At 46.9% G+C, this 57,671-nt stretch carries 54 protein-coding genes (1 of these 54 cut by a window edge); 4 read left to right on the forward strand and 50 right to left on the reverse strand.

Annotation, left to right across the window (positions count from 1 at the left end; all coding sequences use genetic code 11):
- The 3 genes from gltB to HF638_RS10705 all read right to left on the reverse strand — a co-directional run.
- On the reverse strand, positions 1-990 hold the beginning of the coding sequence (gltB, locus tag HF638_RS10695) for a glutamate synthase large subunit (RefSeq protein WP_169480193.1). 3,609 nt of this gene lie to the left of the window's left edge; only the first 990 of its 4,599 coding nucleotides appear in the window; it begins with the start codon at positions 988-990; the stop codon falls past the left edge of the window.
- A 672-nt stretch (positions 991-1,662) separates the two neighbouring features.
- Positions 1,663-3,945 carry a YhgE/Pip family protein gene (locus tag HF638_RS10700; protein WP_169480194.1) on the reverse strand — a complete coding sequence of 761 codons (2,283 nt, stop codon included), beginning with the start codon at positions 3,943-3,945 and terminating at the stop codon, positions 1,663-1,665.
- Between the two features lie 206 nt (positions 3,946-4,151).
- The gene (locus tag HF638_RS10705) at positions 4,152-4,733 is read right to left on the reverse strand and encodes a TetR/AcrR family transcriptional regulator (RefSeq protein WP_036611349.1); all 582 of its coding nucleotides are present in this window, start codon (positions 4,731-4,733) and stop codon (positions 4,152-4,154) included.
- A gap of 382 nt (positions 4,734-5,115) precedes the next feature.
- Here HF638_RS10705 and HF638_RS10710 point away from each other — a divergent pair, with 382 nt between their 5' ends.
- Positions 5,116-6,330, forward strand: coding sequence for an MGDG synthase family glycosyltransferase (locus HF638_RS10710; protein WP_169480195.1), 1,215 nt, complete (start codon positions 5,116-5,118; stop codon positions 6,328-6,330).
- A gap of 275 nt (positions 6,331-6,605) precedes the next feature.
- Here the strand turns inward: HF638_RS10710 and HF638_RS10715 are convergent, their stop codons facing one another.
- Complete coding sequence (locus HF638_RS10715; RefSeq protein WP_169480196.1) at positions 6,606-7,463, reverse strand: cell wall hydrolase; 858 nt, start codon at positions 7,461-7,463, stop codon at positions 6,606-6,608.
- Between the two features lie 130 nt (positions 7,464-7,593).
- The gene (gene thpR / locus HF638_RS10720; RefSeq protein WP_169480197.1) at positions 7,594-8,196 is read right to left on the reverse strand and encodes an RNA 2',3'-cyclic phosphodiesterase; all 603 of its coding nucleotides are present in this window, start codon (positions 8,194-8,196) and stop codon (positions 7,594-7,596) included.
- Between the two features lie 208 nt (positions 8,197-8,404).
- Here thpR and HF638_RS10725 point away from each other — a divergent pair, with 208 nt between their 5' ends.
- Positions 8,405-9,361 carry a D-2-hydroxyacid dehydrogenase gene (locus HF638_RS10725; RefSeq protein ID WP_169480198.1) on the forward strand — a complete coding sequence of 319 codons (957 nt, stop codon included), beginning with the start codon at positions 8,405-8,407 and terminating at the stop codon, positions 9,359-9,361.
- Between the two features lie 346 nt (positions 9,362-9,707).
- On the opposite strand, the gene HF638_RS10730 is transcribed toward HF638_RS10725, so the two are convergent.
- From HF638_RS10730 to HF638_RS10770, 9 genes are all read right to left on the reverse strand, one after another.
- Positions 9,708-10,685 carry a TRM11 family SAM-dependent methyltransferase gene (locus tag HF638_RS10730; RefSeq protein WP_169480199.1) on the reverse strand — a complete coding sequence of 326 codons (978 nt, stop codon included), beginning with the start codon at positions 10,683-10,685 and terminating at the stop codon, positions 9,708-9,710.
- A 521-nt stretch (positions 10,686-11,206) separates the two neighbouring features.
- Positions 11,207-12,919, reverse strand: a complete 1,713-nt coding sequence (locus tag HF638_RS10735) for a methyl-accepting chemotaxis protein (RefSeq protein WP_169480200.1) — start codon at positions 12,917-12,919, stop codon at positions 11,207-11,209.
- Between the two features lie 253 nt (positions 12,920-13,172).
- The gene (locus HF638_RS10740) at positions 13,173-14,180 is read right to left on the reverse strand and encodes an MsnO8 family LLM class oxidoreductase (RefSeq protein WP_481856150.1); all 1,008 of its coding nucleotides are present in this window, start codon (positions 14,178-14,180) and stop codon (positions 13,173-13,175) included.
- 21 nt (positions 14,181-14,201) lie between these two features.
- Complete coding sequence (locus HF638_RS10745) at positions 14,202-15,617, reverse strand: deoxyguanosinetriphosphate triphosphohydrolase family protein (protein ID WP_169480201.1); 1,416 nt, start codon at positions 15,615-15,617, stop codon at positions 14,202-14,204.
- 614 nt (positions 15,618-16,231) lie between these two features.
- On the reverse strand, positions 16,232-18,112 hold the full coding sequence (gene htpG / locus HF638_RS10750) for a molecular chaperone HtpG (protein WP_169480202.1): 1,881 nt from the start codon (positions 18,110-18,112) through the stop codon (positions 16,232-16,234).
- A 728-nt stretch (positions 18,113-18,840) separates the two neighbouring features.
- Positions 18,841-19,740 (reverse strand): nickel transporter permease, encoded by a 900-nt coding sequence (nikC, locus tag HF638_RS10755; RefSeq protein ID WP_169480203.1) that lies wholly within the window; start codon positions 19,738-19,740, stop codon positions 18,841-18,843.
- Positions 19,741-19,781: 41 nt separating this feature from the next.
- A complete protein-coding gene (locus HF638_RS10760; RefSeq protein ID WP_017690144.1) occupies positions 19,782-20,786 on the reverse strand; it encodes an ABC transporter permease in 1,005 nt (334 codons plus the stop codon).
- Between the two features lie 175 nt (positions 20,787-20,961).
- Positions 20,962-22,608: an ABC transporter substrate-binding protein gene (locus tag HF638_RS10765; RefSeq protein WP_169480413.1), complete on the reverse strand. Its 1,647-nt coding sequence runs from the start codon at positions 22,606-22,608 to the stop codon at positions 20,962-20,964.
- An 804-nt stretch (positions 22,609-23,412) separates the two neighbouring features.
- The gene (locus tag HF638_RS10770) at positions 23,413-24,360 is read right to left on the reverse strand and encodes a glycoside hydrolase family 25 protein (protein WP_169480204.1); all 948 of its coding nucleotides are present in this window, start codon (positions 24,358-24,360) and stop codon (positions 23,413-23,415) included.
- Positions 24,361-24,688: 328 nt separating this feature from the next.
- Here HF638_RS10770 and HF638_RS10775 point away from each other — a divergent pair, with 328 nt between their 5' ends.
- Positions 24,689-24,988: a hypothetical protein gene (locus tag HF638_RS10775; RefSeq protein WP_169480205.1), complete on the forward strand. Its 300-nt coding sequence runs from the start codon at positions 24,689-24,691 to the stop codon at positions 24,986-24,988.
- A gap of 136 nt (positions 24,989-25,124) precedes the next feature.
- Here the strand turns inward: HF638_RS10775 and HF638_RS10780 are convergent, their stop codons facing one another.
- The 30 genes from HF638_RS10780 to HF638_RS10930 form a co-directional block, all read right to left on the reverse strand.
- Positions 25,125-25,661 carry a phage holin family protein gene (locus tag HF638_RS10780; protein WP_248278109.1) on the reverse strand — a complete coding sequence of 179 codons (537 nt, stop codon included), beginning with the start codon at positions 25,659-25,661 and terminating at the stop codon, positions 25,125-25,127.
- Between the two features lie 825 nt (positions 25,662-26,486).
- Positions 26,487-26,789: a hypothetical protein gene (locus HF638_RS10785; RefSeq protein WP_169480206.1), complete on the reverse strand. Its 303-nt coding sequence runs from the start codon at positions 26,787-26,789 to the stop codon at positions 26,487-26,489.
- A 10-nt stretch (positions 26,790-26,799) separates the two neighbouring features.
- Positions 26,800-29,919: a pyocin knob domain-containing protein gene (locus HF638_RS10790; RefSeq protein WP_169480207.1), complete on the reverse strand. Its 3,120-nt coding sequence runs from the start codon at positions 29,917-29,919 to the stop codon at positions 26,800-26,802.
- Positions 29,920-30,465 (reverse strand): putative phage tail protein, encoded by a 546-nt coding sequence (locus HF638_RS10795; protein ID WP_169480208.1) that lies wholly within the window; start codon positions 30,463-30,465, stop codon positions 29,920-29,922. It lies immediately after the preceding gene.
- Complete coding sequence (locus HF638_RS10800; RefSeq protein ID WP_169480209.1) at positions 30,462-31,520, reverse strand: baseplate J/gp47 family protein; 1,059 nt, start codon at positions 31,518-31,520, stop codon at positions 30,462-30,464. The genes HF638_RS10795 and HF638_RS10800 overlap by 4 nt, the downstream gene beginning before the upstream one ends.
- Positions 31,513-31,926, reverse strand: a complete 414-nt coding sequence (locus HF638_RS10805; protein ID WP_169480210.1) for a DUF2634 domain-containing protein — start codon at positions 31,924-31,926, stop codon at positions 31,513-31,515. The genes HF638_RS10800 and HF638_RS10805 overlap by 8 nt, the downstream gene beginning before the upstream one ends.
- The gene (locus tag HF638_RS10810) at positions 31,923-32,180 is read right to left on the reverse strand and encodes a DUF2577 family protein (protein ID WP_090998612.1); all 258 of its coding nucleotides are present in this window, start codon (positions 32,178-32,180) and stop codon (positions 31,923-31,925) included. Before HF638_RS10810 ends, HF638_RS10805 begins: the two co-directional genes overlap by 4 nt.
- 6 nt (positions 32,181-32,186) lie before the next feature.
- The gene (locus HF638_RS10815) at positions 32,187-33,197 is read right to left on the reverse strand and encodes an XkdQ/YqbQ family protein (protein ID WP_169480211.1); all 1,011 of its coding nucleotides are present in this window, start codon (positions 33,195-33,197) and stop codon (positions 32,187-32,189) included.
- A gap of 13 nt (positions 33,198-33,210) precedes the next feature.
- Complete coding sequence (locus HF638_RS10820; RefSeq protein ID WP_169480212.1) at positions 33,211-33,906, reverse strand: LysM peptidoglycan-binding domain-containing protein; 696 nt, start codon at positions 33,904-33,906, stop codon at positions 33,211-33,213.
- Positions 33,907-36,000: a phage tail tape measure protein gene (locus HF638_RS10825; RefSeq protein WP_169480213.1), complete on the reverse strand. Its 2,094-nt coding sequence runs from the start codon at positions 35,998-36,000 to the stop codon at positions 33,907-33,909. It lies immediately after the preceding gene.
- Between the two features lie 201 nt (positions 36,001-36,201).
- Positions 36,202-36,624, reverse strand: a complete 423-nt coding sequence (locus tag HF638_RS10835; protein ID WP_036611390.1) for a phage tail assembly chaperone — start codon at positions 36,622-36,624, stop codon at positions 36,202-36,204.
- Between the two features lie 170 nt (positions 36,625-36,794).
- The gene (locus tag HF638_RS10840) at positions 36,795-37,253 is read right to left on the reverse strand and encodes a phage tail tube protein (RefSeq protein ID WP_017690162.1); all 459 of its coding nucleotides are present in this window, start codon (positions 37,251-37,253) and stop codon (positions 36,795-36,797) included.
- Position 37,254: 1 nt separating this feature from the next.
- Positions 37,255-38,571, reverse strand: coding sequence for a phage tail sheath family protein (locus tag HF638_RS10845; protein ID WP_169480214.1), 1,317 nt, complete (start codon positions 38,569-38,571; stop codon positions 37,255-37,257).
- Complete coding sequence (locus HF638_RS10850) at positions 38,571-38,780, reverse strand: YqzN/YkzM domain-containing protein (protein WP_169480215.1); 210 nt, start codon at positions 38,778-38,780, stop codon at positions 38,571-38,573. Before HF638_RS10850 ends, HF638_RS10845 begins: the two co-directional genes overlap by 1 nt.
- A gap of 121 nt (positions 38,781-38,901) precedes the next feature.
- Complete coding sequence (locus tag HF638_RS10855; RefSeq protein WP_169480216.1) at positions 38,902-39,330, reverse strand: phage tail terminator family protein; 429 nt, start codon at positions 39,328-39,330, stop codon at positions 38,902-38,904.
- Between the two features lie 124 nt (positions 39,331-39,454).
- On the reverse strand, positions 39,455-39,862 hold the full coding sequence (locus tag HF638_RS10860; protein ID WP_169480217.1) for a hypothetical protein: 408 nt from the start codon (positions 39,860-39,862) through the stop codon (positions 39,455-39,457).
- On the reverse strand, positions 39,862-40,170 hold the full coding sequence (locus HF638_RS10865; RefSeq protein WP_169480218.1) for a hypothetical protein: 309 nt from the start codon (positions 40,168-40,170) through the stop codon (positions 39,862-39,864). The genes HF638_RS10860 and HF638_RS10865 overlap by 1 nt, the downstream gene beginning before the upstream one ends.
- The gene (locus tag HF638_RS28405; RefSeq protein ID WP_211175594.1) at positions 40,171-40,767 is read right to left on the reverse strand and encodes a tail fiber protein; all 597 of its coding nucleotides are present in this window, start codon (positions 40,765-40,767) and stop codon (positions 40,171-40,173) included.
- Complete coding sequence (locus tag HF638_RS10875) at positions 40,767-41,357, reverse strand: YmfQ family protein (RefSeq protein ID WP_169480219.1); 591 nt, start codon at positions 41,355-41,357, stop codon at positions 40,767-40,769. The genes HF638_RS28405 and HF638_RS10875 overlap by 1 nt, the downstream gene beginning before the upstream one ends.
- 137 nt (positions 41,358-41,494) lie before the next feature.
- Positions 41,495-42,634 carry a baseplate J/gp47 family protein gene (locus HF638_RS10880; RefSeq protein WP_169480220.1) on the reverse strand — a complete coding sequence of 380 codons (1,140 nt, stop codon included), beginning with the start codon at positions 42,632-42,634 and terminating at the stop codon, positions 41,495-41,497.
- A 4-nt stretch (positions 42,635-42,638) separates the two neighbouring features.
- Positions 42,639-43,094: a DUF2634 domain-containing protein gene (locus tag HF638_RS10885; RefSeq protein ID WP_169480221.1), complete on the reverse strand. Its 456-nt coding sequence runs from the start codon at positions 43,092-43,094 to the stop codon at positions 42,639-42,641.
- A complete protein-coding gene (locus tag HF638_RS10890) occupies positions 43,087-43,497 on the reverse strand; it encodes a hypothetical protein (protein WP_169480222.1) in 411 nt (136 codons plus the stop codon). Before HF638_RS10890 ends, HF638_RS10885 begins: the two co-directional genes overlap by 8 nt.
- Positions 43,490-44,476, reverse strand: coding sequence for an XkdQ/YqbQ family protein (locus tag HF638_RS10895; protein ID WP_169480223.1), 987 nt, complete (start codon positions 44,474-44,476; stop codon positions 43,490-43,492). Before HF638_RS10895 ends, HF638_RS10890 begins: the two co-directional genes overlap by 8 nt.
- Positions 44,473-45,102 carry a LysM peptidoglycan-binding domain-containing protein gene (locus tag HF638_RS10900; RefSeq protein WP_169480416.1) on the reverse strand — a complete coding sequence of 210 codons (630 nt, stop codon included), beginning with the start codon at positions 45,100-45,102 and terminating at the stop codon, positions 44,473-44,475. The genes HF638_RS10895 and HF638_RS10900 overlap by 4 nt, the downstream gene beginning before the upstream one ends.
- 54 nt (positions 45,103-45,156) lie before the next feature.
- Positions 45,157-46,908 (reverse strand): hypothetical protein, encoded by a 1,752-nt coding sequence (locus HF638_RS10905; protein ID WP_169480224.1) that lies wholly within the window; start codon positions 46,906-46,908, stop codon positions 45,157-45,159.
- Positions 46,909-47,090: 182 nt separating this feature from the next.
- Positions 47,091-47,525, reverse strand: a complete 435-nt coding sequence (locus tag HF638_RS10910; RefSeq protein ID WP_017690174.1) for a phage tail assembly chaperone — start codon at positions 47,523-47,525, stop codon at positions 47,091-47,093.
- A 174-nt stretch (positions 47,526-47,699) separates the two neighbouring features.
- Entirely contained in the window at positions 47,700-48,107 is a 408-nt protein-coding gene (locus HF638_RS10915) for a phage tail tube protein (protein ID WP_036611426.1), read from the reverse strand.
- Positions 48,108-48,156: 49 nt separating this feature from the next.
- Positions 48,157-49,620, reverse strand: coding sequence for a phage tail sheath subtilisin-like domain-containing protein (locus tag HF638_RS10920; protein WP_169480225.1), 1,464 nt, complete (start codon positions 49,618-49,620; stop codon positions 48,157-48,159).
- A complete protein-coding gene (locus HF638_RS10925) occupies positions 49,620-49,820 on the reverse strand; it encodes a YqzN/YkzM domain-containing protein (RefSeq protein WP_017690177.1) in 201 nt (66 codons plus the stop codon). The genes HF638_RS10920 and HF638_RS10925 overlap by 1 nt, the downstream gene beginning before the upstream one ends.
- Positions 49,821-50,001: 181 nt before the next feature.
- Complete coding sequence (locus tag HF638_RS10930) at positions 50,002-50,925, reverse strand: hypothetical protein (protein WP_169480226.1); 924 nt, start codon at positions 50,923-50,925, stop codon at positions 50,002-50,004.
- A gap of 336 nt (positions 50,926-51,261) precedes the next feature.
- Here HF638_RS10930 and HF638_RS29010 point away from each other — a divergent pair, with 336 nt between their 5' ends.
- Complete coding sequence (locus tag HF638_RS29010) at positions 51,262-51,588, forward strand: DUF3139 domain-containing protein (protein ID WP_169480417.1); 327 nt, start codon at positions 51,262-51,264, stop codon at positions 51,586-51,588.
- A 4-nt stretch (positions 51,589-51,592) separates the two neighbouring features.
- Here the strand turns inward: HF638_RS29010 and HF638_RS10940 are convergent, their stop codons facing one another.
- The 6 genes from HF638_RS10940 to HF638_RS10965 form a co-directional block, all read right to left on the reverse strand.
- On the reverse strand, positions 51,593-53,443 hold the full coding sequence (locus HF638_RS10940) for a DUF4127 family protein (protein ID WP_169480227.1): 1,851 nt from the start codon (positions 53,441-53,443) through the stop codon (positions 51,593-51,595).
- A gap of 330 nt (positions 53,444-53,773) precedes the next feature.
- Positions 53,774-54,733, reverse strand: coding sequence for a hypothetical protein (locus HF638_RS10945; protein ID WP_481856151.1), 960 nt, complete (start codon positions 54,731-54,733; stop codon positions 53,774-53,776).
- Between the two features lie 292 nt (positions 54,734-55,025).
- On the reverse strand, positions 55,026-55,661 hold the full coding sequence (locus tag HF638_RS10950; RefSeq protein ID WP_169480229.1) for a VOC family protein: 636 nt from the start codon (positions 55,659-55,661) through the stop codon (positions 55,026-55,028).
- The gene (locus tag HF638_RS10955; RefSeq protein WP_169480230.1) at positions 55,658-56,116 is read right to left on the reverse strand and encodes a VOC family protein; all 459 of its coding nucleotides are present in this window, start codon (positions 56,114-56,116) and stop codon (positions 55,658-55,660) included. The genes HF638_RS10950 and HF638_RS10955 overlap by 4 nt, the downstream gene beginning before the upstream one ends.
- Before the next feature lie 46 nt (positions 56,117-56,162).
- Positions 56,163-56,738, reverse strand: a complete 576-nt coding sequence (locus HF638_RS10960; protein WP_169480231.1) for an NADPH-dependent FMN reductase — start codon at positions 56,736-56,738, stop codon at positions 56,163-56,165.
- 193 nt (positions 56,739-56,931) lie between these two features.
- Complete coding sequence (locus tag HF638_RS10965) at positions 56,932-57,666, reverse strand: response regulator (RefSeq protein ID WP_169480232.1); 735 nt, start codon at positions 57,664-57,666, stop codon at positions 56,932-56,934.
- Positions 57,667-57,671: the final 5 nt, after the last annotated feature.

Consider the following 57,671-nt stretch of genomic DNA (forward strand, 5'->3'; position numbering starts at 1 on the left):
GCTCCAAGGTTCAGGAACCATCATCATCGCCACGTGTGGCAGGGAACGACCGCTCAGATACAGGAACTCCAGCGTGTTATCGAACATGGCTGTATCCGAACCGTCCGGATTGATGACCGGTTTTACTTTTGCGATGTCGTTACCGAACAACTCGCTCTCGAACAAGGACTGCCTAGCATGCATCCAGTTCACGTTACCACGCATCGTGTTGATCTCACCGTTGTGGATCATGAAACGATACGGGTGGGCACGTTCCCAGCTTGGGAAGGTGTTGGTACTGAAACGGGAATGCACAAGTCCAATGGCCGATTCCACGAGTTCTTCCTGTAGATCCAGATAGAACCCGCCAACTTGTTCAGTTGTCAGCATGCCTTTATATACAATTTTGCGACAAGACATGCTCGGAAGGTAGAATGAACCACCTTCTGCTTCATCTGCCGAATAACGAATAGCCAGCTCAGCGCGTCTGCGAATAACATACAACTTACGCTCGAATCCAAGCTCATCCTTCACATCTGCGGATCTTCCAATGAACACCTGACGTACATAAGGTTTCGCTGCAAGTGCAGAACGGCCCAGCATTTCATCAAAAGTAGGAACATCCCGGAAACCCAGGAACGTCTGTCCTTCTTCTTCAATAATCTTCTTGAGGCTCTCTTCATGCGCACTGCGAATGGCAGGGTCCTGGGAAAGGAACAACATCCCTACGCCATAGAATCCCTGTTCAGGCAATACAAAACCAAGGCGTTCCGCTTCCTGTGCAAAAAAACGATGTGGAATCTGAATCAGGATACCTGCTCCGTCACCGGAATTCGGTTCACTTCCCTGTCCTCCACGGTGCTCCATGTTACTAAGCATAGTCAGTGCCTGACTAACGATATCGTGTGAAGGTACTCCTTTGATGTTGGCAACAAAACCCATTCCGCATGCGTCTTTTTCGAACTGCGGGTCATACAGACCCTGTTTTGGAGGTAATCCGATGTGTCTCATGGAACGCAACCTTTCTATAATGAAGTATTTCGGAAAGATCAAGAACATAGGCAACAGGCAACAATGAAACGGGAGGAGCTGGCCTTTCGCTTGCGATAGAGCCTGCTAGATAGAAGAGGCGACAGCATGAGACTGTCAAAAGTATGTGCCTGCTATTGGGCAGAAGCCATTAAATGAGATGAGCTGATCCGGACGATCCGGCAAACAGCATGTATAAATCAACACGCAGCCGCTGGCACGGCTACTGATAAGGAGCGACGTTTTTTGATATAGTTCTATTATTTTAACACCGACCTAACATCAGCGCAATTTAAACTTTTTAATACCTCTGATAAGAAATGTTTTGCAGTACAGCTTTACTGTAATGACGTTTAAATTCATCTCTTTTTCGAATAATTATACACTTTTTAAGCCAGAGTACAACTGAATTAAATTGCTGACAGAAGAAAATCGTTCCATATGCAGCCTGTGTTTATCCATTATTCCACCAAATTGTCACCGCTTGATCCAGCGAATCTTTGCTTCTCTATGCATTTGTATACAAAATAGCCTGCAACCCCATTTTGGGGTTGCAGGCTATTTGCACTATTTGACTACTATATTGCATAATTTCGCTACATGAAAATAAAGTTTTTTTTCGTAAATCTCACGCTGCTGAAGATCAGGTTGGACTTATGCTGTCACAACTTGACCAGAATCAGCCCGTTCGACTTCTTTTTTCGGACGTCTGCCGTTCCAGAGGAAGTAGGCCAGCGTCAACACGATGGATACACCAGCATAGATACTAAGAATTCCTGCCTGATGCCACATCACATCCAGATTGCCACTCGATACAACAGCCTTGAAGCCCATAATGCTGTGTGTCATTGGCAACCAAGGGCTAAATGCCTGAAGCCATGATGGAATCAGTTCTACAGGGAAAGTACCCGCGCTAGCCGCAAGCTGGAAGACCAGCAGCAGAATGACAACATAACGTCCAGGCAGATCCAGCCAAGTTACAAGTGCCTGAACAATAAACATGAAGGTCAGCCCCGTAATAATGGTGAACAGATAGAACAACCCGACGCTGTGCGTCTCCAGTCCAAGACCGTATAACATGAAGCTGGCCACGATAACCGATTGGAAAATGCTCACGGAGCCAAATACCAGTGTCCGGCTAACAAAACGATTCCAGCCTGTTGCACCAGGTACGGACGTTTCCCGCATTTTCAATACTATTGTCGAAATTAACGATCCCACGAACAGACCGATGGACAGGAAGAATGGTGTCAATCCTGTACCATAATTGCTCACGTTCTCTGCTGTGTTCTCCGAAGAGTTGACAGGTTCAGCAAACATGTTCACCAAATCATCCGTTTTCTTAACTTCGGATGTTTTCTGTGCGGCATCATTCAACTTGGTGGCCAGTTCACTAGAACCATCTTTTAGTTCAGTAAGGCCGTCAGCCAGTTTGCCTGCGCCATCACCCAGTTGCTTGGAACCATCGGTTAGTGAACTAACTCCACCACTGAGTTTACCTACACCCGTTTGCAAAGCTGTTGTACCTGTACCCAGCTGCTTGGCACCATCTGCAAGCAATGTACCGCCACTTGCAGCATCGCCCAGTTTGCCGCTAAACTGCTTCAGGCCATCAGAGAGCTTCGCGCCTCCTTGACTAAGCTGTCCGGCACCAGCCAGTAATTGCTTCTGACCATCCAGCAGCTGGTTCGCACCAGCTAGAAGTTGCTCCTGACCTCCATGAAGCTCGGCTGCACCCGCAGCCAGTTGCTGGTTACCCTGATGCAACTGATCTGCACCCTGTGCCAGCTTTCGCTCGCTCTCATGCAATTGTGCACTGCCATCAGCAACAGCTTCACTTGCCGCAAGCAGTTTCTGTACATCCGCATTTTCAGCCAGTTCCGGGTTCGATGCAGCGAGCTGTTTCAATCCGGCTGCTACGCCCTGTGCGCCATCAGCAACCTTGGAGCTGCCATCTACAGCCGATTGCAGGCCTGTTGCCAGTGTACCGCTGCCCTGAACGGCCGTTTGCAGCCCTTCCGACAGCTTGGCACTGCCCTGTTCGGACGATTGCAAGCCAACTTGCAGCTTACCTGTGCCGTCCAGTGAGGACTGCAGTCCGGTTTCCAGCTTGGCACTGCCATCCGTCAACTGATCAGCTCCGCTCTGAAGCTGGCTCGAAGCGACTGCCTGAAGCTGTTGCAAACCGGAGACGAGGTTCGATGTTCCACTCTCAAGCTTGGTCGCCCCCGTATGCAATGCATTAACGCCATCACTTAATGGAGAAAGTCCTTCCTGAAGTTCAAGCGTTCCAGATGCGAGCTTCGCCAAGTTATCCTTCAGCTTCACTGCACCATCATCCAGTTTGCCTGCACCCGTATTCAGTTCCCCTGCTCCGTCGCCTGCCTCCGCTAAACCATCGGATACCTCGGAGAACTTATCGAGCAATGTCTCTGCATAGGATTCCGTAACTTTGGCCGAGACCTTCGCTTTCAGGTCTTTAATGGCAGTCTTACCGATCTGTGCACCCACAAAGCTATAATTGCCATTGGGTTCATAGATCAGCTCAGCCGGCTCTGGCTTGTCATCGAGCAACGTTGTTGCCTGGGATGAGAAGTTCTCCGGAATTGTAATTTGCATATAATACTTGTCATTACTCATGCCTTCTTTAGCTTGACTGGCACTGACAAAATCCCATTTGAAATCGGCATTTTTCTTCAGCTCATCCACCAGATCACTACCTACATGGAGGGATTTGCCCTCCAGCTCGGCACCTTTATCCAGATTGACAACGGCAACCGGCATCTCATCCACATGACCATACGGATCCCAATAGGCTGCCAGATAGATGCCACTATACAGGATCGGTATAAACATAATTGCAATAACAGGGATCAACACCTTCGGGTTTCTCACGGCCGATCCCACATCCTTGAAAAACACGGATAAAGATTTCATGTCATTTTCTCCCCTTAATCTCTCTGCTCTGTGAGCAGGAATAACCATAATGAAATACAATGTCACATTCCAGAAAATATACTGAAACACGAACTGACCACTTTCCTCAAACGGTCAATTTAGAGCAAAAAAACAACCTGTCTTCCGACAAGCCTCCCTGCTTGATACGCGTGAAAATCCTTATATTATAGTAGATTAAATTCAGATTACGTTACAGCAGCAATTCCTTCCATTAAGAAAAGGCGAAAGTAAGTCTTGATTTCCTCTTTGCTCAGCGGTTGATGTTGCTTGCTCCAGTCTGAGGTGAGTGCAATGTACAGGCGAATCATCATAAATGCGACGACTTGCGGATCACAATCTCGAATCTCTCCATTGTCTTTTGCTTTCTCAAGTTCCTTAGCCAGAAAGTCGGAGATTACTTTCTCCACCTTGTCCAATCCTTCCTTGGCCTGGAGTGTACCAAAGTCCTTCAGTTCCTGAGATAACTTAACGAGCAGATCGTGATCCCGACGAAACTCCAACAAGGCATCCAGTACTCGAAACAAATTATCGAAAAATGCACTTTCCTGATGTACTTCACGATGCGCGATGTTCTTCATTTCCTGAATCACTTCTACCAAGATCTGATCAAACAATTGTTCTTTATTCGTGAAAAACGTATAGATCGTTCCTTTGCCAACGTTCGCAATCTTGGCGACCTGATCCATCGTGGTTGCTTTGTATCCAAACATGGCAAACGACTGGGCTGCTGCATGAATAACCTGCTGTCTCCTGTCAATCGGAGCCATCGTATCCCTCCTTTATGCTGATTCATTGTTTAAACGTTCCATATAAATGACCAAAAATACAATTCAGTCATTCGGTCAAAAACTACAATACCATCTTCGAAAACAGATTGCAACCCTAACAATTAAAAAATTGTGTTAATATTTTTTAACCTAAATGCAGTGGAAACTCCTTCTGTCGTCGTCTATAGTGTAAGATGACTCAGATAATACGTGTATATAATGAAGTTTAGGTTGTCTCATTGTAAGATATAAGGTGTAAATATTCATAGAAGAAACATGATTTTGCCCTTCAATGTATATTTATGTAGTAACGCATTCCATAGCTAGAATAAACAATGAATATCTTCATTTCGAATTAAAACTTATGAATAAAGGTGAACTCATGCGAAAACCAAGAGTGCTCTTATTATCGGAAGGTTTCGGTACCGGTCACACTCAGGCCGCTCATGCGCTGGCACATGGCATCAAAAAAGTCAGTCCACATGTTCACAGTCGTGTCATTGAACTAGGCAAATTTTTAAATCCGACAGTGGCTCCGCTAATCTTTTCTGCATATCGAAAGACACTATCGGTTCAACCCAAACTGGTCAGCCTGTTGTATCGCACACAGTATAACAAATCATTAAACGGCTTTACCAAGCTGGCGTTGCACCGGATTTTCTATACACAAACGGCACAAGTCGTATCCCAGCTGAAACCGGATGCGGTGATCTGTACTCATCCTTTTCCAAATGCAGTGATCTCCCGGCTTAAACGGCAGGGTCTGAATATCCCGCTCTATACCGTCGTGACGGATTATGATGTGCATGGAACATGGATTAACCCCGAAGTGAACAAATATCTGGTCTCTACCCCTCAGGTCAAAGCATTGCTTGAGATCCGGGGTGTCGATCCCTCCCATATTCAGATCACAGGAATCCCTGTGCATCCAGACTTCTGGGAAGCTGGCGACAAGGTGAAGCTACGAGAAGAGATGGGGCTTCAGAACATGCCTACCGCGCTGCTCATGGGTGGTGGCTGGGGACTTTCCTTTGATGAGGATCATATGAAAGCTCTCACGTCCTGGGCAGATCGTGTTCAATTGGTATTCTGTCTTGGAAGCAACGAGAAAATGATCGCGAAAATGAAGGAAATGCCTTGCTTCCAGCACCCTAATATTCGCATTCTGGGATATACGCGGGAAGTAAGCAAACTGATGGATGTATCCGATGTGCTGATCACGAAGCCAGGTGGCATGACATGCACTGAGGCACTAGCCAAGGGTCTACCGATGCTGTTCATCCCTCCGCTGGCGGGTCAAGAGGAAGAGAACTGTGAATACTTTGTACAAGCCGGATACGGCCAGGTCATTCACTCTGCCGACGTAATCACCAATCGTTTCAGACAATTATGTGAGCAGGCATCCTCTCAAGCTGAAAGCCCGCTGAACGTAGCGCACAATTCAGGTAACCGTTCGGCCTACGATCCAACGTGTTGTGCACAAGCTGTTCATGACTTATTATTCCCAACAACATCCGAAGTCACAACAACGCCCGTAGAGCGCTTCACAGCCGGAATTGCTGCCACATCCTTGTCAGGTACCAGAATGCCATTCTGATGCCTCTATGGACCTATAGAATAGCTCTCACGAGGTGTTATAGGGGACAAGACAAATACTCCCTATATACAAAGAAGGTTCCCTTCCGTAATTTTGGAAGGGAACCTTCTTTTATTTTCACTGGATCCACCGTATGATTTGGCAGAAAAAAGGGTAATTTAGAGTATAACGATATTTGAAAATAACGAAATAAAACTACGATTCAGGCTTTTTCAAGGTCCGTGTGATACACACACAGTTGACTACCCTGCCTGTTTGCAGAATTTACGGGTCGATTACTTGTAAAAAGTATGATGACCGATCGTTTTTACTTTTTTCTTCGAGCGAGCAACTGTCAGATCGTCGGCAAGCGTCAATGACAAGAAATAGTACGTATCATCGGCAACTTCCTTCTTCCCATTCAGCGCAGCATTTACTGCTTTGATACTGTCCTCGTTGGGAACCACACGTTTCAACCGTCCGTTCGCTACAGGACTGAACTGGGATTTCTGATGGATCACCTTGTAAATGGTATCGGGAAAATTGGCTGACCGCAGCCGGTTTAAGACAACATTGGCAACTGCCACTTTGCCTTCGTACGGTTCACCTTCTGCCTCTGCCATGACGATTTTTTGCAGCAGATGCAGTTCTTTATCGGACACACTGTATGACCAGGTTGCAAGTTTCGAGTCTTCCTGGTTCAAAAGTTCGGTCCGCGTAAAGTATAGTTTTTGGGGGGGAGTTGTTACAGCAGCTACCGCTTTGGCTCGTTCCACTTTGGCCAATTTCAGTGCAGCTTCTTTTTTAGCTTTGGCCGCAGCTACTGCTCTAGCTTTGTTCTTGACCTTGGCTTCTTGCAGTTCCTGCTCTTCTTGAGCAGTCGTTAGCCAGTTCTTGGCTGGCAGAGTTTCAGTCCACGCTACGGTTTGGGTAGACAGATTAGAGGACAGACTTGTCCCATCTTCCATCATGCGCCTCTCTTCTTGCGTAGATGTTTGGTTATTTTGCACAGAAGCCGCAAGTTCGGTCATCTGTTTACTATCACTAGCTTCATTCCACTTCCCCGTCGCCTGAACGACATTTACCCCCACTATACATACAAGCAGCACTGATAACATCGGTGCTACCCAACGATTCTTGCTTATAATGTTCATTCGAAGATTCCTCCTGTCGAAACAATTCCCTAATCTAAGTAACCCAAAAAAAAGAATTTGAATAACGATGGCTAATATTACATAGGGATAAACGTTATGTCAATGTGATTTTATGGCATAAAAATGATTTTCAGGAAAAAGAGAACGTATCCACGACCTCATACATTGGCGATTGTCCAAGCCTTGTCACATAAAGTACAACGTCCTCCACCATCCATGAATTAGCACCTGTGGAATGTTCCGGAAGCACTCCGGACACCCCTTCATTCTCATTACCTGGAATATGCCCCAGAAACTTCCTGGCGATTGTAATGTGCGGAGCAAATGGTCTTAACTCAGCTTCATACCCAAGGGTTGAAGTAGCCTTCACGATCTCTTTTTGTAACGAAAGCAATTGATTGACCTCTCCGCTAACACTTTTCCAGAGCACTTTAGGGGCTTCTTCAAGCCCAAATGTGCCCCAGCCCGATAGCTGAAGTTCGAAAGCCTGGAATCCAACTACTGCTGAGCGCAATACTTTTCGAAGATGTCCAATGTCACTAACGAAGGTATCCCCCAGAAATTGCAAGGTTATATGAAAATCTCTATGATCTGTCCATTTACGAAAATCAAGCTTGTTCTGTACAAGCCTCGCATCCATCTGAAGAGACTGCTGAACAGCTACAGGAAGACGAATCGCTACAAACAATCTTTCCCGCCGGGATGCATGATCCTGATGTGATTGGTTATTCATTGCATACACCTCTCTAAAGTTCGCTCTATTATTTCATAACTATACATATCGTTTCAAGTTGGGTAAGTATAGAGTGACACAAAGATCAGAATTTGCAAATAAGGCTAGATTCCTGCATTTCCCACCTTAATGCACATCCAACATCAAATCTGATACACTTCAATTATCAAAACTCATCAAACTATTTATCTCAGGAGGACCACACATTATGGGTAAAATTGTATGTTTTCCATCTCTATCCGAAGAACAGCAACAACGCATTCAGAATGCTGCACCGGGATACACCCTGAAATTTGGAAAAGCCAAGGAGTTGGACCCCGCTGAGTTGAAAGAAGCTGAGATTATTTTCGGCTGGTCACCACTCGTCACTGAACATGCTCTGAAACAGGAAAGCCTGTTAAAATGGGTTCAAGTCTGGTCCGCAGGTGTGGACAGTCTCCCCTTCGCGGATTTGCAACAAAAGAATGTTCAGGTCACCAGTGCAAATGGGGTCCACGCGATTCCAATCACCGAAATCATTCTGGGCATGATGTTGTCCCACAGTCGCTGGCTGAGACAAGCCATGTTGCATCAACAACAGTCCGAATGGAAAGCTCCTGCCAAACCACTGCCGGAACTGCATGGCAAAACAGCAGTCATCGTTGGTGTGGGTGAGATTGGAACCGAAACAGCCCGCATTCTCAAAGCACTGGGCATGCGCACGATCGGAGTTCGCCGCTCAGGTAAGGATGTCCCCAATGTGGATCAAATGTACGACATGACTGGTTTACATGAAGCCTTGAGCCAGGGTGATTATGTAATTAACATTTTACCGCTAACCGATGAAACCAAACATATATATGATCAAACTGCATTTGAGCAGTTCCGATCCGGTGCCTGCTTCGTCAATGTCGGCCGTGGCCCCAGTGTGAAAACGGAAGCGTTACTGAATGCACTCCAAAACGGCCAGGTTGCCTTTGCCGCACTCGATGTGTTCGAAGAAGAACCTCTTCCTGCAGACCACCCGCTATGGGGCATGGATAACGTGTTAATTACGCCACATATCGCAGGAAGTACAGAGCAATACGCGGATCGAGCAGTTGATATTTTCGTCAAAAATTTGGAAGCTTACGTCGCTGGCGATACCCTGCCGGTGAACCTTGTGGATTATAGTCATAAATATTAACACAAACACCCGTTCCCATGCAATATTGTGCAAATCAGATCAACGATATCAATGGAACTAAAGAATACTTATACTTGCAACTTCGATGACAGAACAACCTTCCGATCACTGTTATTCCCAGATTTTTTTAATTCACTTTTATAAGGTGAAAATCTGTGCATAAAGGCGAAGAGTATGCTTCCGATGCAGCTTTCTTACAGAAAGCTTTTAGCTCCACTTCTTCAGGTTATTTCTGTCCTCTACGTTCTCGTGTAAATCATTAGTTCAATTGATATGTACGCAATAAAAAACGCTACCTCTGGGAAATCTAAATTCCCTTAAAGGTAGCGTTTTTGTTTTTTTACGCTTACATACATAGCCAAATATGACGTATAAACGCGCCTTTGTGTACTGTACGATACTCTTTTACCGTCCATCCCGCTTCCAGCAAGTGCTCTTCTACCCACTCTGTGGAAACAACGACTGCCCGTTTTGCCAATCTGCGCAAACTCTCCAGCATGGCTCGTTGCTCATCATCTGGAAGTACAGAACACAGGTTATAGGGCATGTCCAGAATTGCTGCATCATACATACCTTCCAGTTCATTCATGTCCCCAAGTGTGATTCGATCCGAATCATATCCATAATGCGGCAGGTTGATACGTGCACCTCGGACAGCCAGAGGATTCAGATCGTTACCTTTTGCTTCAATTCCCATGGATAAAGCTTCAATTACAACCGTCCCCATGCCACAGCACGGATCAAGCAAATGATGGTTTTCCACCTTCGGAACGGCAATATTAACCAATGCTCTGGCGAGCGTGATGCCCAATCCAGTCGAGTAGTTTTGCGGCTTCTGCCGGTGAATTTGCCAAGATCGATCCGCTTCTGTCCACTGGCCCAAGATCCATTTTTCTCCTGTTTGGATTAGGCCGAAAGTCACCTTAGGTTGCTTCATCTGTGCCTTGCCTTTAATGCACATACCGACTTCTTTTTCCAGTTGACGAGACTGTTCATAATCAGGGGCATGATCGCCTTCTTTCAGACAGACTACCTTAAATGTCTCATCTGGCAGCAGGTGAATATCTTTGGTAAGAGGAAGCAGATCCGTCACAGTGTCCCCTTCGCCGATCACGTCCAATCTGCCGTGGATAAAAGGGCTACGTCCAGGTGGAATACATCGTTCGGACCACACATACGAACCCCCGTCTGAGCGAATCTCCGAACTCGGTTCGAGCAGTGTGTCCAGCTCCAGCGTGCATAATTCGCGCTCGTTCTCATGGCAAGCAAAGGTGTAGATGTATTTCCCAGAAACAGGGTGAATAACAGGTAATTCTTCAGACAAATATATCCTCTCCTTCCTGCAAAACTCATGTTTCTTCTAGAGGTTGTTCAAAAAGTTCGCTTTTGATTACGAAGGATGCCTAGTGGCATCATCAGCATTGAATATGGAACTCAGCCGAAATGTCCGTTGCTCACGTAGTCTCCTCCTACGCTCCACTACTCCATTTCTAGCTTCATCCCATCTTCTCGGTACTGAAAACCAACCTTTTTGAACACGCACTTCTATATAAATACTAGCCTATTGAAGACATAGCGAATATTGGCTGTAACTTAGCTTCAGGTAGTCATTGTATACAATGTTAGGCTTCTAGACAACTGTCATTTCCCTGCTTATACCTATTAGAAAGAAAAAAATAAGGCATTCCCATTATTCAGGAACACCTTACTTTATTTGAGATTATAACCAATGAAAATCGAAGCGATCTTGTCAACTTACGTTATAGGTCAACAGCTCAAAATTATGCTGAATTTCTACGAACCGCCATCTGTGTGAGTCCAGTTTCTTCTATTAAAAGAAGAAGGTTATATTTTTAATTTTTCAATGGATGTAAGCAGGTCTTCAGACAATTCTTTCAGACTTTGAATATTGCCGCTAATCGTTTCCATCGAACTAACCTGCTCTTCTGCCGATGCCGAAACTTCCTCCACACTGGCTGCCGATTGTTCCGAAACAGCGGAAATCTGCTGACTGAAATCATTCATGCGTCCGCTTGCTTCCTGCATTCCTGCGAGACCATCCGTCATGGTGCTGATGACACCAACCATACCTTCCACCGATTGATTAATTGTACGGAACAGTTGACCTGAAGCAAGTACATGTTCCTGACCCAGTTCGGTCTCCTGAACACCCGTGCGCAATTCTGCAACTACCCCTTGTGAATCCTGTTGAATATCCTCAGTAATCGCCGTAATCTCTTCCACCGAAGTCTGCACAGCTTCAGATAATTTCCGCACTTCTGATGCCACTACGGCGAATCCGCGTCCACTCTCTCCCGCACGTGCTGCCTCAATAGAGGCATTCAATGCCAGCAGGTTGGTTTGGCGTGCAATGTCGTGAATGACCTGAACCAGCTTGGAAATATCTTCATTTTTACGATTCAAACGTTCCATCTTGTTCATGGAAGCCGAGACCGAACCAGAAATCTGTTGCATCTGCTGCACGGACTGTTCCATCGCTTTGCGACCATTAAGACCTTGCTCCAGTACAAGATCGGACATGACGCGCAACTGACTGCCTTGTTCCGTATGCTTCTGGATGTGATCATTCAAAACTTCAACCGTACGGGCTGATTCCACGGCTGTCTCTGCTTGGCTTTCCGCGGCCTTAGCCGACTCTTCCATCGTCACAGCAATTTGGCGACTACCAATCTTAACCTCTTCCGAGGAGATTGCCAGTTCACCGCTCTGCCGATTGACAGCTTCCGCAATTCGTCTGACGCTCAGCACCATCGAAGTCAGGTTACCTTTCATGTCATTGACCGCTTTGGCCAGAACACCGACTTCATCCTCATGTTTGGTATGTATATCCTGAACATTCAATTGGCCTTCTGCAATCAGTTTCACCGCACTAATGACACGTAGCAGTGGCTTTACGACCTGTGAACGAATAATTGGAATACTAATCGCTGTAATAACAATCATAATGAGAACTCCAAAAATGATGAACAATCTGCCATCCTGCACAGATCTGATCGTTTGAGCGGCAGCAAGATTGGACTGTTCCTGATTGTATTCCACAAGATAATCCAGATCGACTTGCATCGCGTCAAAGGAATCAGCACCTTTTTCCGACACTTCCTTCGCCAGCTGTGTCTGCCCCTCATCACTCAGCTTGATCGATTGCGTATTAATCTTGAGATATGCTTCCCATTTATTCTTGAACGCAGTCCAGTGCTCGAGTTCATCGGGAGACTTCTCCTGCTGATCATAGATTTTAATCGCCTGCGTCGTTTCACGAATATACTTGGTACGCTCTTCTGACAAGAATGCCTTGTCCGATTCATCCGCGTCAAAGTGACGATAACTTAGTGACAGGACATGCTCTGTGGTATAGTTTAACCGGTTAATTTGCTGGATTGATGGCATCCAATTGTTCGTAATTTCGTTGGTGTTGGATTCGATAGAATTCATCCGGGTGACAATCGTGACACTTAAAACAATTAAACAGAGGATTAACAAGTAGAACGCGATGCTGATACGCAGACCGATACTCTTGATCTTGAATCTGCTGAACATATGATTTCCCCCTTGACCTCTTCGGCCATCCCGAATTCAGGTGTTTTGTCATTGTTTTTCCCTTCTTTTGACCCCTTGTCAAAAGTACTTATCTATATTATATCGATAGGAAAATAGACGTAAAGTATTATAACATTATTTTGTTAGAGAGATGCTTTATTTTGTAAAAGATTGTTGAATTTTAACAAAGTCAAAAAAAGAGCTGCAGCATACGGCAAATTCCCATTCTGCAGCTCTTCGGTTTGTTCTTAATTCATGCTTCAGCCAGTAATCGATAAGAATCCAACCTTCGCTCGTAATCCGGCCCAGTCGTAACCAGCAGCAAACGCTGCGTATCCAGTCTACGGCTGACCTGTTGCAATTGATCCCATACCTGCTCAGGTGTACCTGCATAGTGCCGCACCGCTTCATTATCACCAGCAACCGCTGCATCATTCCTGTTCTTGGCCGAGACCGCACCTGAACTCTGCTCGGATGAACGTTCTTTTCCATCCGCCTTGCGTCTCTCCGCCATGTCACGACTCCAAGCCAAAGCATCCTTCTCTGACTCGGCACACAATACGCTAACGGCCACCATAACCTCCGGCTCCTTCATGGTTGCACTGGGTATGAACCCTTCACGGTATCGCTTTACAGCCTCTGTTCCATCGGCATCACTCATGAATTGACCAAAGACATACCCCATGCCAAACCGTGCCGCAAACTCTGCACTCTTCACGTTTGTCCCCAACATCCAAAGCGATAACGGAAGCTTGGGAATCGGACGAGCCGTCACGGGATGATCCTCGTACATGTAGCGGTCTTCGAGCAGTTCTGTGAGTGCTGCAAGCGATTCGGGCAGCTTGGACACATGCTGCAAGTAATTGCCACTGAGTGCCATCGTCGCATGAGGTCCACCGCCAGGAGCACGTCCGAGCCCCAGCTCAATGCGCCCCGGATAGAGCGCAGCCAGCAGACGGAACGACTCCGCCACCTTGAGCGGGCTGTAATGCGGCAACAGGACCGCACCAGAGCCAAGTTGGATTGTTGTCGTCCTTGCTCCGATGTGCGATAGCAGTACTTCGGGAGAAGCAGAGGCCAGTTCAGCCATATCGTGATGCTCTGACGTCCAGTATCGGGCGTATCCCCACGCCTCAGCACACTCCGCAAGTGTCACCGATTGCTGAAGCGCCTGTTCCGCTGTGGCATCATTTAACCTTGGAACAAGGTCAAGTACGCCCAGACTGAACTTCTCACTCATTCTCGTAGCCAAGCGTCTCATCTCCCTTTATCTTGGTTAACTCTAATCCAAATCGTAGATGGAACCCACCTTCAGACCGTAGAGTTCATTGTATATTTTCTCGGCAAATGCATCCGTCATTCCCGCAATATAATCGATCACCATGTGTTCCCAAGTCCAGATCGGCTGGGCTTTGGCTTGATCCTTCTCATACCGCTGCAGCCAGTCGGATGGAATAATCGATTTGGACGTTTCCGGATCGAGGAATGCATCCCATAACCGCTTAATCATCCACTCACTGCGCTTCTGTAGCCGCTGCACACGCAAGTCACGAATCATCGTCACCCAGGCAAAGCTCTTGAGCACGCTCACCGTACGCAGCATATCGAGGTCTTCAGCCCCTTCACGGACAAAGGTTACCTTCTTCCAGTCACCGTCGTCAATAACGCCCAGACTGCCTACAAAAAAGCTCACCCAGTAGGCTTTCACCTCACGGCGTGTACGCGAGTAATCATGCTCGCAGAACGGCATCTTCTCATTCCAGATGCGCAGGAACGAAGCGAGTACCTCTTCTACCTTTTGCCCAATGGCCTCTCGGGTCCATCCGTTCCAGAACAGATCCTCCAACGTCGTAATCTTATCCACAATCAGTCGATTCACATGCGGATCTTGTAGGAAATGCTCATGTACCTCAATCTTGCCTGCTTTGATGCCATCCTCCAGGTCATGCGAGGAGTACGCGATATCGTCGCAAAGGTCCATCAGCTGCGCTTCCAGCGTCTTCTTGCCTGCCGGCACGTTCCAGCGATCACGGATCTCACGAATATATTGCCACTCATGATGATACATGCCTTTCTTGCTCTCCGTCCCAGGGTAGGGATATTTGTTAATTCCCAGCAATACTGCATCAGACAGGTTCAGCCCGTCGATATCTTCACGTTTCTCCAAGTGCATAATGAGGCGGAAGTTGTGCGCATTGCCTTCAAAATGCTCGTATTTCCGTTTAAGCTCGGCACGCACCTCAGACTCCACCTTGGGAACTTTGGCGCCGCGGCTTTTCTTCATGATTTTCTTAGCCTCGGTGTTAATGAGGTCATCGAGAATGCCATCCAATACTTCTTCACCTTTATGTCCAAAAGGCGGATGACCGAAGTCATGTGCGATTGCAGCGCACTCCACCACTTCTGAATCAATAATAAGGCCGGGGCTATCCGCCTGATCCCAGTCTACCTCGGGAAAACGACGAATCAGACTTCTGGCCGCTTCTCGCGCAATCTGTGCCACCTCCAGGGAATGGGTCAAGCGAGTACGATAATAATCACCCGTTCCTGCGCCAAACACCTGCGATTTGCCCTGTAACCGACGGAAGGTCGGTGAATGAATGAGTCTGGAATAGTCCCGTTCATACGCTGCACGAGATCCATCCAATTTGGTTAATTCGGGATATTGTCTATGTTCTCTCAGATCGTTCCATTGCATGGGGATCACTCCTAGCCGACTGTCTCTATTTTGAGTGATTATACACAACATCTGTGGTTTCGAAAAGTAAAACCTGTCTGTGATTGTCATCTCTTCTTACATCAACTTGTAATGAACAGTCATCTTCTCTTATTATACCCTGCCAGACTATCATCCGTGCATCTAAATGATAATGATTAATACTGAAATTACACTAACGTGATTAATGGTGAAAAAAAGTGACTTACACAGTTTGCGCGGCCGTTCCGGTTACGGATCGTTCTTATGATCGCTGTTATTCCCAAATTTCTTTGATTCCCTTTAAAAAGGGAGAAATTCGGAAATAGCATATGCTTCCGATGCAGCTTTCTTACAGAAAGCCTTCAGGCGAACGCTTCGCTTCTTCAGAATCGATTCCGTCCCCTTCACTACTTTTGCTGTCCCTTAAATACAACAATGGTATTCACCATTTATCTCGCTAAAATCGAGTGAAGATCAAGTTCAATTTATATTAATATCATCATTTGCTTCAATGATAGTCTGCCTCCCCCGCGCCCTCCCCGTTGTGGGTAAAAACAAAAAAACCGACAGGACTGAAATGCCCTGTCGGGGTGGGAATGGTGGGTGCAAAGATGTTACACCATAACCTTACAGATATCGTTGGTGAACTCTACTGGGTCTTGAATTGGCAGTCCCTCGATCAGCAATGCTTGATGGTACAGCAGGCTAGTATAGAGGTTCAGTTTTTCCTGATCCTGTGCGAAAGCGTCTTTCAACGATTTGAATACATCGTGATTCACGTTGATCTCCAACACTTTATCAGCCTGTACATTTTCACTGTTCGGCATAGCTTTCAGGATTTTCTCCATTTCAATCGTCAACTCACCTTCGGTGGACAAGCATACCGGGTGGCTTCTGAGACGTTTGGAAGCTTTAACGGCTTTGACTTTACCCGCCAATTGAGCTTGCATCGCTTCAAACAACTCTTTGTTGTCGTTGTCCTGAGCGTCCGTTTCTTCTTTATCCGCGCTATCTTCGATACCCAGGTCACCACTGGAGATGGATTTGAATTCTTTCTCCTTGTAGTTCGTGATCATCTTGATTGCGAATTCGTCGATGTCATCGGTAAAGTACAATACTTCGTACCCTTTCTCCAGAACACCCTCGATCTGCGGCAGCTTCTCAATACGGCTAATGGACTCACCGGATGCATAGTAGATGTACTTCTGATCTTCCGGCATTCTGGAGACGTATTCGTCCAGGCTCACCAGCTTGCTCTCTTTGGAAGACGTGAACAACAGCAGATCCTGCAATGTATCCTTGTTCACACCATAGTCGCTGTATACGCCATATTTCAACTGACGGCCAAACGCTTGGTAGAACTTCTCGTAGTTCTCACGCTCGTCCTTCAACAGGCTTTGCAGTTGGCTCTTGATTTTGTTCTTGATGTTCTTCGCAATCAGGCTCAGCTGACGGTCATGTTGCAACATCTCACGGGAGATGTTCAGGGACAGATCTTCGGAATCCACCATACCTTTGACAAATCCGAAGTAGTCTGGCAACAGATCTCCGCATTTATCCATGATCAATACACCGTTGGAGTAGAGTTCTAAGCCTTTTTCATACTCTTTCGTGTAGTAGTCAAACGGTGTGTTCTCCGGAATAAACAGGATCGCATTATATACCACTGCGCCATCTGCGCTGATGTGCAAGTGTTTGAGCGGTTTGTCAAAACCGTAGCGTTTTTCCATATAGAAGTTCGTGTAGTCTTCTTCGGTCAATTCGCTTTTATTTTTACGCCAGATCGGCACCATGCTGTTCACGGTTTGTTCTTCTTGGTATTCCTCGAATTCATTCTCAGTGCCCTCTTTTGGACGTTGACCCGTTACATCCATCTTGATCGGGTAGCGAATGAAGTCGGAATATTTCTTGATGATGGATCTCAGGCGGTACTCTTCCAAAAACTCGTCATACGAATCTTCTTCGGTATTTTCTTTGATCGTCAGGACGATTTCCGTACCTACGGAATCTTTCTCAGCTGGTGTGATCGTGTAACCATCCGCGCCTTCGGACTCCCATTTCCAAGCCTCGTCGCTGCCCAGCGTTTTACTCGTTACCATCAGCTTGTCCGCCACCATGAATGCCGAGTAGAAACCTACCCCGAATTGTCCAATGATGTTGTGACCGTCTTTAGCTTCATTTTCCTTCTTGAACGCCAGGGAACCACTCTTCGCGATAACCCCCAGATTGTTCTCCAACTCTTCCTGCGTCATACCAATACCGGTATCTGTCAGTGTAAGTGTGCGGTTTTCTTTGTCGATTGTGAGCTTGATGAAGTAGTCCTCTTTGTTGAAAACGAGCGTATCGTCCGTAAGTGCTCTGTAATAAATTTTATCAATGGCGTCACTGGAGTTGGAGATCAATTCTCTCAAAAAGATTTCTCTTTGGGTGTAAATGGAGTTGATCATCATATCCAGCAAACGTTTGGATTCTGCCTGGAATTCTTTTTTAGCCATGAGTGGTTGGACTCCTTTCAAATTTGGATATCGAATGATTTGATTGAAAATAGAAAGTAAACCTCTGAATTTCACATGCAAAAGGTTAGGTCACTAGAAAACCTTCCTATCGATTGTTCCCCTAATTATTAGGTTCCCATTTCACAACTCAGCACCTCAGTTATTGTCGCTCTCTAATGGCCGTTCCGGTTACGGATCGTTCTTTTGATCGCTGTTGTCTATGAAATTTCTTGAACTATTTTTTTTTGTAGAAATTCAGAGACAAAGGCGAACGCTACCGCTTCTTCAGAATCGATTCCGTCCCCTTCACTACCGAGGTGTTCCGACAAACAACTTAATGATGCGAGACATTTTCAAATGGAAATAATTCACTGAACACATTTCGATTTCAGAAAAACTTTTCTAGCCACTTCACGCGCATGTCATATCCCAAGGTGAACTTTACCTACTTGTCAAAAACAGAATCATTCCATATGTAGTCGTGTAGTAAAAACATCATTTGTTAGCACTCTAATGATCGGAGTGCTAAACCCTTCCTTTTATATAACATATGGGAAAATTGGGTGTCAATACGAAGGCGGTTATTTTAACAAAAAGATCGAATAACCCTTTCGTTTTGGAACATACCTCCATATTTTAACGTAATCACGCTAGTAAAACAAAAGCCGACTCGAACCAAAGTTCGAACCGGCTTGGGGAAAGACATTTACGGTCAAATTTAAAAACTACTACTTTTTCGCCATTTTCGGATCAAGGGTATCGCGCAGTCCATCGCCCATCAGGTTGAAGCCGAGCACGGTCAACATAATGGAAACGCCGGGGAAGATCAGTGTCCATGGTGCTTTTTGTATAAACTGACGAGAGTCCGACAGCATTTTGCCCCATTCCGGGTCGGGTGGTTGCGCACCCATACCAAGAAATCCGAGTGCAGCGGCCTCAATGATCGCCGTCCCAATTCCGAGTGTACCCTGCACGATCAGCGGAGTAAGGCTGTTGGGCAAGATATGACGAAACAAGATTCGCCCGTTGCCCGCTCCAAGTGTCCGTGCCGACGTAATGAATTCCTCCTGTCTCAAGCTGAGTACCCGTGAACGTACCAATCTTCCGTAGGTCGGGATGTTCACGATGGCGATGGCGAGCAGTGCATTTTGCAACGACGGGCCCAATATCGCCACAATGGCGATGGCTAGCAAAATTCCGGGAAATGCGAGCAAAATATCAAATAGACGTGAGATGAGCATGTCCGCCCATTTTCCATAAAATCCGGCAATCAGACCAAGCAACGTACCCGCGATAATGGATCCAATGACGGAAAAGAAGCCCACCCACAGTGAAATACGCGCTCCATGCAGCACTCTGGAAAACACGTCACGTCCCAGATCATCCGTACCAAACCAATGTTCTGCCGAAGGAGCCTGAAGCCGATCCGCCAGCACTTGTTCCTTATAATCGTAAGGTGCGATGTATGGCGCGAGGAAGGCCAAAATGATGAAAAACACAATGATAATCAAGCCCGCAAGCGCAAGCCGATTTTTACGAAACGTTCTCCACGCTTCCCGCCACGGACCGGCTGTGCTCGCTGTCGCGGCACCAATGGATGGTCCGGTATTGGTCGATAATTTGGCCATGCAGCGTCTCCTTTCTTGGATATGATTGAATGATAAATCCCCTATTTATAACTAATTCGAGGATCGAACACGGCGTAGAGCAGGTCCACAATCAGGTTAATCACCACGAAAAAGAATGCCACGATCAGAATGCCACTCTGGATCACCGGATAGTCCCGCGAACTAATCGCTTCATATATATAGCGTCCCACGCCCGGCCAGGCGAAGATCGTTTCGGTCAACACCGCACCCCCGAGCAACGATCCCGTCTGGATACCAATGACGGTGAGCACGGGAATAAATGCATTTTTGAGCGCATGTCCATATACGACAAAAAACGGACCCAGTCCCTTCGCCTTTGCTGTACGAATGTAATCGGAACTCATCACTTCCAGCATGCTGGAACGAGTCATCCGGGCAATAACAGCCATCGGAATCGTGCCCAGTGCAACACTTGGCAGAATCAAATGTTTCGTTACAGTCCACAACTGATTCCATTGTCCAGCAATCATCGTATCCAACACATACAAGCCTGTAATGGCTTCCACCGGATCGCGTGCGTTCATGCGTCCAATAGATGGCAGCCACTGTAACTTGTTTGCAAACAACCATTGTTCCATCAGACCGAGCCAGAAGATCGGCATCGATACACCCACCAAAGCAATGACCATACAGCAATAATCAAACCAGGAGTTGTGCTTCCATGCACTGACAATCCCGGCATTCACCCCAATAATGACAGCAAACAACATACTTGCCATCGTTAATTCAAGGGTTGCTGTCAGATAAGGCACAATTTCCTGGGCAATAGGCACCTTGGTTCGGATGGATGTTCCGAGGTCACCTTTGAGCAAATCGCCCAAATAGGCGAAATACTGCTGGAACCATGGTTTATCCAGACCGAGCTGGTCACGAAGAGCCTGCTTGGATTGTTCGGTTGCCTTTTGCCCAAGTATGGTCTCGGCCGGGTCACCCGGAATCGCGTGGATGATGGAAAAGACAATCAGGGTCATGCCCAGCAGCACGGGCAGCAACACAAGCACACGTTTGACAATATAGCTATTCAATCCTGTTCACCTGCCTTCGACATATCGTGCAAAAATAAAAAGCGCTGGCAGTCACGCATGCTTTGGATAGTTACGTCCGGATGTGGGTTCTGCCAAGCATTGCGTCTCACCAGCGCTTTAAAAGAAAGAATGGTTAATGCGTTAGATGCATATTCAGATTCAACTTACCTCTACGTTACTCAAAGTAGGCACCGGCATAGGATTCACTGCCTAGCGGGGATGGTACGAAACCTTTCAGGTTCGATTTACCCGCCAGAATTGGCGTGGTGTGCACGAGTGGAATCCACGGTGCGTCTTCTTTGATAATCACCTGCGCTTGTTTGTACAGCTCGGCACGTTTCTCCTGATCTGTTTCTTTCTGCGCATCCGTCAGCAACACATGCAACTCTTCGTTGACATAGAAGCTGCGGTTGTTACCTGGAATGGCGTCTTTGTCCAGCAACGTGTAGAGGAAGTTATCCGGGTCACCGTTATCACCCGTCCAGCCGAGCATGTAGATATCGTCTTTCTCCCCGGCTTTGGCATCATCCAGATACGTCGCCCACTCGGGAGATTCGATGTTCGTGGTCACGCCAATTTTTTCAAAATCAGCCTGGATTGCTTCCGCTACCTTCTTGCCATCTGGCATATACGGACGGGATACTGGCATTGCATAGAAAGTTACCGGTTCAGGCAATCCGTCTGGGAAGCCAGCTTCGGCCAGTAAAGCTTTTGCTTTTTCCAGATCATATGGGTAATCCTCAATGGTATCGTTGTACCCCCACAGCGTTGGCGGCATCGGGTTCACGGCAGGCTCAGCTTGTCCCGCAAAGAACGCATCAATAAGGGCCTGCTTGTTCACCGCATGATTGAGGGCTTGTCTGACTTTGACATTATCAAAAGGTTTCTTCTTGAAGTTAAAACCGATATACGCCACGTTGAACGGTGGACGCTCGATCTTCTGCAACTCGCTGTTGCCTTCAAGGATGGACAGATCGTCTGGGTTCAGGTCTTCCATGACATCAATTTCGCCGTTTTGCAGGGCATTGAAGCGAGCCGTATTATCCGGAATCGAACGTACGATCACTTTGTTCAGCTTCGGCAGTCCTTCTTTCCAATAATCCGCGTTTTTCTCCAGGGTAATGGAGTCGTTACGCTTCCACTCTTTGAATACAAATGGGCCGGTGCCCACAGGCTCGCTCTTAAAGTTTTCTTTTTTCTCCTGAATCGCGGTTGGGCTGGCAATGCCAAATGGCGTCATCGCAATATTTTGCAGGAAAGGCGCTTGTGACTGGTTCAATGTGAACTCCACCGTAGTCTCGTCCGTCGCCGTCACTTCCTTGATCACACGTCCGTCCTCTGGACCAAACATGGAATCGTAATAATCGAAGGAATCTCCTTCAAATTTATATTCACTCGCCGGATCGCTCCAGCGGTTGAAGTTGAACACAACAGCCTCAGCGTTGAAGTCAGTTCCATCATGGAATTTCACACCGGACTTCAGCTTAAACACATACTTAAGCCCATCTGCCGAAATCTCCCAGCTATCTGCTAGTCCAGGAACGACCTCTGTTCCGCCTTCCTTGTAGTCCAGCAACGAATCAAACACCTGATGCCCAATCTTTAGCGACTCCCCATCTGTCACAATCGCCGGATCGAGTGCTACGGAATCCCCACCACGCCCCATAATCATCGTATCCTGCGCTACTGTTTCGGTTGGAGGGTCAGTTCCTTCCGCCGGAGCAGGCGTAACCTCTCCACTCTCATTACTGGAACAACCGGACAACACCAATACGGTACTCAAGGCCATCGTTAGAACACCGGACATCCATTTTTTTCTCATTCGCATACGTACAACACCCTTCCCTGTCTCATAATGTGTGTGATGCTGGCATGAAAGATCTCCAATGTTGGCAATCGGTTTGGTGCTCTGTATCATATAAAAGGCTTTAGATGCCTGCGATACCTGAATTAAAGTTCTGGGAAAAGTAAGGCATGTATATGAAATGTAAAAACAGCATGGGATACGTATGGAATACAGGTAAATTTCAGATCGTGCACATGGATTGAGGACGTTGTTTGATTACTTTTATAGAAAAAGGAACCGTTCAACAATGTATCTTCTGAGATGGATCTATGGAGGTGTTGCGTTTTATTTGAACTTAGGTCAATAAGCAACAGCGAATGGGTACGGACTGGAAAGAGCAAGTTTAAGTTGGTAGATGGAAATTACGGATGATAGAAACTCAACATAGGCTAGGTTGTTTGATGAATCGTGTAAGTTGTTTAATACGGTGGCTTTCTCTTGCAGATTGGATGTGTAAAACGTATGAACGAGTCATCTTGAGATGTTGGATTGTACAACAGGGAGACATTACAATAACTTCGTATGTTATGGTTTTGTCATGATGAGGAGGATTGTGTAAATAAACCGTAGTGAAAAACAATTTCGTGTAACTTACTTTACATCACATTAATCAATTAGACAAGAGATTTACAGACATAAGTCTTCAACTTTATTATATGCGTTAGTATTACTTACACAAAACGCAAAAAAGGAACACAGTTCGACAAAAAGCGTCCCATGTCCCTTCTCTTCTCAATCCACATTCAGATAAGATCAACCTGTCATTTGCCAAGAATCAGCTCACTTTTTAAACAAACCTCTGCGATGCATCACGGTAATAAAACGGTAAAAATCATAACTCGCCCCATTATCTATGCTGAACAATGGATTTTTGGTGTCATATGCAAGTGCTGCATCCACAGCTGCTTTCGCCCATACTGGAACTTCCATTTGCTGACGCGCCTGCAGTTTGTCGACCTGGGATTTGAGCGCATCAAACGCTGCTTTCTCTTCGGCTGTCATCGGTTGGCCCCCTTTCGGTGGTTCGGTTGGTGGATTCGGATTACTTGGATTCGTTGGATTGGATGGCTCCGGTGGTTTTGGAGTGGCTGCTGCGTATCTTGCTCTGAGCTGTGCCGCTGTTCCCTCGAATTCATTCATATCCACGTTGCCGCTAATGCCATTCACCTTGCCCGAATCCGTATACTGCCAGAACGTCCAACGCTTCCATGCCGGCTGGTCATCCGGTACACGGGTGTTGCTGTAACGCGCAATCCACAGATCGTATGAGCTGAGTGATGTGTCAAAATTCCCGGCAAATGAATTGCCCGTGTATATGATCGGTTTTACACCTGTCAGACGTTGTAATTCGGTTAAAAAAGCTTTGGCAACGGTATTCATCTGCGTTTTGCTCAGGTTGCCGGGATTATTCTCGTAGTCCATGACAGGTGGCAATTGTAATGCCTTGGCTCCTCCAACTTTGTTAAGTGTATTGGCGTAATGTGCAGCTTCTGCCTTGGCACCATCGGTAGATGTCGCGCGGAAGAAGTGATATGTTCCGACCAGCATGCCCGCCGCCAGTGCGCCAGTTACATTTTTCTGATAATTCGGATCGGTATACGTCTGTCCCTCGGTTGCCTTGATGAACACAAATGTCATGCCACTTGCCTTCACCTTCGCCCAGTCAATATTGCCCTGGTATCGGGAGACGTCAATGCCCTGTGTGTTGCCTGGACTTCTCGTTTGCATGTTTCTCACACCCTTTATGCGGCAAATTGCCGTTTGTATCAGCATTTTACATCATTCGATTCAAGCGTTCCCGGGTACAAGTATAGACAGACTAAAGCATTCTGATCTATACATTGCTGATTGTATGTCACTCTCTGGATTGATGCAAAATACTCCTATAGTTAATGCGGTTGGATCAGGGGTTGCTTGTGTGCGTGTCCCTGATGTGTTTTAGATTACCAATTCATTGAATAGTAAAATAACTATGTATCTGTTAGACTACTTCTGTTAGATGATAAAGATTGTCTAATTTCAGATTGTAAAAACTATTCATTGGAGGAAAGTGTCATTGAAAAAGCTATTAACTGCCGTACTTAGTCTAACCGTTTTACTATCTGCGACTTCAGCTGTTGTCATTCAGCCAAGCGTTGAGGCTGCCACCACAAAGAAAGAAAGTACATACCAAGAGAAAATGGCCTATTACAAAAAACAGATCAAAAAAATTAAAGGGCAAATTGAAACGTTGCAGAATAAAAGGGAATATCTCGAAACTTCTTCAGCAGCCTATAGAGCTAGTCTCATGAAGGAAGACTCTTATCTGGAGCAGCTGATTTATTACAATAAACTTATTGTTAAGCTAAACAAATAGTTAGTAAGAGGATTATACAGACTATGAGTATCGGAAAATATTAAAGCACCCGGATCGGGTGCTTTAATATTTTCCAACTTTACTTCTATCCATCTATCTTTATCTACATTACTAGAGTGATACCTCACTAAACAGACTAATCATTTTTCTCAGCAGTTGGACTGCCATGCTCCGTTTTCTTTTCTACTGACTTCGTATCTCCATTAGGGCTATCAATCCCCTTCTCACTGTCTTCTGGTGGGGGACTAAAAGGTAAATGATTTGAAATGGCACCCTCTTCCGCCTTCCCCTTGAGCACTTCAATTGCCTGTCGAATCACTGGCGGGATTGGAGCACCCAGCTTGCCCCCGTTTTCGATAATGGACAACAACTCATTTGCGATATAAAAAAAGGCGACCGCATCCCTGAACAAATGTCCGTCTCCCAGAACACCGTCCACCAAATGAGCCACCGATACCATTGCAAATATAAATACCTTTCGTGCGATGCCGAACATGCCGACATTACTCTCTAACTTGCCACTCATACCCGCCGCCGCGATACCAGTTAGGTAGTCGAGGATGACAAATACGAGTAATACGCCGAGTACGCCTGACCAACCTCCGAAGAAGTAGGTTACTGAGCTGCTCATGAGTGCAATTCCCCATTTCCATAGGGTGTCCCATCGTTCCATGGTTTCACCTCCTAGTGATTTGTACAATCGTTTAAGAAACAAATAAAAATTATTAGTCCATTACGTGCAGTCCTTATTAGACGTTCGTTTCTTCCTGTATAAAGATCTGTCTATGTTAGATTGTTTTCACTGGGATTCAAATCAAAAAATCTTTTTCTAAATAAAGGTGAAGCGTTTACGCCGTATTTGCGATACTGAATGTGTTGGGAATCAACCTGTTTTGAATTAAATGTGATTTACAGAAATCCAACATGATATCGGCTACCTTTGGCAACTGCACCAAAAGCAACATCAATATTAGCCCGTTTCGTAGTCTCTCGAATGTAATCCGCCTTGGCATCGGCAGCCATATCATAACTGCTGAACCCGTCATTTCCATCGTGCCAACAACAGAAACAGACGCCAAAAAGTCTGCAACTGCACGACCAAAGACAAATACGGATATTGGGCGGTTACAAGGCCCTCTATTAAGCATGCCCCTCACCTTATCATAAAAATAACACTCCGATGTCGGAACACCTGTTACTGCTTAATCTAATATTCAACTCCGCTTTCAATCAGAGTCTCATTGACTTGTCCACGCAAAGATTCGGGACGGATTTATATTCCATTTTGCTCAAAATGATACGTTGTGCAAAGAACATTGCTACCATTGTCTCCCCCCTTCAAGGTGCATCAAAATCCAAAATAAAAGCGCCGGATCATTTGAACAGTTCCAGCGCCATTTCAACAATTACATCGTCCGTGAAGTCAGCTCGATTAGATAACGCCTTGCACCGAGCTTTCAGAGTTGTATTTTATTGAATTAGATCATCAATCTGTTTGCTAATCGCGTGGACATGGTTCCTGCTGCGTTTTTGGCTGGACAGAATTGGGATAGCTAAACAAGGGTTCTTTGGTTTCCAAATCAATTCTGGTAATGACTCCACCTGCTTCGTAGTCTAATTTGAATTGATTAAATTCTAACTGTATAGTATCAATAGTATCAGGCACACGGTCAGCCAATTCAGTGTATACAACAAAGTCTTGTTCAGTTGTTGTTTCCACAACGTTCCCTGAACGTTCACCAATGTTTACAATAACGTTTCCAGTGAATGTGTCATAGTAAATTTTTGCGCCAATTTGCATGATATGCCCCCTAAAATCCATCGAGTGGATTACCAAATGCTTCCCACTTATAACCTCTGTTAGCAGATAACGCAGGTAATCTGAATCCAGTATTGTTAAACCAATATGATCCGCTCATCCCTGAACCTGTATATTCGTAAACACGGTATGCTACAGCAGTTCCGTTAACTCCGCCACTGTATCCGGCAAAAATATGTGCTACGCTGTATTGACTCCCGCCAGATGTCGGTGTGGGACGTGTAAGTTCCGTGTTGTACGTAGTGCTGTAACTATCTCCGTTGTTGACAAGAACCTCATAAATAAGAACCCTTTTCGGCCTGAACGATAGACCTGTTACTTGCAAGTAATATTGAGAACTACTATAGCCTAAAACATCAACAGCGGTTATTAATCCGCTACTTGATGTTCCGGTTCCAGAAGCGTATGCAGGGCCTGTGCTAATTTGTCCTGCCTTTGTCGCCAACTGCGCAAATGTATCGCTGCCTGATGCTGCTACCCCCTTGCCAGTAATGGCGGCAGCGATAGCCGATTTCCCATCACTGACAGAGGACTTTAAACTTTCAAACTCTTCTCTGGATGGAACTTGTACCCATGCGCCCCAAGTATCATAAAGATTTCGCTGCCATGTCGTAAATCCTACTGGAAGAAATGTAATTAGAGTTTGTGTTACTCCTGGAGTTGACTCTTTATTTTGCGTTCCATTTTTACTAACTTTAAGACTGAATGCCACTCTAACAGGACAATTTTTAAGTGTTTCAGCAGTCAGACTAAGTTGACAATAAAATTCCCCCTCAAATACCAAGTTATTTAGATCTTCATTTTCATTAATGCTAGATGATTTTTTGAGATAGTTTTTGTCAGCATACTGCTGAAATTCCATTTGTTTATTTTTGCTTTCCATTACGGATAGCTGCCTCGAAATATTGGAAGAATCGTTTATAAATTGTTGTATAATAGATTTCTCATTTACTCCTACCGTTCCGTTAATCGATATTGGTGAAAATTGATCCTGAACCTGATATGTTACAGTATAATAAGCCGATGGATCATATTGAGAGGCTGGCAAGGAAGCTAACTCAACCCCATAAACTTCTGACTCCGGATTAAATCGTAGTATATCCCAGTAATCTCTGACATCATTTTTATAAACGGAAAGTATTTTTTTAACCTTACTATTTAATTTGGCTGACAAATTATAATTATTAATGTTATATGATTTGTGCACATCTGAAGTATATACTGGTTTAACATTCTCTCTAATTATCATTCCCGTACCTACTTCTACCAGATTATCTCCCTCAATAAAAGTCAATTGACCCTCTGACGTGATTGGTTCAATAGTTGGTGTTGCAAGCTGGTACACGAGTTGGTATGGGGTTTTATAATCTATTGCCTCTGTTGTTGGCAGTGTTGCTGTCCAATGTGCAGCACCTCCACTTACTACGGTACCCCACGCTTTCTCTCCTGAACCATTATATGGAATTAAATCGTTCCAATTACGCATCCGCCAACCCATGAAATAAGCCTTAATATCGTCAACTGTTGGCGTATATGAGTCTCCCCAACCGCTGTCTGAATTAGATACTGTTATATAAAGGTTCGATCCTCCTTCTCTGAGCCAAGAATAATCAGCATTATCTATGACAGGCGCCCATGTTTTAAGTAAGGAACCATCATATTTTACTGTGTAAGGAAATAGACCAATATTTCCAGCTACAAAATTGTCATATGAAAGAGTCACTGTTTTATACCCAGATCCACTATAATCAGGAATCCAGGGTAGTTTTCCATCCAACGAAACTTTGTTCCACTTCGCCAGTTTGAAATAATGGCCATCTTTCTGGAACACTTCTTCAACATTCGTTCCGGTTATTGGATTAGCGTATAAATCCGTTTGTAGAGCAAGCAGTGCATCTTCGCGAGGTTCAAATGGTTTGGTCGTTTTTCCAAGCGAGAGCATTGGATTTTCAAACACAAAATCACCGATACTTGGGGTACTTTGTCCTGCTGTGTAATTTGATACATATACACGAATAATTTCTCTGTTTCCACTATTAAATGTTACCGAAGTATCCGTAGTATTAGCTACTATGATCGCTCCATCAGTGCCGCCAGTAACAGATATTGTGGCATCGCTTTGATCAATGCTTAATGTATAATAATTGTTTGGAATAACATGAACATCATACGAAAGAGCCGAAACATCGTTCGTAGTTGACGTTATTGTAACTTTGTACCACGACGTTGCCTTTGCACTTCCTGTAGGTGTCCATTCATGAAACGGCGGCAATAAATTCTCTCCATACCTTATAACGTAAGGATTTCTCACAGGCTGAATGCTATCTACATATGGATATTTCACTGCAATTTGCTCCGTTGTCATTTTGGAAAGGGATGCTAACTCTGCACCGGTGATTTCATACAAGCGTACAGCATCAACATGACTAAATTGAGCTATTTCACTTCCCACTATAGAAATTTGCAAATTATTAGTCACTGTACCCAAACTAGATGCAGGAATCAACAGAATAGCAGTTGAGAATTTATCCGCTGTAACTACCGTTCCTGAAACGTTTGCCATACCGTTCCACAGAGATAGAGCTACACTCGTAGATGTGCCTCTTTTCAAATCTGCAATTGCAAGGTAGTTTTTACTGTTAGACAGGGCTTGTCCTAACTGTTTGTATAAACTTCCCCCAGTACTTCCTCCCTTCAATGAAATTTTAATACTGTGACTACCTTGTGTTTTGTGCGACGAATCCAATTCAGCCAATACCCCGACAGTCGTAAACCAGCTACTTGTATTCTCACACCTACCATCCCGCCCCAACAAATTCACCAGCGTACGGCCCTTCAACCCTTCCAACTTAAATGCCGAGGCGCGTTCAGCATGAACAACTTGCATTCCTGGCTCCAACGTCACCACTCTACGCTTCTCCGTATCAAGCCGTTCTTGAATTCTACTCACCTGTGCCGCTATTTCCTCAGCCTTTTCTTCCACTTGCCCTACACCCTCATCAACCTTCTCCCAGTTCTGATCCAAATACTTGTCCAGATCAAAATAGGTTGTCGATGGCGAGGAACGGTCAATCTTATTCAACCCCAAATTTGGTGTTTTTGGTTCATTCATCTATGCTCCACCTCCTGCAAATTTATCCTGATGGGTCTGTTCAATCTCATCCAGCGTCATGCTTTCCACTTCCGCAATCGTCAAATACCGCAGACGGTACTCCACGGTCATGTGTGCTGGTTTAATATCCTCAATTGCTGCCTTCAGATCGTCCAGATTGGGCGGCAAGCCCCAAGTGTCGATGAAGCGGATTCGGATTAAGTACTCCTCCGGCGAAACGGATACTTCAATCCCGCCACTTTCGTAGGCCTGCGCCACGTTCTTGAGCATGGAGCCAGAAACTTTGCCGCTACCACGCATCTTGGAAATGATTACGGATCTCCGCTGATCATCCGGCTTGGCTTGATTCGTTGGAATCTGCAAATCCCGCTCATAACGTTCTAATGCCCAGGTCGCAGACTCCGGGTAAAATTGATCTAGTACACTTTCCAAACCCACCGTAAGCTTGTTCAGCTCAACACCTTCGGTTTCTGTAAGAAGTTGCATCTCCAGCACATTTTCATACAACGGGGGCAAAAGAGTCATTAACATTTCTGCTTTACTCATGTCACCTTCACCGTCCCAAGAATAGCTACTGCGCCGGGAGCGATCTCCAGATTGGACATACCACCATTCACCAGCAAATCGCTATAATCGATCACGGGCGGGATATCCAGAATGACATTGGCAATACGTGTCCAACGAACCAACGGATCTGCAAAAGCCAGTTCTTTCAGATACGCTGTAACTCCCTTTTCAATAAGCGTCTTCACTCCCTCGTACGTTGAACCAGAAGCAAGCGTGACCTGTACCTCCACATCAATAGGTACCTCTTCCGCCCCCACCACTGTGACCACGGGTCCAATTGGAGCAGCTCCTTCGCCCATTCCATCCTGGGTTGGATCGATATATTCCTGCACCGCCTCAATGACCGCCTCAGCAGGTGTTTGCATTTCATTATTCAGCAATGCCACTTTGACTGTACCTGGACCATCCCACAGTGGAAAAGCCTTTGCTTTGCCCACACCGGAGTTTTCCCGTGCCCATAACTCATACTGATATTTGTTGGCACTCGTGACCGGACGAGAAACTTTGTCCTGATAGCGATCATATAAGGCCTGATCCGTTTCCTCGTCTTCGCCAGGAACCAGCAACTGTGTCAATTCAGCTGTCGTCAGGCCAGCAATATAATCGATGGGCAGCAGCGCCCCCGTATATTCATTACCTTCCGCTCCCGCGACTTCACATTCCAACACATATTGTCCTGCCGCGATGCGCTCCACAATAACGTACACCCGATCCCCCGTGGAAAAACGACTCTCCAAAGGAACCTCAACAGGCTTACCTTCGTTATCCCGAAAACTACCAACCCAACGTGCCTTCGTGGCCGCTTTTCGACTGATACCAGACCAAGCCACCGCGCGATCCAAGTACTCTCCAGAGGCTGTATCTGCAAACTTCAGATTGGCGTTCACATCCAGCTCGATATACATCTGAGCCATTTCCACTGCCGCTGGCGCCAGCGCATCATAGATAATGCTGCCTTCACGTTTATCCACACCATCCGGCACTCTGTCCAGCATTCGGTTTAAAATAACTTCAAACGTCTGCTCTTCATACATTTATGTTCACCTCCGTCTCTTCCCTGAAGCTGCCAAAATCCGTTTCCACAGTAAAAGAAACCCGTACCCCGTCAGCCTCGTGGACAAAATCGAACTCCGTTACATCCGATATACGATCATCCGGAAGCAATGCTTCGCGAATCCAGCGTTCCAGTTCCGATTCAACCATGGATCTCCCGGCCATTCCTTCCCAGGACCATTCCATGCCGTAATCCGAGGAATAGATTAGATGCTCGTAGCGGCGTGTAGACAACGCTTTATACACAGCCTGTTTTACCGCATCTTTTCCATCCAGTTGCAGTCTTCCAATTCGCTGTCCTAAAGCTTGAAACACATACGTCAGACTTGGAAGCACAGCAGCCTCTTCCTGATCTTCTGCGCTAATCTGCGCACCCTGTGGAATCATGGATTCACCAGCCGATCCAGCACGACAAAGCTGTCCCCGCCTTGAACACGTAATAACAAAACATGGTCACCCACGGTCCAAGCTTTGTTCACTACGGATTCCGACAGTACTAGGAAAGGTTCAGCCAATGCCAGTCGTTGTTCAACGGTTATCTCCAGAGGCTGGGTGTTTGTCACGCTTCCGTACATTATCTGAACGGGAGACTTGGCATCTACAGCGGCCACCGCCGCCTTTTTAATCACGTCCAGCATCATTTATCGTTACACCACCTTCAAATCCAGTGACATCGTGTGCACTCCCCCTTGTACCTTGTGCGTACACTCGTCTACCAGAAAATATTGATTAATCTTCAGTTCATCGATCTGGATGTTGACATAACTGCCCGCCCTCACCTTGAAATCGCCAAGCGCATCCACTTTCAACGTCTGCGTCTCGCGATTACGGAGGGTCATCAGGGTCTTCAGCATGGCATCAATCTGACCTTCGTTCAGGCCATCATCCGCTTTTTGGTACAAAAAAAGCAGCCCCCATTGACGGATGCTGCCTGAATCCTGATGAACAAACGTTTCTCTTTTTCCCGTATCCTTGTTATCCCGGTACAGCTTGATCTTGTTATACGTCTGGTCATCAATAGACCTTGTATAGCTGTAATCCGTGAGCAGACTGTTATCCCCAATGACAAAGCCGTAAGGCATCTCTTCCACATCCCGAAGCACAAGCTTGCCGAAATCATCGTAGAAGATGTAGTTTTTGCCACCATAGATCAGCGTTCGGTCGAGCGCCTCACAGATCATGTCGATCAGCTTTTTATTATCAAACAACATGCGCGGAATAACATATTTCGGCTGGATCAGCTCGCCCACCTTCAACTGAAAGTCAGTAGCAATTCGTTTGATCACATCCGTAGCGGTTGCGTTAACGAACTTGTACGTCTGATTCGCGGTTAGATAACGAGTCTGGTCATAGGCTTTGATTTTGACACTTTCGTCCTTGCCACTATCCACCGAGAAGATATATCCGTAAAATATGCCTACCTCGTTGCTGATATATTTCACGACATATCCATTCTCATATGTGAATTTCTTATTCTGGTACAGACTGCCCTTGATCAACGTGAATTCCAGAGAGGAGGGCTTGCCGATGCGGGAGGTTTTGTACGTAATGTCACCGGCAATTTCGCTAATGTCCCAGATGTTGCCCTGCTTGTCATCCAGTAATAACCGTTCCTTCATGTTTGCCAGCTTATCATCCAGCCTGATCTGCTCTTGCATATTCCCTCTCCTTTCACGGAAGCTTGATCACAAGTCCAATCGGCAGCTTCTTCAGTTTTGCGTCTTTGATGCCATTTAGCTTTTGCAGCTCTTTCCAGCGAGATCCATCTCCCAGATGGTCTTTGGCTACAGACCACAAGGAGTCTCCGGCTTTGAGTGTGACGGTCTTGGGCTGAATTTTTTCATTGGGCCGGGAGGCTTTGGTTTTTGTTTTCGAAGTAGCCGTATCCTTGCTGTCTTTGAGTGGCACTACTTTTTTGGCGGCATAAAAAATGAACTGCTTCAGCTTGATATCATACTGGATATCCCCCACCGTACCCGCAGTCTCCTTCCAGTCAAAGCTCTCAATGGAAACCGCCATATTAATGGTGTACCTTGCACTGGAAAAGAACAGTCTGACGGGTCTGCCCGTCTGCATCCAACGGATGATCTTTTTCACATATTCATAGGGATCACGGTAGAACTGCTTCTGAATTGCCGGATGTCTTGCATCGTAGTTCAGATGATACGGGCTGTAATCTGCCGGAAAAATCCCGCTGAAACTAACTTCACGCAGCTTTGGCGACTTAATCACGTTAATTTCACCCAAAGCGCTCACGTTAAACGTACTGCCGTCTCCCGAATCCGAAAACTCAATGCTCTCTGGTGTCACCGGGAAAAACATGTATTCAGAGCGGTTATTGAAGCTTAGTTGAATATAATATTCCACTTATCCATACACCCCCTGCGCACTGGAGACGATCTGACTGTTCAGTCCATCGGTGATTTTGCTGATGATGCTGTCCACATCATGTCCGCTGTTGATATCACCCGTGGTGACCTGAACAGTTGGAGTAAGGCTGACAAATCGCTGAATCGCCTGCATCTCGGCCAGCTCACGCATCAGTTTCAAGTCCTCGCTGGTTACATCCACTGTGCCATCCACGTCACCGATCTTGTCCACCTGTCCGATATTGTTGATTTTGTTGATGTTATTCATGTTACTGTTGGGAACAACGGTGGGAGCTGGTGCAGTTGGCATCGATGGTACGGAAGGGGTTTTGGGAGTTGAACCGCCGAAGTTTCCGGGTAATTTATCAGAGCCGTTGGGGAATAGGTCTTTGGTGGTATCCATCAAATCGTGCCCCTTGTCAAATCCCATATCAAATGCATCCTTATAGTCCGCAGAAGCGTCCATTCTCCACAGGCTAACAACGTCCTTCTGGCTCTCAGGAGCACTCGCTTCAAGGTCACTCATTAAACCCTGTATCTTACCGCTCATTGAATGAATGTTAGAATCATCCACTAGTTTAATACCGCCCCAATTGGTCCCGAAAATCTTATTAAGATAGGGTATTAATTTGTTTATACCTCCGATCATCCAGTTGATTTGATCTTTGAAACCACCTGCGAAATCCTCAATTCCCTTTGTAATGTTGAACAGAATTTGGAGTACAATGAGTCCCATATCAACAAACAACTTTTGGAATGCATAGGCTGGATCTCTGAATACATTGATGACAAATTCAGCCCAAGACATGAAATAATTCAGAATGGATGCAAAAATAGATTTCATATACTCGTAAGCCATATAAAAATAACCTATAATCGCTCCCACCATATCCCCAGCTGTAACTCCACATAATTGCAAAATAAAGATGAGTCCTGCAATGGCAACAATTACAAGCAAGATAGGCCAGTTTGCTACCAACCATGCCGCTGCCAGTAAATAAACCTGAGCGATTACAACTCCGAGCGTAATAATGATATTGGCTAGTAGCACTAAAGCAATGGCTGTTAATATAGGTCCAATGATAGCCCAATTTTCTTGCACAACTGTAGCAAAATTGATGAACCCATCCACGATAAATGCCACCACTTGAGCAATAATTGCAAAGGCCCCACCAATCCATTCGATGAAAGCACTGAACTGACCTGAGCTTATTGCTTCGTTTAATCGGTCAAGCACAGGAGATAAAACTTCCAAAGCCCTTGTCCCGATTTCAGATAGTATTCCATTGAACTGATTCACGAGAGCAGTCCATTTTTGCAATGGAGAATCCAGCATCGTATCAAAGGCTTCTTGTGTGTAACCTTGCATTTCAAGAACTGTCTGTAAACCTTGTATAAAACCGTCAAGGTCTTTAGTCTGTATAAATTCACCCAATCCAGCCCCGGTCAATGCACTTTCCGGTATGTTGAATTGACTCGCCAAATCAGTATTTTTTCCATTCATGGCACTAACAATAGCCTTGGATGCATCGGTCAGACTTTTATTATCTGGTGACAACATACTTAATCGTTGAGTCATTTCATTTAACTGATCTACCTGCCCTGTATTCTGTGCCAACGGCACAAACCCTAGAGAAGACTTGAGCGAATTATTGACGTCTTGACCACTCCTGGAGGCTTGATCTCGAAACTTATTATATAATCCTTCCCCGAGAACGGGGTCTTCAGCTGCAACCATATAACGGTACTTGAAGTCTTCTTCCTCAGCAGCCGCCTTTACCACGACACTTCCAGCTGACTTTATCATTTGAAACCACTTGGAGAGCTCGTTCAAGTTATCGCTTAATGACTTGCCAGTATCCTTTGCTTTATCCTCCAACTTTTCCATTAAATTAATCGTTACATTTAGTTGTTGATTTATTTGATTAAAATGGTTGGTCGTGTTCGTCTGGTTAAATTGGTTCAGATTAATCCGGTTAATCTGGTTGAAATTATTAAGGATCTCAGTAGTTCTTACTTGAACCAGATTTAGATTATTGATCAGGGTATTCATGGACGGAGGATTGATTACATTGATACTTGTATCGGACATTCATTTCTCCCTCCTTTCCTTTTTATTTCTTCCGGGCACGGCTCTTGGACCTTTCTTTCTTCTCTTCCTCTACCCGGATGGAGATCATCGCATAGATGGCCGCTCGTTCTCGCATGGAGAAGGCCATTAGCTCATGCGGCAAAATGTTTAATTCATGGAGAGCGTAATAAGCCAGATTGGCTTCGGAATCGCCCTCTTTAATTAGTTTTTTACGTCATCCACCAGTTCGTTCATATCCTGATTGAAGCCGTTCAGCTTCTGAACCTGTTCACCGAGCGAAGCAAATTCCCCAGGCAACAGCATTTTCCGCAAAAGCGATTCCGCCCCCATCACGCCATATGAACGCTGGAGTTCTGCGTTTTTCAAATCGGGATAAACTACACTTGCGCTCATCAGGCGAGCCATGTAATCATTCGCATCAATGTCGGGTGTGTAGACACCGTTCTTACCCTTAATTTTGCGGGTAGCTGCCTTGCGGCATTCCTGGTTTTCGTCCTCGGTCATGCTGCGCAGTTTCCATGCAACCGGCTCGCCTTTCTCATCTTTAAATCGGGGGGATACGATAAACTCCTCCGTTGTATCTGTTGCTGCATTTTGGGCAAAAAACATACTCAATCCACTCATGTATTGTTCCTCCTCTAAAGTTAGGTCCCCCGCCGCACGAAGCGGCGAAGAACAGTATTTTGACACGCCAAATAGCCCGTAACACAGGTAAGTTGAACAGGTTTCTTTTACAAACCCGCAGTAAATTTATGCTCTTTATAAATCTCAAATCATTATGCTTTCACGCTACATTACTTCGGCAGATTGAACGATACAGGCATATCGACATCTTCAAAGGTAAAGCTCACTTCTTCCTCCAACGCCTCAGCCTCGGTATCCAGAGATGCCATGATTACACTGTCGAGGTTGACGCCTTTGAGGGTCACCGTCTGTTTGCCAATCGTAGAAGAAGGATCTTCGTTGGTCACTTCAATGTCGAAGTACGTGTCCACACCATTCTGCATGTACTGGAGCATCAGCTCGCGGAAACGGGAAGTGGTATAAAAGATTGTCATGGAACCCGAGCCAGACCAACCGGTTGCTTTGTGCTGTACACCGCGACGGCCCAAGGTTTTGACCTCTGCTTTTTGTTTCTCCACCGTTGCTTCCAGCGTCTTCACATAGAACATTTCTTCCGTCTGTCCGTTAATCGTTGCGTATGCGCGGCCTTCCTGGCCGGAGATCGTGTCGCTTGCTTTCAAAAATGCCATCTTAAACCACCTTCACTTTCATATATACTTTTTCAACGGAATCCACAGGTTGGACCTGAATCTCGATCAGAATACTGTCAGTTTCATTGCCCGGAGCAACAGTGATATCTGTTTTCGAATCAAAATTTTGAATGGCACCAATATCCTGAAGTTGCTTCAGATAAGTGACACATTGGGAACGGAAAAGGCTGCGCCCATCTTCGTTGTTGTTCACTTTGCCGATATAATAGGACTCGAAAATCCGTTTCATATCGTTAGCGATACCATCAAGTACACGGACAACACGGTTTTTGGCAAAATGACTTGCCTTATCCGGTGTAACGGAACGGAATGTATTCACGTCCTGCTCTACCACTGCGCGGTTGCTGCTCGCCGTAAACACAAACTCGCCATTACGCAGTGCTGCTTCTGTTTCGCTATGTGTCAGTCGTCCGTTCACATCCACGGCATCGTCATACGCACGGAACGTCAGGGATTCATTCAGATTAGCTCCCGCTGTTGCGCCGGCAGTCCATGCTACGGTTTGTTTTGGCGTAAGAACAGTACCATCTGCGAGAACAACACCATTTTTGACACTGATAATGCCTTCATGGTCTGCAGCCGGATAATCGGACAGAACGAGTTGCACTTTCTTGCCCTCGGTATCACGCAAACGCTTGATGTAAGCTGTGTAGACTGACTTGAGTGTGGCATCGTCTGAAATGAGACCAACCGTGTTAAAATCCAGTACTTCCAGCTTGGTCAGAAAATCGGAATGCTCCTGGTTCGTTGCTGTGCCATCCAATCCACCTGTTAGTGGAAGTGACGCTGTAGCTGTGAGTGCCCCTTCACCAGTAAATGTGACGTATGCGTTGGATTCCAGAGCTTCGATGGTGGACGAAGTTTGTTTGTCCACTTCTTTACCCGCAAGCAAAGTGGAGACATCCAATTGTTCTGGTTCATTGATATTCGCGGAGATTACAACTGCCAGGTCATTACCACGCACACCACCGTGTTGAGCTGTCACTGTCAATTTGTCCAAGGTTGCCTTGGCTTTGGTCCCTGCATTGAGTCTGTAAAGAAGTAAGGTCTGCGCCCGTTTCAATGCTTCGCGGATCAGCAGCAATTGCGGTGCTGTCCAGTCATAGCCGAGTTTAGCTTGTACATCTTCACCTGCTTGCACGGTCAGGATTGAACCTGCTTGTCCCCATGACAATGGAAGTGCCAAAGCCACCGTTCCCCGCTCTCCTACCGTACCGGGCAATGAGCCCTCTGATGCAAAGTTCATATATACGCCGGGGCGTACCTTGTTTTGTGTCGTCCATGTTCCTCCAGCCATTATTGTGCCTCCCCATTCATAAATTGTTGGATGTGTTCTTGCGCTTCTTGCAAGGTGTATGTTTCTTGTTCCAGCAGAACTGCTGCCAAAATATCTTTCTCGATCCGGCTGAGTTGCCGGGATTCGGCGAACTGTGCTTTGCTGTATTTCTGATTGTTTTTCTGTTGAGTTTCCGTTTTTTTAAGGTCCGGTTCTTTTTTCGTAAACATTGCCAATGCGCCTCCTATTCCTTTCATACTGATCCCCTCATTTGGTTAGTTAAGTTCAACTAAATAGTTACATTTTCCACTCCGATGACAGAATAACCTTCGTTACATTGAACTTATATAGTTATTCTCTCGTAGCTTTAAGTGCGGTAGGTCGCTGTTCCAATTGTCGCATGGTAGCGGCGGACTCCGACACTTTGGTGGTTCGCATGGTGTAGTACACCAGCATTCGCGGAGTATCGTTCTCCGTCTCCCAACGCAGTTCCGTTGCACGATAGGGCGTTCCCTCCACGTCGATGGTTTCCAAAGCTTCGAACAACTCGTCCGGTAGGGTTGCCGGGATATCGTTTGGATCGAGCCAGCGGATTTCGAAGGTATGGGACTGCACGAACCGATCGCTTCGTTCCCGGGTGAATTGGGCGGACAGTAAGCGGTAGGTGATGCCCATAGTGTCTGTCGTGGGGCTGGTATCCTTTGAAGGGTGAAGCGGAAAGTCAGGAAAATGCTGCGTGAGTGTTGCTGCAATGGCTGTGGTTAGTTTGTTTGTGGTCATGTTTCACCTCACTCATAAAAAAAATTTTTATAAATTTTATTACTTGTCAATTTAAGCTTTTTGAGAGTTTGTTTTTTAAACAATCTGTTTCATACTCGCGCTTAAATCGAATTTTTAATAAGATTCATAATTTTGTTATACTGAGGTTGTTTACAGAAGCGCTATAACCAGCTTCAGGATATCCCGCCTTCACATATAATTGTATTTTATCTCCTGCTTCAAATTTCAAATCTTCTAAAAAGTTAACTGGTTCTGATTGAGACGCGCGATATACTCCATATGGTTGTGAGTTTTTATAGATTTGTGCACGGGACGCATAACCAGCAACTCCCCCATTACCGTAAAAGGTAAACGCACATCTTAAGGTTCCGTTTATAGGAGACATGGTTGACCATACTTCGACTAGCGTAGTCCCGCTCCAAGTAAATCCAAAAGAGTTTCTAGCAATAATATCACCTTGTGATACTATAGGTTGTGACTCAATCCCATCCAAACCAGAGTTCCTTAGAGAATAAATATCTAAGAGAGGCATTATGTCACCTCTTTGCCGCTGATATATACGTTCATTGCACTTGAGGTAGAAGCAAATCCCCCTATTTCTTCCCCTGAATGAATAACCTGATCAAGAAAAGGTATAACAATAGTGTCACGTGCTTTAACTGAGTGCGTGGATACAATCCAAGTCCCTGCTATATTTAAACTAAATGTTTGGTCGGTAGTACCAAAATTACATACTGTAATAGCTTTTACAATAGACTTCGTCCCACTTGGCACCGAGTAAAGAGTAGAAAGTGCTGTTCCCAAAACACCTCTATAAAACCTTTTAGTTGTTGTAGTCATCTATAATGTCCCCCATAGAGTTGATTGATCAAGAGTCGCGTCTGTATAGTCTTTGAGATTCTTCTCAGCCGCAATCCTCGCATCCCTAACCGCTTTCTCCGTAGCAGCCAAATCTTCACGGGTTCCATCAACTGCGTTGGACAATTGGACGATACCCTTATCTGTTAAGGATGCATCATTAATAACGATTTCCTCGACTTTCTGATCGGTGTATTCCTTTACCTCTTCAATATCATCCCTTGTAGGTACTTTTTTCCATGGACCCCATCCGACATAGTAGTTCCTTTGAAAAACTTGTAGGTTACTCGGTTCAAAGGTTGTTAGAGTCTGGACCACACCAGCATGTTTTTCTATCGTCAAATGAAAGGCTACTCCTACTGGGGAATTAGCTAAAGTTCCTACTGTCGCATTCGTTGGGCAATAATATTCCCCTTCTGTAATATAGCTATTAAGATCAGATTCCGCAGGTATAAGGATGGATTCACGTGTTGCAACGCCTGCGTCAATCTTTTCAAAAATCCTGTTAATACTCTCTCGGGTCACATTCTCGTTCCCCAAGGGAAGAGGCAATCTCAGTCGATCTGTTTCTTTTGGCATTACGCCCACACCTCCAGTTCATTCCACGTCAAGGACGCGGCATCGAGTTCGTCCCATGTCATCTGTTTGTTGTCCAGATCATCCCAGACCAGATAACGATATTTATATTCCACGGCCATGTGGGCCGGTTTCAATTCTTCAATTGCTCGCTTCAGATCATCGATATTGGGCGGGGTGCCCATCGTATCCACAAAGCTCACCGTAAAACTCCACACTTCCGGCTGAAATGTTACATCCACTTTTCCCCCGGCATATGCCTCAGCCACATTCACAACTTGTCTCCCCGAAAACTTCCCGGCCCCACGTAGTTTCGATTCCACCACGGCACGCCGCTGCTCTACAGGTTTGAAACGGTCCGTCTCAATACCTAGCTCCTGCTCCCAGAAGTCCAGCCCCCACGTCGCTGTCCGGACAAAAAACTGCTCCAACGTCTCATCCAACGCCTGATACAGCAGATCCATTTCGGTGCCTTTTGCCTGCATATCGGCCTGCATTACACGAGAGGTCTCATAATACCTGGGCAAATACGAGAACAGCTCCCGCCCTTTCTCACTCGTCAGTCCAACATCTACAATAGAAGGAGCACTCATGCCCTGTCCCCTCCCTTCCTTTCACATCAATATGGAGCGTCTCGCTCACCAGTTCCAATCCGGATCCGCGTACTTCTCCCGATCTTCTTAAGTCTCCGCACTCCCCAATTACATCCTGATCAACCGTCTGCCCAACACTACTCATGCACATCCACCGTCCCCAGCACGGCCACCTGGCTCGCGGTCATCTCGATATTCTGGTCACTTACACCGTTCACGGTAAGCTCCGAATAGTCGATAATCGGCGGAATGTCCAGCAGAATCGCGGCAATGCGGGTGTAGCGCACGAGTGGATCGGCAAAAGCCAACTGTTTCAGATACGCGGTCACCCCGCGTTCGATCAATGCTCGCACATCAGCGAGTGTCGCATCACTTGCGAGCGTCAGCTTCACCTGAATGTTCATCGGCACTTCCTCGGCTGGCATCACGGACACCACTGGCCCCGCGGGCGCAACACCTTCACCCTGTCCATCCTGCGTTGGATCAACGTACTTCTGAACGGCCGCTACCAGATCTGTACCCGCAGCGCGCTTTTCCGTGTCCAGCAAATATAGTCCCACCGTGCCTGGTCCCTGCCATAACGGAATAACCCGCGTTGCACCAACACCTGGTACTTCACTGGCCCATTGCACATATTGCGATTTGTTACCGCTTGTCCCTTGGTTGCGGACTTTGGCATAAAAGCGTTCCAACAGTGCAGTATCGGCCTCAATATCTGCACCGCCTTTAATCACCTCAACGTTCATGACAGAGGTCACGCCACTTACAGGTGTAGACAACACAGTTATCGTGCCCGCAGGCACATTACTCTCTTTTCCGGCAACAAGCGCTCGCACGCCCACCACCCCAGAGCCCTCTGCATCCAGTTCCAAACGTCCCACTGTCTCATATTCGAGCGAAGCTTCAGCAGATACTTCATCCGCGAGTGTAGCCACGACCGTTCCCGCAGGCACCACTTTCCCCGGCGTACCCGCGAACCTCACCGCACCTTGCGCCGCCACCGCAGCTCGCCGCGTGATACCGTGCTCTCCTGCCCGTAGATCCAGCTCTTCCGAACGAAAATTCGGATCACTGCTCGCAGCCGTACTTGCAAAGCCGCGCCGCAGTAATTCCTGCGCCCACAAAGCCGCCTCAGACAGCATAAAAGCAACCGGAGCCTCCGCATCCCACAGAAACGAACCCTCCGACTTATCCAGATCCGCGGGCAGACGATCCAGCATACGCTGCATAATCTGTTCCTCCGTCTGGTCCTCCAAATAACGCGGAATCTCAGCCATCCCGTCAGATCACCTCACTTTCCAGAATAAACATCTCTTCCTGCACACTCGCCACCCGGCACGAGAACATGCACTGCTCCCGATTCCAATCAAACGTGAACTGGTCTACCGATTCCGTGCGCGGATCAGCCAGCAACGTTTCCGTCACCATCCGGGTAATCTCACTTTCCATCACACCCCGGCTGTCACCCTGCCCCACCAGATCCTCCAGCTCCGAACCATAGTTCCGGGAATAGATCACATGTCTGTACCTTGGCGTTTTTACGGCCTTAATGCACCACTGCACCCAAGCTTCATGTCCACCAGCCCCAGCAACTTTGCCACTTGGGGTCAGCACAAAATCCCCTGCATCGTAATCGAATCGCCAACTCCGTCCAAAGCGCACCTCTTCCGATGCCGCCCCTGACAGATCTTCTTCATCTCCCCAGACCACACCCGTTTCCGGGAACAAACTAGGCATGTGCACTCACCACCTTACACAGCACCACAATGTCGTTGCCGCCATTCACCCGCATCGCAAGTACGCGATCTCCCGCTTTCAGACCTTTGCCGAGAGACCACACCGCTTCTTCCACTTCCTCTTCTTGCAAAAGAAACCGTCCCGTGCCCGTCTTTCCGCCGTTTGCCACGTCAGGTATACCGGAAATCGCGCCAGCAGCCTCGCGCTCCGGTAGTCCAAGCGTGCCCGGCAATTCGGCCACGAGATAATCCTGCACTTCGTGCTTGAAATCATCCAGCTTCACGCCGGACGATGTCATCGTACCCAGTACTGCTCCCAGCCCACTCACTGCCTGACGGGAATGTGTACTCATCGCACCCCGCATGACGTCGGCAAAATGCCCATACGGATCATCTTTATTCAAGGTAATACCTCCTTTTCACCAGCTCAGCCGTCCCCAGCTCTAACGTCATCGTTCCAGGCCCGGCAGATAGATCACGGCTGACCGACATGACGATCAGCTTCAGTCCTTTTAACAACACTGCATCCCCGGCGCGAATCGTATTCACATCCGGTGCGGATATCGTAAAGGTCTCCTGAATACCCGTCAGATGACTTTTCGCCAGTTTTTTCGCGGCGGTTGTCGATTTCACCTGATCGTCCTCTACCAGCTTTTGCAATGTGCCCAGTTCTTCCACACCATTCTGCTCAATCGCGAGCACTTTGGAAGGGACCTCCTTGCCACTCGTAGACTCCGACGCTGCCATGACTTTCACTTTGGTGACCGCCCCTTCGAGCGTACGCATCTGCGTCAGATCAATCAATCGATCCAGTTCGTGCACCTTCGCGTTACTGCCCACCTGAAAGAGCTGCAATCCGCCGGGTGTCATCCGTGGATGATACATCTCCCCACCAGACTTGGCCGTTTCCTTCAGATCAGCAAACATCATCGAGAAAATCGTCTGTGACCGATACACGGCTTTTCCCAGCTTTGTCTTGGTTTCTGGCAATGTAGCGTATGGAATCTTCCACTCTTTGGCGTAGGTTTTGAGTCGCTGCGTAGCGGTCTGATTCTTCGGCAACAGGAACTCGTCCTCCGATTTTTCCAGATAAATCATCCGGTCGTACACCGTGAGAGACAGCCGCTTGGTGCCGCTGTTCGAGCTTTCCACCTCCCAGATGACCGCAGGATGCAGCAAGTGAACCAGGGATTTTTCGCCAAAAGGAACCCCGCTAATCCGCACCGCTATACCCGGTGAGATCGAAGGCAGACCGGAAGATGCAGACACTGCCAGCCGGATGTTGGCCTGATAGGCAATCTGGTCGAGCGAGTCCTTCAGCGTAATGGTCTCCACCAGCTTGGTGATGTCATATTTGTCGTCGACAATGACCTTGTAGGTCATGGCATCACCAGCTTTTGTCCGGGCTTGATCCGGTTCGGATCACTCCCGATGATCTTCGCGTTCAGCTTGTAGATCTCGTTCCATTTGGAACTGCTGCCCAGCTCCAGCTTTGCTATTTTGGACAGGGAGTCGCCAGATTTGACGGTGTAGGTCTTGCTGCTCTTTTTCAAATCGGTACGAGAACCTGACTTGCTCGCGGATGCCGCAGAGCCCACCTTCTCCACCTTGGAATCCCGCCATGTTCGCAGGGTCAGGTCGAAATAAATATCCCCTGTCTCCCCCCCACGAAAGCTCGAATTAAGCGAAACAATAAAAACAGGCACGTTCACGCCCGTCTCTGAAATGATGAAACGCAGCGGCTTTTTGGAGATGAGAAACGTGTTCAGGACATTCATCGCCACACGCGGATCAGGCAAATTTTCGTACATACAGTAGAAGGCATCATACTCTTTTGGAAAAAAAGAAGAGAAGGTGATCTCCTTCACCTTCTCCCCCTGCGCAAAATCAAACTCACCATACTCCAGCATATTAATCGTTTCATACCCTTTGGACCTGGAAATACTCACCTCTTCCGGGTTCACTGGGAATTGAAATGGAGTGCCGCCATCCTTCAGCGTAAATGCCATTTTGTTAGGCACTACTTCATCTTTAAGTACAGACATACACGGCCTCCTTTCTGCTTAGGCCATAATTGTTTTTCGGTTTTCCATCGCACGGCGGAACTCGCCCGTAATCCGTTGTCCGACCTGCTTGGTGACAGCATCGTAATCAATCGCATTTTCGCGCACAGTCACCTGCACCGCACCTGGTGGAATATTTATCGCAATCTGATTGGTGGTTTCGGTTTTGAAATCCTTCAAGTAACCGGACAGACTGCTCATCTGGTCTTCAGATATCTGTACCGTCATCGTGGACGATTTCCCATTCGTCTGCGCACCGTTACCAAGCGCCATCGCTTGGCTCTGCATCATGCTTGTTCCCATGAATCCAGCAGATGTAGGCTGACCGACTTTGCTGTTCATATAAGCCGTTGGGCCTGTCATGGTCAGTGCCGGTGGAATATAAGCAGGTGCCATCTGCGGGCCTGTTGCAACTGGAGACGGTGAAGCCACCGTTGCTGCCGAGACCGTCTTCTCTTCTTTTTTGGAACCAAAACCGAAAAATCCGGATATGCCATCCGTGATTTTTTTTGTTTTTTCAGAGACATAATCCGCTGCACCCGACAATGCATCCCCTACACCCTCGGTAGCACTAGACATAAAGTTTCCAATATCCTTCGCTTTGTCTCCAATCCAGCCCCCTGCTGCACTTCCGGCCCAACCACCTACTGCACCACCAACCCATGTTCCGATGCCAGGCAAAAGAACGCTACCGATGGCGCTACCAATCGCAGTACCTGCTGTGCCGCCAATCATCGAACCCACCGCTCGGCCACGCTCTTCTGGAGGTGCGGTCACTACATTCGCTACATCAGCAAGCATGCTGATGGGTCCAAGCAACCTTTTTGCTCCTTTGGCAAAGCCACTACTTAAATTATCCATCAATCCATTACCAGCCAGCATGTCGGTTAAAGATCCCAATCCACCATCCGCAAATCCTAATCTACCGCTTCCTCGTATTCTTCTACCGCCTCCCCTGTTACGGTTGCGATCGGCCGGAGGAGTTGGAGTATCAGGTACAGGATTGGGTACTGGTGATGGGCCCCGGTTCGAACGATTACTAGACCTTCTACCACTTCGGTAATTTCGTCTTCCACGATCTGATCCACCACCATCCGCATTCGGTGAACGAACTCTACGGTTTTTGCCCATCTTTCCACCTGTGCAACAGCAGCATTTGGATGCTGGACTTCTGGTTGGATCAGATGCAGGACTTTCTTCTTTTTTCTTTTTGAACAAATTAATAAATTTACCAACTTTATCAATGATGTTATCAATTGCATCGTTAATATTGTTAATGATTTCAGCTACACCAGAAACTTTTTCCCAAAAGCCTTTTGTTTCTTCTTCCTTCGTAGCATTAGTGATATTTTTATTATTTTGAATCACGACAGCCATAGTAGGACCCGAAGCTCCTCCTTTACCCATCGCCACTTCAATCTTCTGCCGAACTTCAAGGGATACTGTTCCGGAAGCCGTAACCATCTGGTCCCTGAAACTATTCAGTTTCGCCCATGCGCGATCCAGTGCAGGACTGAGCTTATCAATCAATCCAATTGTCGGTGTAATTCGCAACCTGCTGATTCGAACAGCCATACTATAAATATGCTCCAACCTGCGTCCGGTCGTTCTCAGTTCATTGTTCACCTTAATCAGACTCTGATAACGAACTCTGCCCAGACGTTCGGTTGAGCGTTGGATCTGATCCAGATAACGAAGGGTTGTCCGCATTTCCGCATTAGATTTAGACAAACCTACAATCATTTCTGCCATTTTTTCACCTCCTGCCTTATATCGTTATCGATTCATTTGCGAGGTTATTGCTGCCATCTCTTCTTCCGAGAACGCAATTAACAGCGAGCGCTCCCCACGTGGCAAAGACCAGAACTCTCCGGGCCGGAGATGATGACGCACCCACATGTGATACAGGAACGTGGTCATCCCGCCGGAGTGAATCAGTTTTTTAGGTCTTCAATCTCCACACCAAAGCCGGACAGCTCCAGCACTTTATCACCTACGGCATCCAATTCACCAGCGAGCAACATACGACGTACCGCCTGTTCTCCACCGGACAACTTCATGCGACCGGTAATACGGGTGTCTCCCCAGCCAGACAATTCCAAGCTGCGGACTTTCAATTTCACCGTTGCTTCGGAAATGAGTAGCGCGTTAAACGTTTCGGTGTCCACCTTTTCCTCGGTGCGGCCTTTGGTCGTTTTTCGAATGGTACAGCGTTCGCGAATGTGATCCACTTTGGAAGACGTCAGTCCACGCAAGGTCAACAACAGATCCAGACGCTGAATGCGCACATTCTCCTCTGGCAAACGTTCTGCTGCTTCAAACAACTGATCCAAAATCTGTTCTTCGGACATATTTTCATTCATACTCATCGGGCGTTATCTCCTTCTTATTTCAAAAATGGGTTTAGCTATGCCAGCTTCCAAGCCTGTAGAGACAACAAAGAGACCGAGATCATCTCGGCCCGCGTTGGTGTCCATATGATATGAAGTAACTATGCAATCACGCTTGAGCAAACTAGCTCAATTACGTGCCTATTTCAAAGCTTAGTTCGCCACAATCGGATTCAGCAACTCAAATCCTTCAAACGTAAAGCCCGTTTCCTCCGGTACTTCCTCACCCGCTGTCCAGTTGGCAAGCTGGATTTTGTCCACCATGCAACCTCTCAGCAAAACACTCTCGTGTCCATACGATTCAGGGTCGTTCAGCTTGGAAATAATCTCGAATTTGGTGAAACCGCGCTGGATCATATCGGAAGTGACTTTGTAGCCCGTCATCGTGCCTGTTCCTTTTTTCGCGCCGTTTTTGTGTACCTTCCAGTCGTTACCGACCAGGTTCAGCTCACGCTTTTCAATCTCCACACTCGCTTCCAACTTGTTAATGTTTGTCTGCCACACACCATCGATATGCAACTGACCATGGGTACCGAGAATTACTCTTGATGCATCCAACATATATTTTCCTCCTTAAAATTAAAAAATCACGTTTTCCTTTCACACAACCTTATTGCACGTAAAATGTACCAAACAACTGCTCCATTACATCCGTCAGCTTCACATTCCATTGCAGGAATACCTGATCTGCTTCCGGTTTGAGAACTGGTGCCGTACCATAATACGCCGGGTCAAGAATGACATCATAACCGTCAGCTTCAATCACATTGCTCTGTGCAAGCAACGCCAAATAGGCCTTCATGGCACTAATCAGTGCCTGACGACCCTCTTCAGTATTGTTCACTTTACCGATATACGTATCTTCTGCGGAACGTTGCAGATCCGTGTTGATCGTATCCAGCACACGAATGGAACGGATTTTTTTCCACGCATTATTCTGTCCGGCTGCCGGAGTTACGAGTGTATTTACACCGCGAAGTGCTTTCACCTGACGTCCATCATGGAAGAAAATAAATACGCCATTCTGTACCGCCTGCTCCTGTTCTGCACGCGTCCAGCGACGTGTCACATCATCGAACGGAGTAGCTGCATAGGTTGTGGATTGGTTCAGACGTTGTCCGGCGATCAGACCTGCAACATAGGCGGACGTTTCCGCCGAGCTATAGAATGCATCTCCAAGGCGAACGCCTGTACCGACATTAATCACACCTTCATGGTTCAGCGTAAGCGAACGTGCTGACGCTTTTTGTGCTGCTGTAGCAGAAGTATCGTCTGCTGCGGAACCGCCAAATACGGCCACCACCGGTTTGCCTTCACTACGTACACGTTTCACCCATGCCGCAAAGCTCGCAAGTAGAGGTGCATCAGCCGCCTGATCCAAAGCCAAGACGTCGAATTGCTCCCCTTCCAGCGCCCCCTGTACAGCAATGTATTCTGCATTGGTCAGGTCATCGTTCCCACTTACGCCGCCTTTGAATGCCGCACCCGCAATTGTTGCAACTACACCTGCACCATCGCCAATCGCCTGCGCCGTTACCCAGACATTTTGTTCATCCGCGTTAATCTCTTTTACCAGAGAAGCTGCTGTAATATCCGCTGTCAGGAGCGCATACAACATCCGGTTACCTTCGAAGAGACGCACTTCATGCTTCGTATTATCAATCACACCTGGCTGGATGGTGACGTAGAACCCGTTCGCACGATCTCCCGGATACTTCGCATCCAGTTGCAGCACATTGGCATCACTGCTGTCCTTCAAAGTAAGCGTAGCTGCTTTGGCCGCAGCACTTGCTACCCGATAAGCGAGCAACTTCTTCGGCCCACCCAACAGGGCGAGCTTCAAGGACGTATAAGCCGTACCGTTGTCCAGCACATTTGCCGCATAGATACGTTCAATCGCCGCTTCGCTCCCTACCTCAACAAAAGTCCCCACTGGACCCCAGTTGGCCTTGATCGGCACAACGACCGTTCCCCGCGTACCCGCTTGAATGGCCGAAGATGCTGCCGCCTGAAAATTCATATATAAGCCCGGAAGGACCGGACGATTCGTTTGCTCCCAAGTTCCACCTGCCATTATCCCTTCACCTTCGCTTTCATAAATTGGTTAATTCGTTCCTGCGTTTCTTCAATGGAAAACGTCTCTTGCGCTGCTTCGTACAGCGCACCATACAGCACCTCTGCCTTAACGGCAAAGAGGGCTTCTGCATGATTCATCAGTTCGGCCCGTGTATACCGCGGGGCTGTCTGTTTGCTTTTTTTCACTGAGCTTGCCATTGCCATCTCACCTCATTTGTTGGACTACTAATTTCGTGAAACGATGATCTTTAAGGTTGACCTATGAATTTTTAATCCTATGAACCTATGAATTTGAAGCTATAATGTTGAAGCTAAACCAATCTACTCAAAGCTATAATCTGGAACCAACCTTTAAACTGAAGTTCCTCTGGACTAACGTTTACTCCATACCTTTGCTATGGTGAATCTCACGAATGAACGGTACATTCGTACCCGGACGACGAATCCGCTGTTGCAACGTCAGGCGAATCTGACCATTCAAATACGCATCCGTCTGTAAATCTGCCGTCACTTCATCCACTGTGATATATCGCGTGTTACCTTCGTGCTCTTCGCCACCCGTTTCAGTGACGGCAAGACGAGATTGCACTGCAAGTTGCCGGGCCAACCGAGTAACGGTCTGGCGTGTTAACACCGAATGATCGGTGAGCACATGCCCAATCCACTGTTGTCGAACCTCCAATGCCGAAGTGCCCGCCACAGACGTGCTGCATCCGGCCAATCGCCATAACACAGACGGCATCTCATATCCACGGGGCCAGACGTCACCATATACCGACCAGTTAGAGCCAAGCTCCTGCTGTGTCCAGCCTTGAAGCGCAGCTAACCACGCGTCCCCTGTTTCAGCGAGAGCAGCTCCCGAGTCTTCGGGAACATACACCCCAAACCGCAGACTACGTGTAAGCATTCCAGACCCTGTATCCACCCGGTCACTATCTGAAGAACCCAAATAGATACAAGTGAAGGCCTCACCTGCTTCATCCACCAGTCTTACCTGGTGCAACCCTTCGATTAGATCGGCTGACCAAGCTTCCACTTGTTCAGCGCCACCATCTTCTGGACGAGCGTATGGGGAGATTTTGATGATCCGTCGGTATCCCGCCCATGCAGACTTCGGCACTTCTTCGGCAAACGCAACCACTGCACAAGGCCCGGCCAAAACTTCGCCTGACGCAGGTACATCCAGCACACGACCGTTCCAATCTGGAACAAGTACCGCAAGCTTCTGTTTCAGCGTTTTTTTAATGAGCTTACTCATTTTACTGGTGCTCATGGCAGTGCTAATCTCATTTCTCATAGACACATTCATTTCGCCCCCTTTAGCTGCAAGTTTGAGATCTGCCCACACCGTGCAGCGACAATGTAGCAGCAGTAGACTCCCCCTTTTAACTCAGAGTCTGTATTGCTATCGAACCAGTAACGGGACTACATTCACCGCATCAAAAAGACCGGCCACCTGGCCGGTCTGTACATTAGCGTATGTGCTTTCGGTGCGTCCCTTGTTATTGATCCGATAATACAATCTTACACCCTTTCATCCCTAGCGCGGATGGTGTTCCGTACGACTTCGGTGCGATTAAGGGAGACGTTCGGGTGGAAAAAAGACGATTCTGGAATCATCGTTTTAAAGGATACCTAAATTACTTCACTTGCCGTCTTAGCATTTATACTCGGGATATCCTGCTGGGCTTACTTCGGACTGCTTGGTAATCCGCTCAAGAAAAATGATGCTGAACAACAGGTAACCACTTACCTGATTGAACAGAAAGGTTACTCACCCGAACAGCTTATCGAAGTACAAGGTACTTACTCCTCAAAAAGCTCTGAAGCACCTTACGGTGCCTCCGTAACATTCGCGGATGAACCCGAAGCGAAGTACCAATATATCATTTTTAACAACGGCGAGATTAAGCAATACAGTCATACCAGTGATCACCCTAAACATGAGGAACCCATGGTGAGATAGCAGTTTAGTTCAGTGTAACTTGGGGGTTCAACGTAATCTCAAATGCACGGCCCCAGATAAAATCAGGGTTCGCATATTCCAGCAGCGCACTTTCATACGTCGCATAAGACAATTCGCCATCACAGATCTCTTTGATCGCCACATTGCCTGTCTGGAAGGCAGTTTTATTCGCAAGCGCCGTGGTATAAGTCTGCATCAGATCACGGAGCAATGTTTGCAAATGGGCATAGTCTTCCTCTGAGTTGAACAGCAACATATTCTGATCCGACAGGGTAGCCACGTTGTTATACAACGCATGGGCTCGGGAATATGTGCGGATGTCCGCAATCGCTACCGCTTTGTAGTAGTAATCCTTCAGAAAACGCTTAAACAACAACGAGCCATGCGCATTCATCGCATCTCGCAATTTGTGCTCATGCTTCTCTGTTGTGATCAACGCGTACCTCGACTGCCCCATGCCTACGGCCATACCGATCTTGTTACCTGGCGTATTCCAGGCACTATATCCCAGCACGCGTCCGGTATATGGACTGTTTAGCAACGCTTCAGCAACATCAACATTGGCTGGTCCTTTACCCACAAAATCAATCAATACCGAAGGCAGACCTTGCTCCCCATTCAGCGTCAACTGCTCCAACGCAGCTTGCACCTGATCCAGAGCGGTAATGGCAATAATCTCGATGTCGATGCCTGTGTTGTCTCCGGAATTGCCCGGGTGACCCTTGGTCATACGATCCAGTTCGGAGGCCATGTCAAACGGAACAACTCCCTCGGCTGATACAGCCACCAACTGTTCATTTTCCAAGCCAGCACTCGCCTCCGTCACCACCTCCGGTTCAGGATATGCCGAATCTGCCACAAGCACACCGCCCACAATATCCACATGACGAACCACATTCTCGTGTACATCCATGTATTCATATGTGTTAATGATGGTATTGCCGTGAGGACCAAAATATTTCACTCCGTAACGTGTCTTCGCACCGCCTCGGAACAACTGGTTCGCCATGCGAGCGACCAATGCGTGCCCCAGACCATCTGCATCCGGCAGGATGATAGCACGATCTGGATTTTGTCCATTGGTTCCACCGAGCCATTCATTGATCCGTGCTTCCACGTATTTGATTTCATTGATCTGAACACCCTGCGTATTGGCATCGTCCACTCCAACCGCGAGGAAATCGATATAGCCTGTGCGAGCCAGCTGATCCAGAATGTACAGATTCGTTTTGAATTTGTGTTGTCTTGTATTGTAATACTGTTCTTTATCAAAATAGGTCGTTGTCCCATATTCCACCCCATCCGGAGACAGGTTATATCCTTGGATAATATCCTCGAATTCGCTGTATGTCTGACGTGGCTGCTGCATCAACGCACGAGACTCATTATATGCATCGAGGGCCAAGCCATCTGCAAACGAGGTCGTAGCCAACCGCATGATGGTATCCATTACAAATACGGGTTTGCGTGGGTATTTCTGCTTGATCACGCGGATCACATCCAGCAAACGAGTGGTTTCCTCATCGTATTCCGGATAGGTACCTCCCCCATCTTCGCGAAGCTGACGACTGCCAATCAGACCGCCATAGGAGAGCATATCGGATGAGATAATGAATCCGTCGACCTTGGCAGCATGTTTCAGAATAAAATCATGAATGTTGGACGGTTTGCCATAAACCGGCGTGGAGGTGCCGAGCAGCGTTGTGCCATCTACAGTTTTCTCCGAGTCCAGACGATTCTTAAGATCACTCAGGTTTGGTGTAACGATATGGATACCGGCTGCTTTCCCTTGCACAATCACATCATCCAGATTCGCTGGACGATCATCCAGTGGAACATACAATACTGTTTTCATATCACGTAGCCTCCTGTTATCTGTTTAGTCTTTAATACCCGATCAGGGCAAGGAGGCAATCACCGAATTAAAAAACCGGCCCTATGGCCGGTCTGTACTTTAGCGTATGAGCTGTCGGTGTGTCCTCCTTGCTGCTGATCCGATAATACCATCTTACCGCCTTTTCCCACTCGCGCTGATGGTAATCGGGATGAAATACGCATGAATGTAGTTGTCTCTATGGCGGTTAATTGTCGGTTTTAATCTGAATGAAGCTAAAACATCCATAAAACAAGCACCTGCCAGCTTTGGCAAGTGCTCTTCATTTTTGTTCCATATTGTTGATTCCATCTATGCGATGATATAACGAAAGTTCTCCCATGTTTTCGGTACGGGCTCCCCGTTCTTGGCATGATGATAGAAGCTGAACGGAAATTTGAACACATGACCTCCGTACCAGTCACGGGAACGTCTATCGGTGAGCCAGTACTCCAGTTCATGGGGCAGTGCTACCGAACGTTCCGCCCGCGATAATGGCAGTAGATCTACAGGTGATTGCAGTGTTGGCATCTTCAGTTCGCTGTTCACATCTCGGCTTAAGCGTAGCGCCTTTACCATGGTAAGGAAAGGTGGAATGCCTTTATGGAACAATGCCGGATAACCCAATTCATATAATATATTAAGCGCATGTCCATAGGTCAGCATATGGCCGATCAGGTCATGATGTGCTTCCGCGTGATAGATAGTCTGGAACGCACCAAGCTCATCCAGAATCAGGTGTGACAACTGCGTTGGATCTTTGATCTCGGGGAAACCATCGCTTTTTTCCGGCTTGAAACTGCGAATTTCTTTCATCGTTGTGTTCATCCAAGATCTTCCTGGGATGGTTCGATCGAATGAATCAATTAGTTCAACCAGCCGACCAATATCCTCCGCAGTCCCCCATCCATCCAGTTCACGAATGGCTTTCAAACTGATTGCCCCATAGATGGCCTGGTGTCCAACCCAGTGCAACTCTCCAATGGTTCGATGCAATGCGTCCGTAATACGCGCTTCGGCATCTTCCCTGGGCATCATCTCACCAATCGGAGAGGTCTGACCAGGGCTCACTCCATGCTGGCGAAGCATGGCTTTTGCTTCGGCGGTAACACTGCCGGCGGCAAGGGCAGTGAGACGATTTTCCCGTACCCAAAAATATGCCGCTATCGCACCCGCCCCATAATGGGCATGCCACAGATCTCCTGTACGCTCCCGACTGGAAACAATAATCGCTAGTCCTTCTTCCAACAAACGTCGATCCAAGCTTGCCACCACCCTTCATCATCTGTAAGCCTGACAGAACAACCTTCCAATCACTGTTATCCCCAGATTTTTTTCGATTCCCTTTCACAAGGGAAGATCCGGTGATAAATGTGAGATTACGCTTACGATGCAGCTTTCTTTCAGAAAGCTTTTAGCTTCGCTTTTTCAGGTTTTTTCTGTCCTCTCTGTTATCGTGTAAATTCAGTTCAACTTATATATCCTAATTAATAAATAAAGCGTTTACTTCTATAACATGATGGGATGGCTCCACATATGCCCGTTTTGCCCCGGAATGCAAAGTTTAGCCGATTCGAAGCCTGCCCACGTCACGAATGGACACTTCCAACGGATAGATCTGCGCTTTTTGCGTAGAGAAAAACCACTTCCGGTGCTTCTTCACCACTATGAATAAACCATGTACATCCCCCACAGGGGCAAAGGTTTCACTAACCTCACCCCAGCGCGCGAGTCCAATCTGCTGAAGCTCATTCACCGTAGACAGAACATCATCCGTCACCAGCCCAATCTCACACACCTGTAATATGTCTTTAGCAGAGAAGTCATGATCACTCTCGTTCTGCATACGATGATGAGCAATTAGCTCGATAATATTGCCTGCCGGATCTTCGAAATAGAGAGAATCAGAGTTCCAAGTAGCAGAATACGTCTCATCCCGATCTTCTTCCCTGCTTAAAGCAACACGTGATGCAGCCCACTGCTTCGCTTCCTTGAACCGATTCGTCGGAATCATCCAGGCCACATGATAGAAGGGCTCACGATCTGTTTCACACGGTTTGAAAATCATCTTAGTCCTTCCAACCTGTAGGTTGAAGGCCTGATCAGTCTCACTGGATACCTCCATTCCCAACGTATCGCGATAAAAATGCTTGAGGTCCTCCAGCTGTGCTGTATATAACTGTAATTCTTCGATCATCATACGGTCTTCTCCTGCATCTCCTCCCACTGACTCCATGGCACCATGCCAAGCTCAGGCTTCGCTTCATCCGGGAGCATGGCGATGAATTCAAGCGAGTGACCATCCGGATCGGTAAAATACACAGATACTGCAGGCATCCAGCTGAAAACGTACAATTCACCGATATCATCATCCAGGAAATTCTGTGTCTTGATCCCTTTGTTCTCCAAGTGAGCCACCGCATGCTTCATATCCTCCAGAGATACATGAAAAGCAAAGTGCTGACGCTGCACCTCGGAAGGTTCCTTTTGCCACAATCCCAGCATGGCATTGCCTTTTCCACCGATCCAGTAGAAGGAGTTCCCACGTTCTTTCTGCCCATAGGCATGGGGTAAACCCAGGACTGTTTCATAGAAATGATGGGATCTCTCCAGATCCGTTACGTTTAGATGTGTTTCAAATATGCCTGTAATCATGATGTTCAACCTCTTTTCCTTTTCCCAATTTCCTCTTCGTTCGTTCTTAACTCATCGATGAGTTCCGCGCATTCGTTAACGTCTGAGCCAGATTCAAAAACGATCCAATGACCCGCTGCACCCGGTCCTCTATATCCTGACTACCTTCGTACTCTTCATATCCGTCAAATGTCGCTTCGAATCGTCTGCGCTGTGCACCCCCAATGGAGATCCACTCTTGAGCATTGATGCCATGCAGATTACGAACAATCGCTTGCAGTTGTAAAAGCGAACTTACCCCCACCGCTCCACCAGAGGAGCTGATGGACAGGACGGGCTTACCACTGAAATGAGCCTGGCTCAGGTGATCCAGTGCATTTTTGAGCACACCGCTAATACTGCCATGGTACTCTGGCGTAGATAGGATGATGGCATCTGCCGCGAGCATACGTGTATTCAGGTCTGCCAGATGTTCATGATTCGCCTGTTTTTCATCCGGTGCGTAGAATGGGAGGGGCGTCTGATACAGATCAAACAGGCTGGCCTGATGTCCCTGTCCACGAATAATCTCCACTGCGTATTCTCCCAAACGTGTACTGGTTGCATTATTCCGATTGCTACCTGCCAAAATAACAATATTCATTCATGTCACTCTCCTTGTTTTTTTATTTTTTTTTGAGTTTCACGTTCCTTCAACCGATCCATCTTTGGCTATCTTTATCTTACCTTTCTTCCGCAGCCAATTCGTCAGCAGATAGACTTAACTTGAAATACCAAAAAACTCAACCTTTAGGTTGAGTTTATACGACTTAAGTATGAACATATGTCGGAATTGGTCACACGACCCAGCCATTTCTTACGGCATGAAGAGCCGCTTGCGTCCGATCCGCCAGTCCCAGTTTGTCGAGCAGATGACTGACATGTGTTTTGACCGTTTTTTCGGTGATGACCAATTGAACCGCAATTTCCTTGTTGCTCAGTCCTTGAGCAATCAGCCCCAAGACTTCTTGTTCACGGCGAGTGAGCATATCCAGTCCGCCAAGAGACGCTTCAGTTGATTTCCCCTTCTGCTTTGGCTCCTGATGTTGATTGTCTGCTGACCGATCTGTCAGTATATGCTGTGGTTGCTGTTCATTTATGGACCAATCGGATGAAGCCATCACATGCATCAATTGACCTGCTGCGGCAGGATGCAATTCCACCTGACCTGCATGCACATTGCGAATGGCTACAGCCAGATCCTCCGGTTCAATATCCTTGAGTAGATATCCTTTAACTCCTGCGCGAACAGCAGGAACGACATGATCCTGATCCGAAAACGAGGTGAGCACAATGATTCGCGTTGCTGGCAATAACGTGCGCAGCCTTCTGGCTGTTTCGATTCCGTCCATGACCGGCATATGCAGATCCATTAATACCACGTCAGGTTTTAACGCTTCTGCCTGAGCCAGTGCTTCCTGTCCGTTCGATGCTTCGCCCACAACCTTCATGTCTTGCTGTGTCGTCAAAAAAACGTGCAACCCCCGTCTCACCATCGCATGATCATCTGCGAGCAAAATCGTAATCGGCATCTCTT

It is taken from the genome of Paenibacillus sp. SZ31 (genome assembly GCF_012912005.1).
Classification (GTDB): Bacteria; Bacillota; Bacilli; order Paenibacillales; family Paenibacillaceae; genus Paenibacillus.

Excerpts from the sequence above, each read along its gene's own strand:
- HF638_RS10865 (WP_169480218.1), bottom strand. The coding sequence starts at position 40,170 with ATGACTACAACAACTAAAAGGTTTTATAGAGGTGTTTTGGGAACAGCA.
- HF638_RS10805 (WP_169480210.1), bottom strand. The coding sequence starts at position 31,926 with ATGATTCCACAGGGTGCGCAGATTAGCGCAGAAGATCAGGAAGAGGCT.
- nikC (WP_169480203.1), bottom strand. The coding sequence starts at position 19,740 with ATGGCCAAATTATCGACCAATACCGGACCATCCATTGGTGCCGCGACA.
- HF638_RS10855 (WP_169480216.1), bottom strand. The coding sequence starts at position 39,330 with ATGACCACAAACAAACTAACCACAGCCATTGCAGCAACACTCACGCAG.
- HF638_RS10825 (WP_169480213.1), bottom strand. The coding sequence starts at position 36,000 with ATGTCCGATACAAGTATCAATGTAATCAATCCTCCGTCCATGAATACC.
- thpR (WP_169480197.1), bottom strand. The coding sequence starts at position 8,196 with ATGAATAACCAATCACATCAGGATCATGCATCCCGGCGGGAAAGATTG.
- HF638_RS10950 (WP_169480229.1), bottom strand. The coding sequence starts at position 55,661 with ATGATGATCGAAGAATTACAGTTATATACAGCACAGCTGGAGGACCTC.
- HF638_RS10915 (WP_036611426.1), bottom strand. The coding sequence starts at position 48,107 with ATGTTGGATGCATCAAGAGTAATTCTCGGTACCCATGGTCAGTTGCAT.
- HF638_RS10800 (WP_169480209.1), bottom strand. The coding sequence starts at position 31,520 with ATGTATGAAGAGCAGACGTTTGAAGTTATTTTAAACCGAATGCTGGAC.
- HF638_RS10895 (WP_169480223.1), bottom strand. The coding sequence starts at position 44,476 with ATGACCTACAAGGTCATTGTCGACGACAAATATGACATCACCAAGCTG.
- HF638_RS10745 (WP_169480201.1), bottom strand. The coding sequence starts at position 15,617 with ATGCAATGGAACGATCTGAGAGAACATAGACAATATCCCGAATTAACC.
- HF638_RS10860 (WP_169480217.1), bottom strand. The coding sequence starts at position 39,862 with ATGCCTCTCTTAGATATTTATTCTCTAAGGAACTCTGGTTTGGATGGG.
- HF638_RS10920 (WP_169480225.1), bottom strand. The coding sequence starts at position 49,620 with ATGGCAGGTGGAACTTGGGAGCAAACGAATCGTCCGGTCCTTCCGGGC.
- HF638_RS10925 (WP_017690177.1), bottom strand. The coding sequence starts at position 49,820 with ATGGCAAGCTCAGTGAAAAAAAGCAAACAGACAGCCCCGCGGTATACA.
- HF638_RS10770 (WP_169480204.1), bottom strand. The coding sequence starts at position 24,360 with ATGCAAACGAGAAGTCCAGGCAACACACAGGGCATTGACGTCTCCCGA.
- HF638_RS10765 (WP_169480413.1), bottom strand. The coding sequence starts at position 22,608 with ATGAGAAAAAAATGGATGTCCGGTGTTCTAACGATGGCCTTGAGTACC.
- HF638_RS10900 (WP_169480416.1), bottom strand. The coding sequence starts at position 45,102 with ATGGCATTTACGCTGAAGGATGGCGGCACTCCATTTCAATTCCCAGTG.
- htpG (WP_169480202.1), bottom strand. The coding sequence starts at position 18,112 with ATGGCTAAAAAAGAATTCCAGGCAGAATCCAAACGTTTGCTGGATATG.
- HF638_RS10840 (WP_017690162.1), bottom strand. The coding sequence starts at position 37,253 with ATGGCATTTTTGAAAGCAAGCGACACGATCTCCGGCCAGGAAGGCCGC.
- HF638_RS10905 (WP_169480224.1), bottom strand. The coding sequence starts at position 46,908 with ATGGCAGAAATGATTGTAGGTTTGTCTAAATCTAATGCGGAAATGCGG.
- HF638_RS10885 (WP_169480221.1), bottom strand. The coding sequence starts at position 43,094 with ATGCCTAGTTTGTTCCCGGAAACGGGTGTGGTCTGGGGAGATGAAGAA.
- HF638_RS10700 (WP_169480194.1), bottom strand. The coding sequence starts at position 3,945 with ATGAAATCTTTATCCGTGTTTTTCAAGGATGTGGGATCGGCCGTGAGA.
- HF638_RS10965 (WP_169480232.1), bottom strand. The coding sequence starts at position 57,666 with ATGCCGATTACGATTTTGCTCGCAGATGATCATGCGATGGTGAGACGG.
- HF638_RS10960 (WP_169480231.1), bottom strand. The coding sequence starts at position 56,738 with ATGAATATTGTTATTTTGGCAGGTAGCAATCGGAATAATGCAACCAGT.
- HF638_RS10940 (WP_169480227.1), bottom strand. The coding sequence starts at position 53,443 with ATGAAAACAGTATTGTATGTTCCACTGGATGATCGTCCAGCGAATCTG.
- HF638_RS10875 (WP_169480219.1), bottom strand. The coding sequence starts at position 41,357 with ATGAGTGCTCCTTCTATTGTAGATGTTGGACTGACGAGTGAGAAAGGG.
- HF638_RS10780 (WP_248278109.1), bottom strand. The coding sequence starts at position 25,661 with ATGGAACGATGGGACACCCTATGGAAATGGGGAATTGCACTCATGAGC.
- HF638_RS10715 (WP_169480196.1), bottom strand. The coding sequence starts at position 7,463 with ATGAACATTATAAGCAAGAATCGTTGGGTAGCACCGATGTTATCAGTG.
- HF638_RS10845 (WP_169480214.1), bottom strand. The coding sequence starts at position 38,571 with ATGGCTGGAGGAACATGGACGACACAAAACAAGGTACGCCCCGGCGTA.
- HF638_RS10790 (WP_169480207.1), bottom strand. The coding sequence starts at position 29,919 with ATGAATGAACCAAAAACACCAAATTTGGGGTTGAATAAGATTGACCGT.
- HF638_RS10810 (WP_090998612.1), bottom strand. The coding sequence starts at position 32,180 with ATGATGCTGGACGTGATTAAAAAGGCGGCGGTGGCCGCTGTAGATGCC.
- HF638_RS10795 (WP_169480208.1), bottom strand. The coding sequence starts at position 30,465 with ATGAGTAAAGCAGAAATGTTAATGACTCTTTTGCCCCCGTTGTATGAA.
- HF638_RS10880 (WP_169480220.1), bottom strand. The coding sequence starts at position 42,634 with ATGGCTGAGATTCCGCGTTATTTGGAGGACCAGACGGAGGAACAGATT.
- HF638_RS10705 (WP_036611349.1), bottom strand. The coding sequence starts at position 4,733 with ATGGCTCCGATTGACAGGAGACAGCAGGTTATTCATGCAGCAGCCCAG.
- HF638_RS10740 (WP_481856150.1), bottom strand. The coding sequence starts at position 14,180 with ATGAGACGCTTGGCTACGAGAATGAGTGAGAAGTTCAGTCTGGGCGTA.
- HF638_RS10850 (WP_169480215.1), bottom strand. The coding sequence starts at position 38,780 with ATGTTTACGAAAAAAGAACCGGACCTTAAAAAAACGGAAACTCAACAG.
- HF638_RS10910 (WP_017690174.1), bottom strand. The coding sequence starts at position 47,525 with ATGAGTATGAATGAAAATATGTCCGAAGAACAGATTTTGGATCAGTTG.
- HF638_RS10835 (WP_036611390.1), bottom strand. The coding sequence starts at position 36,624 with ATGAGTGGATTGAGTATGTTTTTTGCCCAAAATGCAGCAACAGATACA.
- HF638_RS10815 (WP_169480211.1), bottom strand. The coding sequence starts at position 33,197 with ATGCAAGAGCAGATCAGGCTGGATGATAAGCTGGCAAACATGAAGGAA.
- HF638_RS10955 (WP_169480230.1), bottom strand. The coding sequence starts at position 56,116 with ATGATTACAGGCATATTTGAAACACATCTAAACGTAACGGATCTGGAG.
- HF638_RS10785 (WP_169480206.1), bottom strand. The coding sequence starts at position 26,789 with ATGCAAATTGGCGCAAAAATTTACTATGACACATTCACTGGAAACGTT.
- HF638_RS28405 (WP_211175594.1), bottom strand. The coding sequence starts at position 40,767 with ATGCCAAAAGAAACAGATCGACTGAGATTGCCTCTTCCCTTGGGGAAC.
- HF638_RS10710 (WP_169480195.1), top strand. The coding sequence starts at position 5,116 with ATGCGAAAACCAAGAGTGCTCTTATTATCGGAAGGTTTCGGTACCGGT.
- HF638_RS10735 (WP_169480200.1), bottom strand. The coding sequence starts at position 12,919 with ATGTTCAGCAGATTCAAGATCAAGAGTATCGGTCTGCGTATCAGCATC.
- HF638_RS10725 (WP_169480198.1), top strand. The coding sequence starts at position 8,405 with ATGGGTAAAATTGTATGTTTTCCATCTCTATCCGAAGAACAGCAACAA.